Source organism: Patescibacteria group bacterium (assembly GCA_026417895.1).
Classification (GTDB): domain Bacteria; phylum Patescibacteriota; class Patescibacteriia; order UBA2591; family CALHIP01; genus CALHIP01.
In genome coordinates, this window is the sequence record JAOACJ010000009.1 from 1 (window position 1) to 57,671 (window position 57,671).

55 protein-coding genes (1 of these 55 running past the window's edge) are annotated in these 57,671 nt (G+C 33.9%); 9 read left to right on the forward strand and 46 right to left on the reverse strand.

Going from position 1 to position 57,671, the window contains the following annotated elements:
* The 3 genes from N2259_01225 to murA form a co-directional block, all read right to left on the reverse strand.
* Positions 1 to 352: hypothetical protein (locus tag N2259_01225; GenBank protein ID MCX7778848.1), on the reverse strand; the 352-nt coding region annotated here is incomplete at its 3' end.
* 43 nt (positions 353 to 395) lie between these two features.
* Complete coding sequence (locus N2259_01230; GenBank protein MCX7778849.1) at positions 396 to 1,619, reverse strand: S41 family peptidase; 1,224 nt, start codon at positions 1,617 to 1,619, stop codon at positions 396 to 398.
* Positions 1,620 to 1,623: 4 nt separating this feature from the next.
* Entirely contained in the window at positions 1,624 to 2,892 is a 1,269-nt protein-coding gene (murA, locus tag N2259_01235; GenBank protein MCX7778850.1) for a UDP-N-acetylglucosamine 1-carboxyvinyltransferase, read from the reverse strand.
* 26 nt (positions 2,893 to 2,918) lie between these two features.
* On the opposite strand from murA, the gene N2259_01240 reads away from it, so the two are divergent.
* Positions 2,919 to 4,325 carry a hypothetical protein gene (locus N2259_01240; protein MCX7778851.1) on the forward strand — a complete coding sequence of 469 codons (1,407 nt, stop codon included), beginning with the start codon at positions 2,919 to 2,921 and terminating at the stop codon, positions 4,323 to 4,325.
* Here N2259_01240 and N2259_01245 read toward each other — a convergent pair.
* From N2259_01245 to rpsB, 37 genes are all read right to left on the reverse strand, one after another.
* Positions 4,312 to 5,070 (reverse strand): sugar phosphate nucleotidyltransferase, encoded by a 759-nt coding sequence (locus N2259_01245; GenBank protein MCX7778852.1) that lies wholly within the window; start codon positions 5,068 to 5,070, stop codon positions 4,312 to 4,314. The two genes, N2259_01240 and N2259_01245, sit on opposite strands and share 14 nt — an antisense overlap.
* 37 nt (positions 5,071 to 5,107) lie before the next feature.
* On the reverse strand, positions 5,108 to 5,977 hold the full coding sequence (rfbD, locus tag N2259_01250) for a dTDP-4-dehydrorhamnose reductase (protein ID MCX7778853.1): 870 nt from the start codon (positions 5,975 to 5,977) through the stop codon (positions 5,108 to 5,110).
* 190 nt (positions 5,978 to 6,167) lie between these two features.
* A complete protein-coding gene (locus N2259_01255) occupies positions 6,168 to 6,782 on the reverse strand; it encodes a V-type ATP synthase subunit D (GenBank protein MCX7778854.1) in 615 nt (204 codons plus the stop codon).
* A 102-nt stretch (positions 6,783 to 6,884) separates the two neighbouring features.
* On the reverse strand, positions 6,885 to 8,261 hold the full coding sequence (locus N2259_01260) for a V-type ATP synthase subunit B (GenBank protein ID MCX7778855.1): 1,377 nt from the start codon (positions 8,259 to 8,261) through the stop codon (positions 6,885 to 6,887).
* Positions 8,262 to 8,332: 71 nt separating this feature from the next.
* On the reverse strand, positions 8,333 to 10,066 hold the full coding sequence (locus tag N2259_01265; GenBank protein MCX7778856.1) for a V-type ATP synthase subunit A: 1,734 nt from the start codon (positions 10,064 to 10,066) through the stop codon (positions 8,333 to 8,335).
* A 12-nt stretch (positions 10,067 to 10,078) separates the two neighbouring features.
* Positions 10,079 to 10,405 carry a V-type ATP synthase subunit F gene (locus tag N2259_01270; GenBank protein ID MCX7778857.1) on the reverse strand — a complete coding sequence of 109 codons (327 nt, stop codon included), beginning with the start codon at positions 10,403 to 10,405 and terminating at the stop codon, positions 10,079 to 10,081.
* Positions 10,406 to 10,425: 20 nt separating this feature from the next.
* The gene (locus tag N2259_01275; GenBank protein ID MCX7778858.1) at positions 10,426 to 11,415 is read right to left on the reverse strand and encodes a V-type ATPase subunit; all 990 of its coding nucleotides are present in this window, start codon (positions 11,413 to 11,415) and stop codon (positions 10,426 to 10,428) included.
* Positions 11,416 to 11,523: 108 nt separating this feature from the next.
* A complete protein-coding gene (locus tag N2259_01280) occupies positions 11,524 to 12,084 on the reverse strand; it encodes a V-type ATP synthase subunit E (protein MCX7778859.1) in 561 nt (186 codons plus the stop codon).
* Positions 12,085 to 12,185: 101 nt separating this feature from the next.
* Positions 12,186 to 12,662 carry a V-type ATP synthase subunit K gene (locus N2259_01285; GenBank protein MCX7778860.1) on the reverse strand — a complete coding sequence of 159 codons (477 nt, stop codon included), beginning with the start codon at positions 12,660 to 12,662 and terminating at the stop codon, positions 12,186 to 12,188.
* Positions 12,663 to 12,675: 13 nt separating this feature from the next.
* Positions 12,676 to 14,655, reverse strand: a complete 1,980-nt coding sequence (locus tag N2259_01290; GenBank protein ID MCX7778861.1) for a V-type ATP synthase subunit I — start codon at positions 14,653 to 14,655, stop codon at positions 12,676 to 12,678.
* A complete protein-coding gene (locus tag N2259_01295) occupies positions 14,640 to 14,948 on the reverse strand; it encodes a hypothetical protein (GenBank protein MCX7778862.1) in 309 nt (102 codons plus the stop codon). The genes N2259_01290 and N2259_01295 overlap by 16 nt, the downstream gene beginning before the upstream one ends.
* Before the next feature lie 81 nt (positions 14,949 to 15,029).
* Positions 15,030 to 15,614: a dCMP deaminase family protein gene (locus N2259_01300; GenBank protein MCX7778863.1), complete on the reverse strand. Its 585-nt coding sequence runs from the start codon at positions 15,612 to 15,614 to the stop codon at positions 15,030 to 15,032.
* The gene (rfbB, locus tag N2259_01305) at positions 15,604 to 16,599 is read right to left on the reverse strand and encodes a dTDP-glucose 4,6-dehydratase (GenBank protein ID MCX7778864.1); all 996 of its coding nucleotides are present in this window, start codon (positions 16,597 to 16,599) and stop codon (positions 15,604 to 15,606) included. Before rfbB ends, N2259_01300 begins: the two co-directional genes overlap by 11 nt.
* A gap of 254 nt (positions 16,600 to 16,853) precedes the next feature.
* The gene (locus N2259_01310) at positions 16,854 to 17,903 is read right to left on the reverse strand and encodes a GDP-mannose 4,6-dehydratase (GenBank protein MCX7778865.1); all 1,050 of its coding nucleotides are present in this window, start codon (positions 17,901 to 17,903) and stop codon (positions 16,854 to 16,856) included.
* 44 nt (positions 17,904 to 17,947) lie between these two features.
* Entirely contained in the window at positions 17,948 to 18,373 is a 426-nt protein-coding gene (rplK, locus tag N2259_01315) for a 50S ribosomal protein L11 (GenBank protein MCX7778866.1), read from the reverse strand.
* A 1-nt stretch (position 18,374) separates the two neighbouring features.
* Positions 18,375 to 18,917, reverse strand: coding sequence for a transcription termination/antitermination protein NusG (gene nusG, locus N2259_01320; GenBank protein ID MCX7778867.1), 543 nt, complete (start codon positions 18,915 to 18,917; stop codon positions 18,375 to 18,377).
* Positions 18,918 to 18,932: 15 nt separating this feature from the next.
* Positions 18,933 to 19,223, reverse strand: coding sequence for a preprotein translocase subunit SecE (secE, locus tag N2259_01325; GenBank protein MCX7778868.1), 291 nt, complete (start codon positions 19,221 to 19,223; stop codon positions 18,933 to 18,935).
* Complete coding sequence (gyrB, locus tag N2259_01330; protein MCX7778869.1) at positions 19,192 to 21,195, reverse strand: DNA topoisomerase (ATP-hydrolyzing) subunit B; 2,004 nt, start codon at positions 21,193 to 21,195, stop codon at positions 19,192 to 19,194. The genes secE and gyrB overlap by 32 nt, the downstream gene beginning before the upstream one ends.
* 92 nt (positions 21,196 to 21,287) lie before the next feature.
* Positions 21,288 to 21,797 carry a CvpA family protein gene (locus N2259_01335; protein ID MCX7778870.1) on the reverse strand — a complete coding sequence of 170 codons (510 nt, stop codon included), beginning with the start codon at positions 21,795 to 21,797 and terminating at the stop codon, positions 21,288 to 21,290.
* 131 nt (positions 21,798 to 21,928) lie between these two features.
* Entirely contained in the window at positions 21,929 to 23,428 is a 1,500-nt protein-coding gene (gene metG, locus N2259_01340) for a methionine--tRNA ligase (GenBank protein ID MCX7778871.1), read from the reverse strand.
* Between the two features lies 1 nt (position 23,429).
* Positions 23,430 to 24,110 (reverse strand): 16S rRNA (cytidine(1402)-2'-O)-methyltransferase, encoded by a 681-nt coding sequence (gene rsmI, locus N2259_01345; GenBank protein MCX7778872.1) that lies wholly within the window; start codon positions 24,108 to 24,110, stop codon positions 23,430 to 23,432.
* Between the two features lie 76 nt (positions 24,111 to 24,186).
* Positions 24,187 to 25,614: a PxKF domain-containing protein gene (locus tag N2259_01350; protein MCX7778873.1), complete on the reverse strand. Its 1,428-nt coding sequence runs from the start codon at positions 25,612 to 25,614 to the stop codon at positions 24,187 to 24,189.
* A gap of 35 nt (positions 25,615 to 25,649) precedes the next feature.
* Positions 25,650 to 27,059 carry a fibronectin type III domain-containing protein gene (locus N2259_01355; protein MCX7778874.1) on the reverse strand — a complete coding sequence of 470 codons (1,410 nt, stop codon included), beginning with the start codon at positions 27,057 to 27,059 and terminating at the stop codon, positions 25,650 to 25,652.
* Between the two features lie 131 nt (positions 27,060 to 27,190).
* A complete protein-coding gene (locus N2259_01360) occupies positions 27,191 to 30,073 on the reverse strand; it encodes a DUF2341 domain-containing protein (GenBank protein ID MCX7778875.1) in 2,883 nt (960 codons plus the stop codon).
* Between the two features lie 10 nt (positions 30,074 to 30,083).
* Positions 30,084 to 30,674: a hypothetical protein gene (locus tag N2259_01365; GenBank protein MCX7778876.1), complete on the reverse strand. Its 591-nt coding sequence runs from the start codon at positions 30,672 to 30,674 to the stop codon at positions 30,084 to 30,086.
* Positions 30,675 to 30,776: 102 nt separating this feature from the next.
* Positions 30,777 to 32,042, reverse strand: a complete 1,266-nt coding sequence (locus N2259_01370) for an insulinase family protein (GenBank protein MCX7778877.1) — start codon at positions 32,040 to 32,042, stop codon at positions 30,777 to 30,779.
* A gap of 8 nt (positions 32,043 to 32,050) precedes the next feature.
* Complete coding sequence (locus N2259_01375; GenBank protein ID MCX7778878.1) at positions 32,051 to 32,251, reverse strand: dodecin family protein; 201 nt, start codon at positions 32,249 to 32,251, stop codon at positions 32,051 to 32,053.
* 19 nt (positions 32,252 to 32,270) lie between these two features.
* Positions 32,271 to 33,602 carry a glycine--tRNA ligase gene (locus tag N2259_01380; protein ID MCX7778879.1) on the reverse strand — a complete coding sequence of 444 codons (1,332 nt, stop codon included), beginning with the start codon at positions 33,600 to 33,602 and terminating at the stop codon, positions 32,271 to 32,273.
* Positions 33,603 to 33,656: 54 nt separating this feature from the next.
* Positions 33,657 to 34,739 (reverse strand): undecaprenyldiphospho-muramoylpentapeptide beta-N-acetylglucosaminyltransferase, encoded by a 1,083-nt coding sequence (murG, locus tag N2259_01385; protein MCX7778880.1) that lies wholly within the window; start codon positions 34,737 to 34,739, stop codon positions 33,657 to 33,659.
* Positions 34,740 to 34,764: 25 nt separating this feature from the next.
* A complete protein-coding gene (ftsW, locus tag N2259_01390; protein ID MCX7778881.1) occupies positions 34,765 to 35,868 on the reverse strand; it encodes a putative lipid II flippase FtsW in 1,104 nt (367 codons plus the stop codon).
* On the reverse strand, positions 35,865 to 37,235 hold the full coding sequence (gene murD / locus N2259_01395) for a UDP-N-acetylmuramoyl-L-alanine--D-glutamate ligase (GenBank protein MCX7778882.1): 1,371 nt from the start codon (positions 37,233 to 37,235) through the stop codon (positions 35,865 to 35,867). The genes ftsW and murD overlap by 4 nt, the downstream gene beginning before the upstream one ends.
* Before the next feature lie 81 nt (positions 37,236 to 37,316).
* Positions 37,317 to 38,366: a phospho-N-acetylmuramoyl-pentapeptide-transferase gene (mraY, locus tag N2259_01400; protein ID MCX7778883.1), complete on the reverse strand. Its 1,050-nt coding sequence runs from the start codon at positions 38,364 to 38,366 to the stop codon at positions 37,317 to 37,319.
* Positions 38,367 to 38,414: 48 nt separating this feature from the next.
* Positions 38,415 to 39,425, reverse strand: coding sequence for a type I glyceraldehyde-3-phosphate dehydrogenase (gene gap / locus N2259_01405; protein ID MCX7778884.1), 1,011 nt, complete (start codon positions 39,423 to 39,425; stop codon positions 38,415 to 38,417).
* 8 nt (positions 39,426 to 39,433) lie between these two features.
* On the reverse strand, positions 39,434 to 40,258 hold the full coding sequence (locus N2259_01410; GenBank protein ID MCX7778885.1) for a hypothetical protein: 825 nt from the start codon (positions 40,256 to 40,258) through the stop codon (positions 39,434 to 39,436).
* A gap of 8 nt (positions 40,259 to 40,266) precedes the next feature.
* Complete coding sequence (locus N2259_01415) at positions 40,267 to 40,848, reverse strand: elongation factor Ts (GenBank protein MCX7778886.1); 582 nt, start codon at positions 40,846 to 40,848, stop codon at positions 40,267 to 40,269.
* Between the two features lie 11 nt (positions 40,849 to 40,859).
* Positions 40,860 to 42,170, reverse strand: coding sequence for a GTPase (locus N2259_01420; GenBank protein ID MCX7778887.1), 1,311 nt, complete (start codon positions 42,168 to 42,170; stop codon positions 40,860 to 40,862).
* The gene (gene rpsB, locus N2259_01425; GenBank protein MCX7778888.1) at positions 42,154 to 42,954 is read right to left on the reverse strand and encodes a 30S ribosomal protein S2; all 801 of its coding nucleotides are present in this window, start codon (positions 42,952 to 42,954) and stop codon (positions 42,154 to 42,156) included. Before rpsB ends, N2259_01420 begins: the two co-directional genes overlap by 17 nt.
* A 219-nt stretch (positions 42,955 to 43,173) precedes the next feature.
* Here rpsB and rpmE point away from each other — a divergent pair, with 219 nt between their 5' ends.
* Together rpmE and prfA are read left to right on the forward strand one after the other, a co-directional pair.
* On the forward strand, positions 43,174 to 43,416 hold the full coding sequence (gene rpmE / locus N2259_01430) for a 50S ribosomal protein L31 (protein ID MCX7778889.1): 243 nt from the start codon (positions 43,174 to 43,176) through the stop codon (positions 43,414 to 43,416).
* On the forward strand, positions 43,413 to 44,429 hold the full coding sequence (gene prfA / locus N2259_01435) for a peptide chain release factor 1 (GenBank protein ID MCX7778890.1): 1,017 nt from the start codon (positions 43,413 to 43,415) through the stop codon (positions 44,427 to 44,429). The genes rpmE and prfA overlap by 4 nt, the downstream gene beginning before the upstream one ends.
* Positions 44,430 to 44,524: 95 nt before the next feature.
* Here the strand turns inward: prfA and N2259_01440 are convergent, their stop codons facing one another.
* The 4 genes from N2259_01440 to N2259_01455 are packed head-to-tail and all read right to left on the reverse strand — an operon-like array spanning position 44,525 to position 48,219.
* The gene (locus N2259_01440) at positions 44,525 to 45,562 is read right to left on the reverse strand and encodes a DUF3048 domain-containing protein (GenBank protein ID MCX7778891.1); all 1,038 of its coding nucleotides are present in this window, start codon (positions 45,560 to 45,562) and stop codon (positions 44,525 to 44,527) included.
* Positions 45,559 to 46,209: a 50S ribosomal protein L25 gene (locus N2259_01445; GenBank protein ID MCX7778892.1), complete on the reverse strand. Its 651-nt coding sequence runs from the start codon at positions 46,207 to 46,209 to the stop codon at positions 45,559 to 45,561. The genes N2259_01440 and N2259_01445 overlap by 4 nt, the downstream gene beginning before the upstream one ends.
* A 21-nt stretch (positions 46,210 to 46,230) precedes the next feature.
* Complete coding sequence (locus N2259_01450) at positions 46,231 to 47,358, reverse strand: FtsW/RodA/SpoVE family cell cycle protein (GenBank protein ID MCX7778893.1); 1,128 nt, start codon at positions 47,356 to 47,358, stop codon at positions 46,231 to 46,233.
* Positions 47,359 to 47,361: 3 nt separating this feature from the next.
* Positions 47,362 to 48,219: a hypothetical protein gene (locus N2259_01455; GenBank protein MCX7778894.1), complete on the reverse strand. Its 858-nt coding sequence runs from the start codon at positions 48,217 to 48,219 to the stop codon at positions 47,362 to 47,364.
* A gap of 78 nt (positions 48,220 to 48,297) precedes the next feature.
* On the opposite strand from N2259_01455, the gene N2259_01460 reads away from it, so the two are divergent.
* The 6 genes from N2259_01460 to miaB all read left to right on the forward strand — a co-directional run bounded on the left by N2259_01460 (position 48,298) and on the right by miaB (position 56,798).
* Complete coding sequence (locus N2259_01460) at positions 48,298 to 48,609, forward strand: hypothetical protein (GenBank protein MCX7778895.1); 312 nt, start codon at positions 48,298 to 48,300, stop codon at positions 48,607 to 48,609.
* Between the two features lie 109 nt (positions 48,610 to 48,718).
* Positions 48,719 to 51,889, forward strand: a complete 3,171-nt coding sequence (locus N2259_01465; protein ID MCX7778896.1) for a DNA polymerase III subunit alpha — start codon at positions 48,719 to 48,721, stop codon at positions 51,887 to 51,889.
* Between the two features lie 30 nt (positions 51,890 to 51,919).
* Complete coding sequence (locus N2259_01470; GenBank protein MCX7778897.1) at positions 51,920 to 53,041, forward strand: hypothetical protein; 1,122 nt, start codon at positions 51,920 to 51,922, stop codon at positions 53,039 to 53,041.
* A gap of 24 nt (positions 53,042 to 53,065) precedes the next feature.
* Positions 53,066 to 54,835: a threonine--tRNA ligase gene (gene thrS / locus N2259_01475; GenBank protein ID MCX7778898.1), complete on the forward strand. Its 1,770-nt coding sequence runs from the start codon at positions 53,066 to 53,068 to the stop codon at positions 54,833 to 54,835.
* Position 54,836: 1 nt separating this feature from the next.
* Positions 54,837 to 55,313: a hypothetical protein gene (locus tag N2259_01480; GenBank protein MCX7778899.1), complete on the forward strand. Its 477-nt coding sequence runs from the start codon at positions 54,837 to 54,839 to the stop codon at positions 55,311 to 55,313.
* A 114-nt stretch (positions 55,314 to 55,427) separates the two neighbouring features.
* On the forward strand, positions 55,428 to 56,798 hold the full coding sequence (miaB, locus tag N2259_01485; GenBank protein ID MCX7778900.1) for a tRNA (N6-isopentenyl adenosine(37)-C2)-methylthiotransferase MiaB: 1,371 nt from the start codon (positions 55,428 to 55,430) through the stop codon (positions 56,796 to 56,798).
* On the opposite strand, the gene N2259_01490 is transcribed toward miaB, so the two are convergent.
* Together N2259_01490 and rplI are read right to left on the reverse strand one after the other, a co-directional pair.
* Positions 56,743 to 57,447: a PrsW family glutamic-type intramembrane protease gene (locus N2259_01490; protein MCX7778901.1), complete on the reverse strand. Its 705-nt coding sequence runs from the start codon at positions 57,445 to 57,447 to the stop codon at positions 56,743 to 56,745. The two genes, miaB and N2259_01490, sit on opposite strands and share 56 nt — an antisense overlap.
* On the reverse strand, positions 57,440 to 57,671 hold the 3' portion of the coding sequence (gene rplI / locus N2259_01495) for a 50S ribosomal protein L9 (GenBank protein MCX7778902.1). 218 nt of this gene lie beyond the right edge of the window; 232 of the gene's 450 nt are visible here — the last part of the coding sequence; the start codon falls outside the window, past its right edge — the gene reads right to left on this strand; the stop codon is at positions 57,440 to 57,442. The genes N2259_01490 and rplI overlap by 8 nt, the downstream gene beginning before the upstream one ends.

The following is a 57,671-nucleotide window of genomic DNA, read 5'->3' on the forward strand; positions in this document are numbered from 1 at the left end:
CATCCCACTGGCAACTATGATAACCATAGCAATAATTATTTTCCCAATAACAACCGTTATTCTGGCAATTGCTTTGGTTATTAAACTGCCCGCAAAAATTTACACAATCTGTCTGATTAGTAAATTGCCGGCAAAGCGGAATATTTGGCCACTGATCCAAATTTATATTCTCCCTCAACCTCTCCAGCACATCTTCCGCGCATAGGGTGGCTAAAGCACTGGCTTTTTGTTTTTCCAGAGCATCCAAAGACAACTGACCACCGCCAATGCCTAAAAGCCCGCTGGAAATAGCCACCGCCAAACCAACAGCGGTAAAAACCAAAATAGTTATTAAAGCAATATAACCTTTCATAGAATTTTTAATTTTTAATTTTTAATTTTTTAAACCTAAAAATTTAATTAGTTGTCTCTGATTTTAAAATTTCAATGGCTTTTTCCAGTTGTAAATCCTTTCCTTCTTCATAATCTTTATCTGTCATTTCGACAACTATATCTGGTTCTATCCCCTTACCTTCTATTTCTCTCTTTTTTGGCGTTAACCAATGAGCAGTGGTTAATTTAACAATTGAACCATCTTTTAATTCAGTCAATTCTTGGACGCTACCTTTGCCAAATGTTTTCTCGCCTAAAATTTTCGCTTTTTGATAATCCTGCAGGGCGCCGGCTAAAATTTCCGAACCAGAGGCTGAGCCTTTATTGACCAAGACAACTGTTGCTAAATGAGAGAGTTTTTCCTTTTGGGTTGAGCGGTGTTCTCTTTCTTCACCGGATCTAAATTTTTCAAAAACAACAATCTCTTGACCAAGCCAGGCACCAGCAATTTCTGTTGCCGCATAAAGATAACCGCCTGGATTATTTCTTAAATCAAGAATCAGTTTTTCGGGCGCCTTGGCTAAAATTCTTCTAATTGCCTGATCAAATTCATTAATAGTCCTATCATTGAAATAAGAAATTTTAAGATAAGCAATTTTGTCATCTTTCATTTCCCAACGAACGGTTTGAATTTTAATAATGTCTCTGACAAGGGTAAATTCTTTTGCTTTATCCCATTCTTGACGCCAAATCAGAAGACGGACCTCGGTGCCTCTTTTGCCCCGAATTTTACTTACTGCTTCATCAACACTCATCCCCAAAGTATCTTCATCGTTAATGGCATAAATTTCATCGCCGGCTTTTAAACCAGCCCTAGCCGCAGGAGTGTCTTCTAATGGGGCAATAATAACAATTCTTCCTTTTCGTTGGCCTATTTCGGCGCCAATACCTTCAAAGGTGCCACTTAATTCTGTTTTAAATTTTTGCGCCATTTCCGGCTCTAAAAAAACAGAATAAGGGTCTTTGAGGCCAGAGACAAAACCACGCAGCGCCCCATAAAAAAGATTTTTTTCTGAAATTGGCTGGTTGACGTATTTATTTTTAATGATTTCTAAAACATCTAAAAAAAGATTATAATCTATCTGCTCCTCTTTTGTTTTAATCTTGGCGATAAAATTAGTGAAAGAAGTTTCTCTCTCTTCTCTGGGCGAAAGGAAAAACTGACCTAATAATAAGCCAGCCAGAAAAGCAATGATGAGAAAAACAATAAATTTTTGTTTTATCTTTTTTTCTTTATTTTCTTCCATAGTTTTATTCTTCAATTCGTTTAATTTTTGCTCCTAGTTTTATCAATTTCTCATCTATTCTCTCATAGCCACGATCTATTTGATAGATATTGTCAATTTCCGTTGTCCCCTGAGCAATTAAAGCTGCGATTAAAAGAGCCATCCCCGCTCGTAAATCAGGGCTGATTAATTTCCGGCCATAGAGTTTAGTTGGACCAGTGACAACCACTCGGTGAGGATCAGCCATAACAATCTGCGCCCCCATTTGACTTAAGAGGTCGGTAAAAAGCAATCGTCGGTCATAAATTGTCTCATGAATCAAACTTAAGCCTTCAGCCTGAGTCATTAAGACGGTGTAGGCTGATTGAAGGTCGGTAGGAAAGCCAGGATATTCGTGGGTCGTCATATCTTGAGCAATTAATTTTCTGCTTGGTGAAATTTTAATAGTATTTTTACTAAGTTGATAATTAACGCCGATTCGATCAAATAACGACCAAAGAGATTCAAGGTGTTCAGGACAACAATTTTTGATTAAAATCTCACCTTGATTAGAGGCGGCAGCTAAAATTGCCATTGTTCCTGCTTCAATTCGATCGGGAATAATTTTGCATTCCCCACCCTTTAGTTCTTTAACTCCTTTGATTTTAATAGTTGGGGTACCCGCTCCCTCAATTTTCGCTCCGGCTCTTTTTAGATATTCAGACAAAGCCACAATTTCTGGTTCCATGGCACAATTTTTTAAGATGGTCGTGCCTTCGGCTAAGCAAGCGGTCATCATTAAACTTTCTGTGCCGGTTACGGTAATTTTAGGAAAGAAAATTTTTGTTCCTTTTAATTTTTTTGCTTTTAGGCTATAATATTTTTCAGAAATTTTAACTTCTGCGCCCATCTTTTTAAAACCTTCTAAAAACATATCGATTGGCCGACTGGCAGCGCCAATGACACAGCCACCAGGATGAGGAAAGCGAACCTTACCATAGGAAGCCAAGAGTGGACCAACAAACATAATCGAGGCACGGAATTTACTTACTAAATCAACCGGTAAATTCGTTGATGTTAGCCTCTTAAAACTAATTTCAAAAACTCCCCTTTTGAGTCTTTTTACTTCGCCACCAAGGGCTATTAACAATTCTTCAGCTCTCCGACAGTCTTCTATTTCTGGCACGTTGATCAGGCGGATTTTTCCTCGAGTAATTAAAGCAAGGGGGAAGATTTTTAAAGCAGCGTTTTTTGCTCCAGAAACAGCAATTTCCCCTTCTAAAGGTCTATTGCCTTCAATAATAAACTTAGCCATAGGAAAATATTATATCATTTAATAAAATGAAAACAAGAACGAGTAAAGTTTTGTTTTTAATCTTTTTCTTAATCTTTATTATTTTAACCCCGCTTGTTCTTCTTTATTCTCAGGGTTATCGTCTTGATTGGGCAAAGAGAAAATTAGTCAAAACTGGTAACCTCTATCTTATTTCTCGGCCGGCTGGCGCCGCTGTCTTTTTAGATAAAAAACCATATCAAATAAGTTTTAGAGAAAGATTATTGTTTTATAAGAATTTATTAGGCCTGACAAAGCTACGCAGTCTAACACCAACACTTATTAACTATCTCTATCCAAAAGAGTATCTCGTGACTTTAAAAAAGGATGGCTACTCTCCTTGGCAAAAAAAAATAAAAATTGTTTCAGAAAAGACAGTAATTTTTAGAGAGATTTTACTTTTCCGAAACCAACCAGAAATTTACCTGGTCAAAAAATTATCATTGGCAAACTTTAAATTTTCTCCTAATCTAAGAAAAATTGCGACTCTTGATAGTTCAAAAAAAGAAATGTTAATTTTTGATTTAGAAACGGCTCAAGAAAAAAAATTTAAATTAAAAGGAATGGTAAAAGATTTTTTTTGGTTGCCTGGTGAGGAAAAAATGATGGTTTGGCTTGAAAATTCAAACTATCCTTTATTTTTAAATTTATTAGATGGTTCTTTGATTAACTTAAGAGATTTTTTAGAACAAAAGATAGTGATTCAAGATATTAAATTTTCTTCCGAAAGAACAATATCTTTTCATGATCAGTCATCTATTTATCAATTTGATTTAGCTAACAAAAGTTTAGATTTACTTTATCGTTTAGAAGAAAAAAATACTTCTCTGGTTGATTTCATTCTGGTGAATAATCTTTTATTTTATCTTAAAAAAAAGAGGAGTCATTTTTTTCTTGAAGGATTTGATTTAGAAACGAAAAGAACTTTTTATCATCTGGAAGTTCCGATTACTGAAAATTATAGATTGGTCAATGGGCAAAAATGGTTAAAAAATTTTGTTTTCCTTCAGGACAAAGAAAATCTTCTTGTTTTTGACTGGCGAGAAGAAAAGATTGAAAAATCGCTGATTTTAAAAATGAAAAGTAAAAACTTTGATTTAAAGGATAAAAAAATAGTCTCTCATGACGGTTACGAAATATCGTCTTTTGATTTTGAAACAAAAAAGAAGGAAACCATTGATCGAACCAGTGAAGAAATTTTAAAAGTTCTTTGGTTAAGTAGAGGAAATTATCTTTTTGTCTTGTTTCCAAAAAAAATAAAAATCATTGAGGTTGATTCAGGAGAGCCAAAGAATTATATTGAATATAATTTTGAAAAAGTCGTTGATCTAAAGCCGACAAAAAATTATAATTTCATTTATTTTATCGGCCAAATCAAGGAAGAAGAAGGTATTTTCAAAATTAAAATTCAATAATTTTACCTTCTTTTTTGGCCACCAAAATTGTCGCCCTAAATAGAGAGTCAAAGGTGCCAGCGTCAGTCCAAAAACCTTTCAAAATTTCATGGGTTAATGTTCCTTGCCGAAGATAAAAATTATTGACATCAGTAATTTCTAACTCGCCTCGTTCTGATGGTTTTAAGGTCTTAATTATCCTAAAAACTTGTTGATCATACATATAAAGACCAGTCACTGCATAATTTGATTTCGGTTTTTTTGGTTTTTCTTCGATACTAATGACTTTATTACCTTTTATTTCTGCTACCCCGAAGCGTTCCGGATCGGGTACTTTTTTTAAAAAAATTTTTGCTCCACCAACTTTTCTGCCTTGAATTTTAAACTCCTGTTTCTGATATTTTTTAACAAAACTTGAAATATCGTCTTCAATAATGTTGTCGCCTAAAATAACGACAATTTTTTGATTGTCAGCAAAATCTTCAGCCAAACTCAAAGCGGCAGCAATACCACCCGAGCCTTCTTGATAAGCAAAATGGATTTCTTTTAAACCAAATTCTTTGCCGTTTTTTAAAAGTTTTAAAAAATCACCTGGCGATTCGCCGCCAGTAACAATCATAATTTCCGTAATACCAGCCTTAACTAAAGTCTCCAATGGATAATAAATCATTGGTTTTTTATAAACCGGCAAAAGATGTTTGTTAGTAACCCGGGTTAAAGGCGCTAATCGCGTACCTAACCCGCCAGCAAGAATAACTCCTTTCATATTTTCCTAAAGTCTTATTTGAAATTTATTACCGAGATTAACAATTTTTTAGATAATCCCTAAGTGCTAATTTCCAATTTCTTAATCTTTTAAACTTTGTATTAAGCAGTATACTATATCTGGGTCTTTTGGCAAGAGTTTTATATTCTAAAGTCTGACAAGGTAAAATTTTTATTTTAAGTTTTTTTATTTTAATAATTTCTTTAGCCAATTTATACCAAGTAGTGATTCCTTCATTAGTTAAATGGTAAATACCGGCTGGTCTTTGGCTCGACAATAATTCCTTAGTTGCTTGGGCCAAATCAAAAGTATAGGTTGGCTTACCAAACTGATCATTGATGACCTTCAATTCTTTTTTTTCTTTAGCCAATTTTAAAATAGTCTGAACAAAATTTTTGTGTTTTTTTGGCTCAACATACGATCCAAAAAGCCAGAAAGTTCTGAGAAGATAAAATTTAAAGTTTGGATTTTGAAATTTGAGATTTAAAATTGCTTGCTCGCCGAATAATTTTGACAGACCGTATTTATTCACTGGATTCTTTGGTCTATCATTTTCTCGATATCCTTTTTTCTTTTTCCCATCAAAAACATAATCCGTTGAATAATGAATAAAAAGGGCACCAATCTCGGCACAAATTTTAGCTAAAGACTTCACTGCCGTGGCATTAATTTTTTTTGCTTTGACAAACTCTTTTTCTGCTTTTTCCACATTAGTATAAGCAGTTGCGTTAATAACAATTTTTGGTTTCAATCTCTTAATTTTTTTCTCAACTTCTTTTTGATCGGTAATATCTAAATTTTTGCGATGCCAACAAATTGGCTTGTCTTTTTTAAAAACAAAAGAAAGGTCAGAGCCTAACATACCTTTGGCGCCAAGAATTAAAATTTTATTCTTATCTTTCCACATTTTTTTAAATTAATCATCTCAAATTCTTAAAAATCTGAGCAAGATGTTCGGCGACCAGGCTTTTGTTTTATTTCACCTTAGACAGCTTGGTAAATCCTTGGGTTGAATAATTTTATCAGAAAATGACCTCTTTGACAAAAATAAAAACTACCCAAATATGGGGAGTTTTATCAATTTATTTAAATTTAAATCATTTTATTTTCTCTTTTATTTTCATTAAAGAAATGATGGCGCTTCTTTCTTGTTCGTCAAGTTTTCGAGTAATATATTTAATTGTTTCGACAATTGAGGGTAGATAAACATATTCTAAAGCATTAACCCGGCGACGAGTTTTTTCAATTTCTAAAGAAAGTAAATGAGCCGAATTTTCCAATTCGGCTAATTTTAAAATATCATTTAGTAATGCAGAAAAAATTTTCAAAAAATTATCAAGTTCAATACTAGAAAAAACTAAAGAATAACAAAAACAATCGCCTTCCTCTTGAAACTGAAAATCAGGAATGGTCACATTCATAATATTTTTAGTCGTTAAGGTTAATTTTATTTTCTTTGATGAAGTAGCAAATGCCTCTTCTAAAACCTCCGGCCTTGTTTCAACGGAAGCAAAAACAAAACTTTTTAAAGCGAGCTGAATTTCTTTTTCTATTTTTTCTGTTAACAACCGCGTCTCTTTAATGATTTTTAAAAATTCTCTCATCAGAGAGTCTCTTTTTTCTTTTAAAAGTTTATAACCATAAGAAGCGAGCTCTTTTCTTTTTTTGAGCCTTAGAAGCTCCATGCGGGTTGGGTTGATGGTGAGTCTCATAATTTAGATTAAGCAATAAATTTCAATGTATATCACGAAATATATTTCTATAAGTTTCAGAAACTAATAAAAATTCATAGAAACTTCTAGATACTCATTGAATTAGCTGATGCGAGATAAATATTTATTGATATAAACATCTTTGATTCTTTTCAATTCCTGTCTCGGTAAGATGGCTAAAAGTTGCCAAGCCAAATCTAATGTCTCAAAAATCGTTCGATCTTCGTATAAACCTTGCCTGATAAACCGATTTTCAAATTCTTGAGCAAATTTTAAGTATTTTTGGTCTAATTCTGTCAAAGCTGCTTCACCTAAAATAGTTGCCAATTCTCTGGCTTGTTTTCCCTGGGCATAGGCAGAAAAAAGTTGATTAGAAATGCCTGGATGATCTTCTCTTGTTTTTCCTTCACCAATACCCTTGTCTTTCAATCTTGAAAGTGAGGGTAAAACATCAACTGGTGGATAAATACCCTTCCGATGAAGTTCGCGAGAAAGAATAATCTGACCTTCGGTAATATAACCAGTTAAGTCAGGAATAGGATGGGTCTTATCATCTTCTGGCATTGAGAGAATGGGAATCTGGGTGATAGAGCCCTTTTTATTTTTTAAACGACCAGCTCTTTCGTAAAGAGTAGCTAAATCCGAATACATATAACCGGGGTAACCGCGTCTGGCTGGGACCTCTTTTCTGGCGGCAGAGATTTCTCGCAATGCTTCACAATAGTGAGTCATATCAATCAAAATAACCAAAACATGCATCTCCTTTTCAAAAGCAAAATATTCAGCCGTGGTTAAAGCAATTCTCGGCAAAGTAATTCTTTCAATAACTGGGTCATCAGCCAAGTTGACAAATAAAACAGCCCTTTCTATCGCCCCGGTTTCTTTGAAATCTTTAATAAAATATTCAGCCTCTTCAAAAGTAATACCCATAGCACCAAAAACAACAGCAAATTTCTCTCCGCCTTTAATCAGTTTAGCTTGACGAGCAATTTGTGCTGCAATTTCTAGGTGAGGTAAACCAGCTCCAGAAAAAATCGGCAATTTTTGACCACGAACCAAAGGATTCATAGCATCAATTGAAGAAATACCGGTTTGAATGAATTCATTAGGATAATCTCTTGCCTCAGGATTAATCGGTGCACCATTAATGTCTAACCTCGCTTCAGGAATAATTTTTGGACCACCGTCAATTGGTAAACCGGAACCAGAAAAAATTCGACCCAACATTTCTTCCGCCACATCAATTTCCATGGTTTTACCTAAAAATTTTGCTTTTGAGCCTTCGAGAGAAATACCTCTTGTTTCTTCAAACATCTGAATAATGGCTTTGTCTTCATCAACTTCCAAAACGCGACCGCGTCGAATTTCGCCGTTAGGCAATTCAACCTCAACCAGCTCCTGATAAGTAACTCTTTCTACTCCTTGGACAATTAAAAGTGGTCCGGCAATTTCTTTGATTGTTTTGTATGACCTAAGCATAGAGATAATTTAAATTTAAGAATGGGTATAGATAAATATTTGCTCAAATTTTCTTGCCTCAGTCTTCTTAATTATAAATTTTCTATTTCATCAATTAAATCTTCGATTTTCTCAAGTTCTTTTTCTGAGATAAATTTTATTTTCGCTATTTTCTCGCGCAGAGGAGAAGAAGAAATTTCTAAAAATGGCTTTCCTTCAATTAATCTTTTATTGGCTACTTCATGAAAGGTAATAATTGTTTTCAGCATCAGATACTGTTTCTTTAAAGAAGTATAAGTATCAATCTCGTCAAAAGCATTTTGTTGAAGAAAATCCTCGCGAATTGATTTAGCGGTTAAAAGTGTTAACTGGTCTTTTTCAGATAATGATTCAACACCAACCAATCTAACAATTTCTTGAAGCTTCGCTTCTTCTTGTAAAATATCCATCGCCTTTGTCCTTAAAAGAGGAAAATCAGAAGCAATTTCTTTTTTCAAAAAATCATCAAGATCTTGGGTATAGAGAGAGTAGCTGGTTAACCAATTAAGAGCTGGAAAATGTCTTTGACTAGCTAAATTATCATCAAGGGCCCAGAAAACTTTGGTGACGCGCAAGGTATTCTGGGTGACTGGTTCAGAAAAATCCCCACCAGGTGGCGAAACGGCGCCAATGATGGCTAAGGAACCAATTCTTTCTTCCTTGCCTAAACAGATAACTTCACCGGCCCTTTCATAAAAACCAGCTGTTCTGGAACCTAAATAAGCGGGATAGCCTTCTTCACCCGGCATTTCTTCTAAACGACCAGAAACTTCTCTTAAGGCCTCAGCCCAACGAGAAGTTGAATCAGCCATTAAAGCCACTTTATAACCCATATCGCGAAAATATTCAGCGATGGTAATACCGGTATAAATTGAAGCTTCGCGAGCTGCCACTGGCATATTTGAAGTATTGGCAATTAAAACGGTTCTTTTCATTAAAGGCTCACCCGATCTTGGATCAAGAAGATGAGGAAATTCTAACAAGACATCAGCCATTTCATTACCTCTTTCACCACAGCCAATAAAAATAATAATTTCGGCATCAGCCCATTTGGCTAATTGATGTTGAACAACGGTTTTACCGCTGCCAAATGGTCCAGGCACACAGGCCGTTCCCCCTTTCGCCACCGGGAAAAAAGTGTCAATCACTCGCTGGCCGGTCACCAATGGCTCCTTTGGCATTATTCTTGCTTTAACTGGTCTAGCTTGACGAATTGGCCATTCTTGCTTCATTGTTATTTCTCTTATTCCTTTTTTTGTCTCAATTAAAGCAATAACCTCTTCGACGGTAAATTTTCCTTTTTTAATTTCTTTGATTTTTCCTTTAATGTTTGGTGGAACCATAATCCGATGTTCAACTAAACTTGTCTCCTGAACGCTACCTAAAATATCTCCGGCCTCAACCTCTTCTCCCTTTTTAACTTTTGGTTGAAAATCCCATTTTTTATTTCTCTCAAGAGCTGGTAATTCAATGCCTCGACTAATATAGTCACCAAATTCTTCTCGCATTAAATTTAACGGTCTTTGAATACCGTCATAGATTGAGCTAATTAAGCCAGGACCGAGTTCGACAGTTAAAGGCTTGCCCTCAAGATAAATTGGTTCACCTGGCCCTAAGCCAGCGGTTTCTTCGTAAACCTGAATTGCCGCTTCGTCACCTTCGATTTTAATAATTTCGCCAATTAATTTTTTCTCAGAAACTTTGGCTAAATCATACATTTTCACACCAGTCATCTTTTTACCAATGACTAATGGACCAGAAATTTTTTTGATAAAACCTTCTTGCATATTTTTATTATTTTATTTTTTATTTTGAAAAAGTATATCACTGCCAACGGCTTTTTCGACAATTTTCTTTAACTCTCTTAAACCATATCCGGTGCTACCTAAATGGGTTGGTAAAGAAACGACGGCCGGAATAGTTGATGTTTTTAAAGGCAACAGTTCTTCTTCCAATTTTTCTTCCCAATCCTCAGTGATAAAAACAATGGCAAAATTATCTTGACTAATTTTTTTGATTGCTTCTTTTCCTTCTTCCAAATTAGTAATGGGAAAAATTTCTAAATTAAAAGCTTTGAAACCAAAAATGACATCTTTATGACCAATAATACCAATTTTATATTCCATATTTCTATATTTATTTCTAATTAATATATTTCTACCCTTTCTTTTAATAAATCCGCTTCGACTTTATTTAATTTACCGCTCATAATTAATCTAACATTTTTGTTGGCATTCTTTTTAGCATAAAAATAGGCAACCACTACTTCTGGACCATAGGCAATGTATTTTGCTTTTCTTAAATATTCAATCTCTGCTTCAAAAAATCTTTTTTCTAATAACCAGGGTTTTTTTTCTCTTAAATATTCTAAAAAATACTTGGCTAAAGAAGGGGGGACAATTTTACTAAAATATTCAAGGGCAATTTCTAAATCTTGGTGATAAAAATTGATAAAGTCGTCAGTTTTAATTCGGCCGGAGCTAATTAAAGCTTCTTTTAAAAATTCAATCTCCTTTCCTAAATTTTTTAATCGTAAAAAAATTCTCAGATTTGTTAAATCAATTTTTAAATTAACAAAGTCAATTAAAAACTGATTTTTAAGTCTTTTGGCTATTTTTTTTAAAAGAGAAAAGTATTCTCGATCAAAGAAAAATTCTATTTGATAGGGTAATGGCTGTTGATGAAAGAATTGATTAGCTTGAGTAATAAAAGTTTGAATTTCTTCATCAATTTTTATTTTTTCTTCTTGAAGAATGATTTTTTTTAAAATTGTTGGTTCAAAAAAACCAAAAGGAAGAAGTAAGTAATCTAAATCTTTGTTAAATAATTTTTCTTTGAAAATCACTTTTAAATTATGGAAGTCGTATTCTAAAAGGAGAAATTTTATCAAGTCTTTGTCAGGAACAATTTGCCATAATAATTTTTTATTCTCCAGTAAATCATCTGAGATGACTTGTTCAAATTCTTCCGGCTTTTTTTCAAAAAGATGTTCGGCGTAGTCGGTGTCATAAAAAACCTTGAAGGCTGTTGCTAGATCTGGTGCCCCCAACATTCTTTCCAAATCTACTCGATCAAGTAATTTTGTTTCCAGGTATCTAATTTTACCGGTAGCAAAAGTATAATTTGAAATGTTCATATAGTTAATTGAGCAGACAATAAGTTTCTATTTATTTCTATTTATTTCTACAAATTACAGAAATTGATAGAAATATGCTTTGGTGAAATTTATAGAAATTTGTTGTAGTTATCCAAATAGAATTTTGCTGACTTCTATCTCTGTTTTTTCTCTAATAATTTTGATTAAATTTTCAAAACTATTATCAATCTCTAAGTTTTCAGAAGAGAAGATAAAGCCACCCTTTATCGCTAATGATTTTTTAGCAAGATGAAATTTCTTTTTACTTTCGGCAATAGCTTTTTCGGTAACCCTCTCTCTATTTTGAGCCGGTATAATCTCGCCTCTCTCTGGACATCTTTTCAGTAAATTCAAAATTAACTTCTGATAGTCAGAGTCGCTAAGATTTGATAATTCGTCTAAAACCTCTTGATAAATGTTATCTAAAATTTCTTGCTTCTTTTGTAAAAGTAAATTTTTTGTCTCTAAATTAAGACGGATTTGGGTCTGTTGAATTCTCTTTTGCACCTCGGCTTCCGTTTCGGCCAAAATTTCGCTCTTTCTTTTCTCAATCTCGGCCCGATATTTTTCTTCAAGTTTTCTAACCTCTTCTCTGTTCCTTTCTTCAATTTCTTTGATTTTTTCTTCTGTTTCTTTTTTAATTTTTTTTAAGATGTCATCTAAAGCCATAGGAAATTTATGGAAATCATCCAAATAATTCGAGTATATCCAAACGCTCCGAATAAAATTATTCGTCGCGTCGAAATAAATTTGTTAATCTCGGGATTATATTAACTCACTTTAATACCGTTAAGCAATAAAATTGTTACTAGTAAGCCTAAAACGGCATAAGTCTCAACCATAGCCGCCATAATGACTGGCTTACCTGATTCGCCGGGTTTTTTGGCAACGACATGGACGCCAGCGGCAGCAACCCTTCCCTGCATAATGGCAGAAATTAAACCAACCACTCCAACCGGCAAACAGGCAAAAAGAATCTGCCAACCAACCTCTAAAGAAATAGTTGGCATCTGTCCCCCTAAAAGTCCAACTTTTTGTAAAGACATAATGGCGCCCAAAAATCCGTAAATACCTTGAGTACCTGGCAAAGCCTGAAGTAAGAGAACCTTACCAAATTTTTCTGGGTCTTCTGAAACTAAACCAGCCGCTACTTCGCCAACAATTCTTACCCCTAAAGCTGATCCAATGCCAGCTAAAGCGGCGGCCAAAACTGCTCCTAAAATGGCTAAAGCTAATCCTAATTCCATAAGTGTTAAATTATTATTTATAATTGATTAATTGAACATATTTTCCTTCTTTTCTAAACGGCTTAAACCTGACACCACCTCCTTCCATAAATTTGGGGAAGAACTCAACAAATTGAAGACGAGCCGAATGAATAAAAGCACCCAAGGCATTTATCCCAATATTGAAAAGATGTCCGCCAATTAAGATAAAGATAGCCAAGATAAAACCAACAAAAGGAATCATTTGGCTGAAAATTTTGGCAATCAGATTGATGACCATACCAATAATACTAGTGGCTAATCCCAAAGCTAAAAGTCGAGAGTAAGAAAGTGTATCAGAAAGATAACCAATTAAGCCGTAAAGACTTAAAACGCCAGCCGGAATTTTTAAGAAAATATTTTTTTGTTTCCGACCTTGAGTCAGGACAACTAAAATAAGACCGATCAAAACTAAATATTTGGCTAAATTGTGAGAAATAGAAAGAAATTTACTTTGAGAACCGATAAAGATTAACAACGAACTAATCAAAAATATCCATGGGCCATTATCTAAAATGGCATTCAGGGTGTCTTTATTTTTTATTTTCCAATACAGATTAATTATTAAGCCAGCCAAAATTTGAAAGACACCTAAAACCAAAGAAATAATTAAAAGCTGTAAAGGATTCTTGATCGGATCAATGATTCTTATTTGAATCAAAAATTCTTTAACTGGTTTTAAAAATTCTGGCAAAGTTTCCAATTCCAAACCAAACCAACTACCCAAAATGGCACCAATAAAAATAGTCGTTAGTCCTAACCAAAGGAAAAGTCTAAAAAAATTTTTTGTTTTTTGGGGTAAATTTAAGAACTTAATTATAGTTATCGAGATGATGGTTAAAACTAAACCATAGCCAGCATCAGAAAGACAAAGGGCGAAAAAAAGAACAAAAAATGGTGTTAAAAATGGAGTTGGGTCCGGCTCATGATATTTTGGCACCCCATAGACATTGGTCACTGTTTCAAAGTCATTAACAAATTCCTTATTTTTTAGAAGAACTGGTACTTCTTCATCTGCCTTGACTGGCATTTCAATGATTTCAAACTCTGGCGTAATTCTTCTAAGCCCACTTTGAAGATCGGGCAATGAGTCCTTAACAACCCAAGCAAAAAGGAAGAGGGTAAAATTAGTTTTCTGGATTTTTTGTTTCACTTCTTCTTTTTCTTTTTGCCAAGAAAGCCAATCAAAGATAATTTTTAATTTTTCTTGTTGATTGGCTAAACGAGAAATTTTTCTTCTTACGATTTTCATTTTTGGCTCTAAAATTGCCAATTCATCTTCTAGGCGTTCAAAATATTGAGCTGGCGAAGATTTAAAAGGTGGTAATTCTATTTTTATAAATTGATTTTCTTCTAAAAATTTCAATAAGTCTTTCTCTGTGACTCGATCAAAAATAATCAAACAATAAACATCTTTTTCTAACTGATCAACTTTGATGACCTCAGTTAATTTAATTTCATTTTTTATTTTCTCTAAAAATTTTGGCCAATTGATCAAAGAAATTTTCCCAGTCAAAAAAGAAAAATTTTTAGTCTTTTTTATCTCCGCTAAATTTAAATCTAATTTTCGCCAAGGATAAACTTTTTCTTTTTCTTCTTGAATTTTTTTAATTTTAGAAGAAAGAGTGGTAAAATCCATTTCCAATTTTTCTGTCTCTTGAATAATCATTGCCCACGGTGTTTGAGAAACCGTTTTGTTTAATTCTTGTTTGGTCAGTTTAATTTTTGGTGATAAAAAGGTTGTAATTTTTTGCTTTAAACTGACCTTCTCTTTTTTTTGATAGGGTGCTAAAAAATCAATGGCAAATTTTACTCTAGCTAATTGATAGTTTAAATCAATCATCTCTTTTTCTTCTCTGTGGCCCTCGCCTAAATCAATGATCTCAACGGTGCCAAGTTCCTGTAAAAAACTCAAAATTTCTCGTCGAAATGATTTTGAAGCAACCAAACAAATTTTTTTTAATTGAGCGACCATAATCTTTTAAAAATTAAGTTTTTAGCTTTTTCTTTTTTTGCCATTTCTAATTTTTTAATTTCGTTTTTCTGTTTCTCTTTTTCTATTTTTTCTATTTCTTTAATTTTTTCTTCCGCTGTCTTTCTAATTTTTTCTATGGTCGGAGCCATTATTTCTGGTAAATTGGCTAAAATTTCAAGCTGTTTTTTTTCTTGAAAAATAATTCTCTCTTGCCCTTCTTTTTCCGCCTTTAAAATAGCTTCCTCTGCTTCTTCTTCTGCTCTTTTGATTTTTTGAATTATCTCTTCGCTCATAAGATTTGGATATTATAACAAAAAAAAGAAAAAAATAAAGAATAGGGTCGTGGATAAGTTTTTAATTTTTAAAATTATGGCTTAGGCGGTCTTCTTTTTCTGATAAAGATATTGATTACCGTCTACCCCATATTGATACTTATCGTCAACGATATCTTTTTGCTGCCAATTTTTCCGCCAATTTTCAACCTTAAATATTTTATAATGACCATCGGCTTGACTACAGATTACTCTTTTCAGGCCAGCATTGATAATCATTTTTTTACAAAGAAAACAAGGCAAAACATCCATTTTCTTGGCTGGCGATAAATATTCTCCATAAATAAACATCTCGCCATTTAAAAGAGAAACGCCAGTACGAGCGGCATTAATCAAACAATTCATTTCGGCATGAACACTGCGACAAATTTCGTAGCGATGACCATGAGGAATGCCAAGTTGATCACGCAAACAAAAACCGTGTTCAAAACAGTCCTTTGTCTTTCTTGGCGCGCCAACATAACCAGTGGCGACAATGGCATCATCTTTAACAATAATAGCTCCAATTTTTACTCGGAAACAGGTACTCCGCTGGGAAATCTCTCTGGCTATATGGAGATAATGATTTTCTTTACTTGGTCGATTGTTTTTTAATTTTATTTTTTTATTTTTTATCTTATCGCCCATATTGTCTTTGATAATATTTTAAAAATTCACCTGATTTTAATTTTCTCCACCACCACTGATTTTCTTTATACCAATTAATTGTTTCTTTAATTGCTTTCTCAAATTTATAAATTGGTCGCCAGCCAAGCTTTTTTATTTTTTGACAAGAAAGAGCATAGCGCCAATCGTGACCCGGTCGATCTTTAACATATTCAATCGATGTTTTGTCCTTTTTTAATTCTTTCAAAATAATCTTTGTCAATTCTAAATTTGTTAATTCATAACCAGAAGCGACATTATAAATTTCACCAATTTTCCCGCGGTGTAAAATTAAATCAATGGCTCGACAATTATCCAAAACGTAAAGCCAATCTCTTCTGTTTAGTCCTCGACCATATAAAGGAACCTTCTTTCCTTCCAATAAATTAGTAATAAACAGAGGAATAATTTTCTCTGGATATTGGTAAGGACCGTAATTGTTAGTCGACCGGCTAATCAAAACTGGTAGCTGATAAGTTTTAAAATAAGCCAACGTTAAAAGATCAGCGCTGGCTTTTGAAGCGGAATAAGGAGAAGAGGGGTTAAGAGGATCGTTTTCTTTAAAATAACCTCTTTTTCGACTGCCATAAACCTCATCGGTAGAAATCTGGATATACTTTTTGATTTTATATTTTTTGGCTGCTTCAAGGAGGGTGAAGGTACCAAAAATATCTGTCTTAATAAAAGAATCTGGTTCTAAAATTGAACGATCAACGTGCGATTCAGCGGCAAAATTTATAATCACCTCAACATTTTTGACTAATTTTTCCACCAATTTTTGGTCAGCAATATCACCCTTAAAAAAATGATGTCTTGGATTTTTTTTAAAATCGTGCAAATTGTCTAAATTCCCGCAATAGGTCAGTTTATCCAAATTAAAAATCTGATAGTTTTTATATTTCTTTAAAAGATAGCGGATAAAATTTGAACCAATAAAACCGGCCCCGCCGGTAATTAAAATTTTCATATCATTTCATTTTTCTTTAAAAATTTATTCGTCAAAAAAGAGTGATTATAATTTTGCCTTGACTAATCCATTTTAGATCTTCAGTCAAAGAATTTTAACCATCTTTTTGATCTCACCTTTTCTTTTAGTCTTTTTCTTTTTTTTAATTTGTCTTGCCAAAAAAGATGTCAAACTTCAGTGATAATGCCGCGGCTTGGCCAAAAACTCCTAATTTTTTCCATAATTTTGCTTGAAAAAATATTAGTTAAAGATGTTTATTCTTCTTGGTAATCTTCGTCATATTTTGAAATTAATGGCTGAAGAAGCATCCGATTGATTTTTACATCTTCAATCGTTCTTCTCAGTCCTTCTTCTAAAGAAACAACCGGATACCAATCAAGTTTTTCTTTGGCTAAAGTAATGTCCGGTAGACCTAAAGGAGTCATGAAAAGAAGGGGTGGCCTAAAAATAATTTCTGATTTAGAATGGGTCTCTTGAATAATTTTTTTAGCCAAATCAGCCATTTTATATTTTTCGGGATGACCAAGATTGAAAGGTCCTGATTCATCAGAAGCCATCATTTTAATTATTCCTTCAACGATATCAGAAATATAACAAAAAGAAGAGTCAAAGGATTCATCGCCATAAATAATTAATGGTTTGTCATTTAGGGCCTGTAAGACGAAGTCAGGAACCATATGGCCATCGAATAAAGGCATTCTTGGTCCATAGGTTCTAAAAATTCTTAAAATTTTTGTATCTAAATTATAGACTTGGCGATAGGTCATAACACAAGTTTCAGCCATTCTTTTGCCTTCGTCATAACAAGCTCGAGGGGAAAGAAAATTAACTTGACCAAAATCATCTTCTTTAAAATAAGGATTTTCTTTTCTTCTTGGTCCATAAACGACAGCTGATGAAGTAAATAAAAATTTAGCCTTATATCTTAAGGCTAATTCTAACATATTAATCGTGCCGATAACGTTCGTCTTTAAAGTCTTGATTTTTGTTTTTTCAAAATTTTTCGGTGAGGTTGGACAGGCTAAATGATAAATCTCTTGAAGACCTTGTACATCAATTCTAAACCTTTTCAACTCTGGAAATTTTTCTAAATCAATCGGTTCGTTAATATCGAAGTTAATAAATTCGAAATTTGGCAATTGAAGTAAATGATCGATGTTTCTTTCTGAAGAAGAAGTGAAATCATCTAAACAAATAACATTGTTCTCCTTCACTAATTCATCGCATAAATGTGAGCCAATAAAACCAGCACCACCAGTAATTAAAACATTTTTTCTGCCAGTGATGAAAACTTTATGAGCCATAGATTTTAGTTATTGGTTTTTGGTTATTGGTTATTGGTTATTGGTTAATCTACAATCTCTAAACCCATTTGCTTAGCTGTTCCTTCGATAATTTTCATTGCTTGTTCAAGATTATTGGTGTTTAGATCGGGCATTTTAATCTTGGCAATTTCTCTGATTTGCGACCGGCTAATCTTGCCTACTTTCTCTTGAAGAGGTTTGCCGGAACCTTTTTCAACACCAGCTGCTTTTTTTAGAAGTTCACTGGTTAAAGGGGTTTTAATGAAAAAATCAAAAGACCTGTCTTCATAAACAACTAATTTCACCGGTAGGGTCTGGCCGATTTTGTCTTTCGTCAAATCATTGAATTTTTTACAGAAATCAGCGATGTTAATACCGGCCTGTCCTAAAGCTGGTCCAACCGGCGGAGCTGGTGTTGCTTGACCACCGGGTACAAGAAGTTTGACAATGGTTTTTATTTTCTTAGCCATATTAAATTTTCTTGACTTGTAAAAAGTCTAAATCAACAGGTGTTTCTCGACCAAAAACATTAATAAGTACTTTAACTCTTCCTTTCTCTTCATCAACTTCATCAACTTTTCCTTCAAAACTTTTAAATGGTCCTTCCATCACTCTCACCGGTGTACCAGGCGAGAGTTCAATTTTATATTTTGGCTCTTCAATTTGCATTCTTTTGAGAATAATTTTAATTTCTTTTTCCGAGATAGGGGTTGGAATAGTGCCTGAACCAATAAAACCAGTAACGCCGGGCGTATTTCTCACTACATACCAAGAGTCATCGTCAACAATCATTTCAACCAAAACATAACCGGGGAACATTTTTTCTGTTACCACTCTTCTTTTTCCACCCTTAAATTTAATTCTTTTTTCTGTTGGAACTAAAACATTAAAAATTTTATGAGCCAGATCAAAAGATTCAATCCGTTGACGAAGATTGGTCGCCACGTTTTCTTCATAACCAGCATAGGTATGAATAGCATACCAACGACGGCCTTGTTCTATTTGTCTGGGCATATAAATTAATTTTAATTATCGAAAAATTTTTTCTAAAAAAATAGTTAAAAGTCGATCAATCAACCCTAAAAAAATAGCTACCCCTAAGGAAATAACAATTACCAAAAAGGTCAAATTCAATGTCTCTTTTTTACTTGGCCAAACGACTTTTTTTAATTCTTCCTTTGACTCTTTAAGGTATTGAATAATTTTTTGAATCATCTTGACTAAATTGACAATGACAAAATTTTTTGACTGATTGATTATATTAATTATATAGTATATTGAATCATCTTTAAATGTCAAGGTGACGAGCGGTTTTCGCATAGATCTGAATAAATCTTTTACGCGGTTCAACTTCTTTGCCCATTAAAATTTCGAAAATCTCATTGGCTTTTTCTGCTTCTTCTAAGGTAATTTTTTTTAAGATTCTTCTCTTTGGGTCCATGGTTGTCTCCCAAAGTTGTTCAGGATTCATTTCTCCTAAACCTTTATATCGCTGGATTGATATTTTTTCTGGAATCTCTTCATCTTTTGCCTCGCCAATTTTTTTAATTTTAAAATTTTTGGCAACAACTTTTTCTTTTAAATTTTTTATAATTTTTTCTTTTTCCTCTTCAGAATAAGCGTATTTCAATTCTTTGCCAATTTCTAAACGATAAAGAGGTGGGGTAGCAATATAAAGATGGCCACGGAGGATAATTTCTGGAAAATATCGATAGAAAAGTGTTAAAAGAAGAGTTTTGATGTGAGAACCGTCAATGTCAGCATCAGTGGCAATAATGATCTTATGATAACGAAGTTTTTCAATCTGAAATTGATCGCCAATATTGGTACCTAAGGCAACAATTAAAGACTTAACTTCTTCGTTGGCGATAATTTTTTCTAATCTGGCTTTTTCCACATTTAAAATTTTTCCTCTTAAAGGTAAAACCGCCTGCCTTTCTCTATCTCTCGCCTGCTTACAGCTGCCACCAGCGCTATCTCCTTCGACAATAAAAAGTTCACTCTGGGTTGGATCGGTTGTGTTACAATCGGCTAGTTTGCCTGGCAATAAAAATCCTTCCAAAGTACTTTTTTTCAAAACCGCCTCCCGAGCCTGTTTTGCTGCTAGCCGGGCTCGAACCGACAGAAGACATTTTTCAATAATGGCTTTGGCATCTTTTGGATATTCTTCTAAAAAAGAAGAAAAACTTTCTGAGAAAACAGAGTCGACCAACCCCTTAACTTCCGGATTACCAAGTTTTGTTTTTGTTTGTCCTTCAAATTGTGGCTCTCTGACTTTTACACTAATAACGGCCGTCAACCCCTCTCGTAAATCTTCGCCGACAAAATTACTCTCTTTTTCTTTGAGAAATTCTTTTTTGCGGGCGTAATTATTAATCGTCCGCGTCAAAGCCGAACGAAACCCCGCCAAATGTGAGCCGCCTTCCGGTGTATAAATATTATTAGCAAAACTATAAATTACTTCTTTATAATCGTCAGTATACTGAAGAGCAATTTCAACCATAACTTTTTCAATTTCTTTACTCACATAAAAAATATGGGGATGTTTTACCGGACTATTCTTGTTTAAGTATTTAACATAGGAAACAATACCTCCTTCAAAATAAAAAGCATAAGAAAATTCTGGTTTTTTTCTTCTATCAAAGACAATAAACTTTACTCCTTTTGTCAAATAGGCTTGCTGTCTCAAATGTTCCAAGACTCGCGAAAGAGAAAATTTTGTTTCAGGAAAAATTTCTTTATCTGGTTTAAAGGTAACAATCGTCCCCGTACCTTTGGTCTTGCCTATTTTTTTGACTTTATTTAATGGCTTGCCTCTTTGGTATTCCTGCTGATATAAAAAACCATCACGTTTAACCTGGGCTTTAAAAGCTTCTGACAAGGCATTAACAACCGAAACACCAACACCGTGAAGACCGCCCGCTACTTTATAGACCTGATGGTCAAATTTAGCCCCGGCGTGAAGTTTGGTCATGACCACCTCTAAAGCTGACTTACCTGTTTGTTTGTGTAGGTCAACGGGGATGCCTCGACCGTTATCCTCAACCCTGACATAATCATCGGGCAAAAGTTCAACTTTAATTTCATCAGCAAAGCCAGCCAAAGCTTCATCAATACAATTGTCTAGACATTCCCAAATTAAATGATGTAAGCCGTCAGGTCCGGTTGAACCAATATACATGGCTGGTCTTTTCCGCACGGGGGTTAAGCCATCTAAGACTGTAATGTGTTCAGCTTTATATTCTTTAGCCGCTTCTTCGGTATTATTTTTTGGTCTTTCTTGTTGAACCATAATATAGATATTATAGCAAATTTTTAATTTTTTGACAAATAAAAAATGGCTAATTAAGGCCAATCATTGAGAAAAACTAAACGGTTTAAATCTTAAATGGCTGATTCTATTTTCTTTAAAATTTCAGGCAAAAGGGGTAAAAGAATCTTGGCTAAATTAATGAAATGTTGGGCTAATTTTGAATTTTCAATCAAATTAATTAACCAGGGCAAAGGAAATCTGACGATAAAATAAAGAAAGAGACCAACAGTTAAACTCCCGGTAACGAAACCAATCAGAGCACCACCCAAACGATTAATCGCTTTTAAAAATGGTAGATGGGTAATCGGTCTCAAAATTCGGTCAAGAATAAAAAAAACAAAACCAACCAAACGATTAACGACGATATAAATAACTAAAAAAGAAATGATATTGGCTAAATTGATATTCCCGCCCAGTAGAAAAACAATTTTTATTGCTAACTCGTCATACCAACGACTAGCCACTGCCACACCAACAATTAAACCAGCTAAACCACCTAAAGCATAAATTAGACCAAACCAAAAATCAAACCAAATAAAACCAAAGACAATTAAGATAAGAATGAGGTCGAATAAGGTCATAAATGGAAAACGACTAATAACAAAATCCAAATGACAAATTAATGACTAAAATCAAAAATCAAAATTATTTTAAGTGTCTGAACTTCGGATTTAATTTGACGTTTGAATTTTGAAATTTAGATTTCAAGGTATTATAACCTCGGAAATAATATTTCACCCTTTTTTATCTTATCAAATTCTACTCCTCCCCATTCTTTCGCTTCTTCAAGATTTTTCTTTTTTTCACTAGATAAAATGCCCAGTTGATCGAAGATTTTATCAGCCGTTTCAGGCATCAAGGGTTGAATGAGCCAAGCCAGTTGACGAAGACTTTCAAGTAAATTATAGATTACTTTTTGAAATTCAACAAGATTGGTTTTCAACAACCGCCAAGGTTCTTTCTTATTAATTTCCCGATCAACCAAGGCGATAAAATTTAAAATTTCTTTTGCTACTTCCTCAAAAGCTAATTTCTCCATCGCCCTCTGGTAGCCCCGCCAAACTCTCTCTATCTTTTTAACCCATTCTCTTTCTTTTTTTAACTTGTAATTTGTAAGTTGTAATTTGGTAGCGAGAGCCAAAACCCGAGCCACTAGATTGCCAATGCCATTGGCTAAATCAGCCTTATATTTTTCATAAAATTTTTCTAACGAAACATCTCCATCAACACCAAAAGGAAAACTTGAAAGTAGGAGCCATCTTAAACCATCGCTGGAAAAATTTTTCGCTTGTTCAATTGGATCTAAAACATTACCTAAAGATTTACTCATTTTCTGACCATTAACGGTAAAAAAACCGTGGGCAAAAATTTTCTTTGGTAAAGGAACTTCTAAAGCCAAAAGTAAAGCCGGCCAAATCGTTGAATGAACTCTCAAAATATCTTTAGCCATTAGTTGCAGATCGGCTGGCCAAAGTTCCGGAACTCTTTCTTCTCCATCCCAACCTAAACCGGTGAGATAATTCAAAAAGGCATCAATCCAAACATAAAGTGTCTGTGATCCATCCCACGGCAAAGGAATTCCCCATTGAACCCTTTTTCGAGAAATAGAAACATCTTCTAATTTCTCGGTTTTTAAAAAACCAACCACCTCATTTTTCCTTTTTTCTGGCTCAATCACCAATGTCTTTTCATCAATTAATCTCAGTAATGGTTTTTGAAAGGCAGAAAGTTTGAAAAGGTAACATTCTTCCGAAACCCTTTCCGGCACTCTTTGATGGTCTGGACATCGACCATCAATTAATTCTTTTGTGGTATAGTATCTTTCACAACCAACACAATATAAACCTTCGTAAAGTCCTTTTTTAATCCAACCCTTTTGGTAAAGTCTTGTGATCGCTTTTTTTACCGCCTGTTCATGATTTTGGTCAGTCGTTCGAATAAAATTATCATAAGAGATGTTTAAAACATCCCAGGCTAATTTAAAACGAGCCGACATTTCATCACACCACTCCTGGGGTGTTTTTTTATTTTTCTCGGCTGATTCGGCAATTTTTGCTCCATGTTCATCAGTGCCCGTTAGAAAGAAAACTTGATCACCCTTCATTCGATAATAGCGCGCCAAAACATCAGCGGCAATCGTCGTATAAGCATGACCTAAATGCGGTTGATCATTAACATAATAAATTGGCGTGGTAAGATAAAATTTAGACATTTTATGATTTTAAATTTTTAATCACGATGACGAATTCTCCTTTTATTTTATCATTTTTTATCTTTTCTGTCACCTGACTAATTGTTCCGCGATAAATCGTTTCAAATTTTTTCGTCAATTCGCGAGCAATAACAATTTCTCGTTCACCGCAATGATTTTTTAAATCAGCTAAGGTTTTGAAAAGACGATAAACTGATTCGTAAAGGACAATAGTTTCTTCATAAGTGGTCAATTTCTTAAAAAATTTTTCTCGTTTCTTTTTGCTGGGTGGAAAGCCTAGAAAAACAAATTTATCACTTGGCAAACCAGAAATACTTAAAGCAGTAACTAAAGCACAAGGGCCGGGAATGGGCACAATTTTTACTCTCTCACCCAATTTTTTCACCACTTCTTGAATCAATAAATTTCCTGGATCAGCAATCCCTGGTGTCCCAGCCTCAGAAACTAAAGCCAGATTTTTACCTTGTTTTAATAAAGCAATAATATCATCAATTTTTTTCAATCTTGAATGTTGGTGATAAGAAATCAGAGGTTTTTTGATTTGATAACGATCAAGTAAAATTTTTGTTTTTCTTGTATCTTCACATAAAATGAAATCAACCTCTTTTAAAACTTTAAGAGCACGCAGGGTGATATCTTCGAGATTGCCAATCGGTGTGGCGACAAGATAAAGAATTGACATATTAAAATAATTATAGCAGAAAAATAAGAGAAGTCTTGAAAAAGACTTCTCTTAAAAATATTTGAATTTCCGATCTTTATCTTAGAGAAATAATAACAAACTCTGAACGACCGTTGGCAAATCTAATCTCTAATTGCCAGGTACCAGTGGAAAGCGATTTTGTTCCAAGATTAAAGATATAAAGGTTATCTAAATTATCATACCGAAACAAATTACCACTGTTAGCTGAGCCACTGGAAACTGCTTCTAAAACTGAACCGGAAATATTATTACTAATTTTCAATAAATACAATCTCGCCATTACTGTGCTCACAGATTGGTTATTAAAGTCAGTCAAGCGGAATTTTACTGGCACCGTTGAACCTAATTTGAAAATACTACTCCCATCTGCATTGATTGGTTGAAGAATACCGCTAAAAAGATAACCAACTTCATAAGTAATCGTCTGATAACTTTCCCAGCCAGCCTGATCAACCGCTCTTACTTCAAAATTTTTTAGACCAATAGTTCCGGTTTCAATCGCTGCACCATTGGGGATTGTCGCTATTACTGAGGCTAAACCAGAAACTTCATCACTAACTGACCAATCAGCCAAAACCGGTTGATTTAACAGATAAAAACCAGCCGTTGGACTATTAATGGTAATGACTGGTGGTGTTTGATCAATTTTAATCAAAACTGTCTTGACGGTTTCGCTATTACCGGCATTGTCGATTGAATAGTAATAAAGAGTCGTCACGCCTTCGCTATTAATCATCAATGGCTGAGTATAAGAAAACCAACTGTTTTGATCGAAGCTATATTTCGTCTGAGCAACGCCAGAGCCGCCTTCGTTATCAATGGCTGTTAAAGCAACCTCAACCGCAGAAAGATACCAGTTGTTTAAACCTTCATTACCAGTTAAAGTCGCGGTTGTTGTTGGTGGCAAATTATCAGTCGGTCCAGTCAATTCTTCCGCATCAAGATAAACCCAGGTCGGATTATAAGTATCAATCGTGCCAGCGACATTAAAGCGCAGCCTAACCATTCGACCTAAATAAGCTGATAAATCAATATTGACTAACTGCCAACCGGTTGTTTTTAAACCAAAACCTGTTCCCCAGGCTCCTTGTGAATAATAACGAATTGTTGCCCCGGTTTCTAAATCTTGAACTAAATAACTAAAATGATTAAAACCAGCATAATCATAGGTAAAAATGTTATAAGCAAAGCTTAAGGTTGGCGCAACAACCAGAAAGTCTTGATAAATAATATTTGGACCAATCGGTTGAAGGCCGGTTGTTCGACCAAGTCGAGCCATATAGGTACCGGCATAGGGTGTGGTAAAACTATCAGCTGTAACCACGCCAGCAAAATCAACAACTGTTCCTCTTGTCCAGCCAGTGAAATCTCCGGTTTCAAAGCCTCCATTAATTAAATTACTCGTCGTCGCTAAAAGAGGCTGTGGGAAAATCGGTATTAAAATAAAAAACGAAAAAATAAGACCAAAAATGACTTTTTTCATAGGACAATAAAAATTTAAAATTAATTAAAGATATGTTACTTTTCTTGCCAACGGGTAGGTGGCAAGCAAGTTGACTTGCCTGATTTCATATAGCCATAAGGTGATTCCTGATAAGGCGGACAAAGAGGTTCAAGACAGGAAAGAGCCGTCACCCAATAGTGATAATTGACGTTCGCAATAATACTTTTGTCTTCATAAGCACAAAGGCTTTCACCACAAACATCCTCGGGTCTAATATTTTCGGCAATTCTTCGACACTGTGATAGTTCACAGTCATTTCTATTGTCTTTATTTTTGACTGCTCGATAAACATTATAGCCAACCGCCCCTCCGACTGGTAGCCATTGAACAGTTATTTCACCGCACTTTGAAGAGAGAATTGGCTCCAGAGGCTGTGATGGCGCGCATAAAACCGTTGTCCCAGAAGCAGCATCACTGATTATTCCGTCACCGTTTAAATTCCAGGCTTGAACTTGATAGCGATATATCTGTCCACCGCTTAAACCAACATCTTGCCATTTACATATATCACCACTACAATCAACCTCATTGACAGAAATATTGGCAATAAGGACTCCATTTGTCTGTGGATTACACCCCTCACCCCGACAACGATAAATTTTATAACCTTGAGCACACTTAGTTGGTGGTTGCCAATTTAAAAGTAAAGACTGACAATTTTGAGAAACCGATCTGACGGTTAAATTTCTTACCTGATCAGGTGGATTTTTTAAACAATAACTTTGATAAGCACCGAGCCAGCCTAAACCAGCACCAGTAATTTGTGGATTATAAGTTGAACTCCAGGCAAAACCTGTTAATTCTTTATGATTAAAACCAAAATCTTCTAAAGAAAGACCATAGCTAATACCGCCAGTTGTCTGTCCTCTTAATTTAATCCAGCCATCAGTTGTTGGTGACGACCAAACTACCTTTGCCCAACCAAAAACTTTTTTGCCTTCCCCAAGACAATTAGTGCCCGAAACATTTTCTCCTTTGCAAGCCCAAGGAGTAAAATTATCAGGTGAATTAATAAATGAACAAGTCCCACAACCTTCGCAAGTAATATAATTACTACAACTTGGACAATGAGCACACTTACAGGTCTCACCAAAACAAATCCAGCCAACATTTGGTGACCAACCATAACCAGAAATTTTATTGGTGGAAGAATCTAATTTTAAGCCGTAATTGATATTAGTTGGACAATTATTTTCCGGTTGACCATCATTGTTATAGTCGTTATAACAATTCAAAGAAATCCAGCCAATGCCACCCGGATAACTGCCATCACTTCTACTCCAAAGCCAACCACGGATGTTATCACTCCTCCCCCCTTGAACTAAATGTGGTTTTTCTATGTGAAAAACAAAAAATAATAAAGCAGCCGCCCCTATGAGACTTAAGATTAATATAAAAACTTGTCGTAACCAAATATTTTTCATTATTTTAATATTATCATTTTTTCATCAATTGTCAATCAAAATTTCAAAATTTCAACTCCTTCACGACATTTCAATATTCTCACTAATGCGCCAACATTCTTAAGTGTAATTAATGTTTAAATTCATAATTTCTATTCAAAATAAACAAGAGGCATTGGTTCGACATATTGACGTAAATAGAGATAATCAACAAAAGTCCGCCAATCCCATGGCCTTGGCCAAGGACAGGTTGCGCACCAACAAGACCACCAGTCAAGAATAAAAATTTTGCCGGCTTGATTAAAGACTGGTCTGTCTGTTTGACTGAAAGGAAGAACGTCTTTCACCTCAACAGAGTGCTTCGTTTCATAAGCTTTTACCTCCCATAAAGTCGCCCCTCCTTCCCAAAGAATACCACGACCTAATTCATACCAGGCTCTGCCTTTCATATACCCCCAGGTCGCCAAAGGTACCCCCCACGGCGTCCAACCATAAAGCCAATTAGTCGAACCAGAATGAATCTGCCAACTATTTTCTTGATCATCTAAATAACGCCAATAAAGAAAAGTTGAACCATTGGGTCCACCTCTTGACATTTTTGATTTAAGCCAAAAATTTTTGATTTCTATTTTTGGTTTTAACCAACCAACACTGTTAACACCGATTTGAATTTTTGATTCGCTGGTGAGCCAATCAACATCATTAAAGTCATAGTCATCCATTCTCATTTGATCAAAATGGTCAAACCAAGTTAAAGTCTTCTCTAAATTTGCCACCGACCCAGCCTGTTGATTACCATAGTAAAGATAAATCTTTTTCCGAGAATTGGCAGGAATTTCTGGAATTCTGACAACCGCTTCAGCAAAAAGACCATTTTCTTTTTTCGCTAATCCTTCATCGTTGATTTCCCAACCATAATTTAATAATGTCTGGCCATCTTCATCAGTAAATCTTAAATCAGAAAAATCCAGCTTCATTTCTGGCTGATAATTGATCAAAAGATTAATTTCAAAATTAGTTAAAGTTTCCGAGCTATTGGTATTGTCAATGATAACTGCTTTTCTTTTTTTCCAGTTTTCTAAAAAAGGACGAAGAAGATAAGTAATGCAAGATTGAATGGCCGGTTCTTGTTGATTGCCAAGTTTATCTTTGGCTCGAACATAAATTTTGTAATTTCCTTCTTCAATTAAATCTTTTGGCCAAGCAAATTGCCATTTTTTATTTTCCCAATCAAGAGTAGCTTCAAACCAAAATTCCTCTTTTTGCCAGGAAAATGATGATAATTGAGCTAAATATTGGCTATCTTTTTCTCTTTGAATAGCTAAAAATATCTTTTCTGTATCCTCGCCCTCAAAAATACCTTCAATTGATGAGGGTAAATTTTCTAAGCCAACAAAAGTTCCACTTGTCAGAATCGCTGAAGTCGGTGGTGTCAAGTCAATCTGCCAAAGATAAACAAAACTTGCCTGATTGCCGGCTAAATCAAAGGCTTCTAAAAAGAAACTGTGTTCACCTTCAGAAAGATCATAGTAAATTTTTGGTGATAAACAATCTTCTTTTTCTTTGTCGTCTAACTTACACTTGAAAGTAACATTTTCATTGGCCGAAAATTCAAAAATGGCATGTCGAGTGTTGGTGGGATTGTTCGGAAAAGCAGTCAGGGTAATTTCCGGCGGTGTGATGTCTGGCGGTGGTGAAGGAGATCCGCCACCTCCACCAAAATAAACAATGGGTGTAACTTTTTCTTCTTCAATTTTTTCTGTTTCTAACAAATTTTCTTGATTTGTTTTTTCTAAAAGAGGAGACAAAAGATTCAACTCGCTTAAACTGCCTGGAGCTGGTTCTAAAACAATCTTCTCTTCCGACTTTTCAAAAGCAATTTGCCAAGAAACCGTTTCTCCTCCTAACCAATGAAAACCTTGACTATCTTGATAAACCGGTCGAAAAGAAAATTGATAAATTTTTGGTTCTAAATTTTTGGCGGTAATAAAAAATTCAAAAGAACCGATTTCATTTGGTTTGATTTCTGATTCTTTTAGCTTGGCTGGCCTCTTCTTTGTTAACCAACTTGAATGATAAAAATTTTTTGCTTCTTCGGAAGCAACATTTAAAGAAACAGTTTCTTTTTGCCAAATGGTATTACCGGTATTTTTGAATTTGACGGAAAGAAAAATTTCTTGATTTTCTTTTAAAGTTAAATTTTGGTTTGGATTTCTCTCAATTAGTTTCGCGTCATAAATTAATTCCTGATTCGTTATTCCTAATTCCTGATTCACTGCTTTTTCCTGTTCTCCTGATTGACTTTCTTGATTTAAACCTAATAAGTTATTAATTAAAGAAGTAATCCCTTGCCACCAGCCGGTCAGAAGTGAACCGAGATTTTGCCAAAAATTACTTGAAGATTCGGGTTGAGATGACGGTTGCTGAGATAATTGTTCCTCTGCTAATCTCGTTTGGAAAATTTCATTATCCGAAAGATACCAATTGCCAGCGACAAAGTTGGTATAGCCCGACATTGGTTCTGGCTTATAAGCAATGAGTTTCCCGTCTGGCTGTCGCTGATACATAGCAAAATGAAGATGGGTACCAGGGTATTCTGGACAGGCAGAGCCACTAACTTCACCACTTCTACCAATCTTACCAATAATTGTTCCTTGTCTAACGTCCTGATTTTGTGCGACTCCTATGGAATAAGGAATTAGATGAGCATAACGACTAATTAAGTTATTACCATGATTGATTAATACAGTTGTTCCATATCCACCATTATAACCATCTTGGAGTACTAATATCACCTTTCCGTCAACTACTGTTAAAACATTTTTTCCGTAAGCTTCGCATCCATTTTTAGTGAAATCTAAAGCGTATTGATCTTTACTGTTGGGTGCATGGGTTGGTAACGTATTATATCCTCGCGTAATAATAAATCTTTCTCCTTTCTGATAAGGAAGTTTAAAAATTAAATCTGCAGCTAAAACAGAACTGACTGATAGAATGGATAAAAATAAATAAGTGAAAATTTTTTGTTTTGACATGCTATTATTATTAAAACTTAATTGATGACAGATATAAATCAAAATCCTTCAAACACCTCTCTTTATCCTCCCCTTTGGGATAAAGAATAAGTTCGTATATTTTCTGTCTCAAAGGAACTATAACCGCTATAGAATACCCCGTTTCATTCGTATCCAACACTCTTTTAATACCTCTTTGTCCGTCAATATTAACCTCTACGCGTTCATCCAAATTAATTGTCAAAAATGATTCATTAAGTTTTACCTCTTCACGATTCAACCACTGCTCAGCTGTAAGTTTCTGTGGGTTATCAATTATGTATGTCTCTATTTTACAATATTCATCTTTTGGATTATCCCAATCGATATCGTTGAAGCTAAGATAGCCAGCACTTGGTCGTTCAACGTTCCACCCCTTCGACACAGTCACCTCATAACCCTCTGTCTTATTTCTTATAATTTTCCCCTCTTTTGTTTCAATAACCTCAATGCCGGCAGGTGCAGTTGTTTCAGGCGACGGTTTTTCCGTGGTATAAATAAAAAGGGCGGTACCAGCCACAAGACACGCCAAAATAATAAAAATAATAATGCCTAAATTTTTTGGTTCTTTTTGCCAAAACATAAAGATTAAATTAAGTTGTCAAGGTCTCTTATCTATTAAATAACAAATAAAAACACCCTCTCAATAAAATAATTCAAATTCAATCTGCTGACCGTCAGTTTTTTAAACATTTTTGAGTATTTCTAAAAATGACTTTTCTTCCTGAAGTGGACCAACCAAAGCTAAACTGATAAAATTTTGATTAAAAATTCTTTGCCCAAGTTTTTTAATCTGCTCTTTTGTTACCTTTTTAATTTTTCTAAATTTTTCTTCGGGTGTCTCAATTTTTCTTAAATAAAGTGCCTGATGACCATACCAACCAGCCATAGTCTGCGAATCTTCTAAATTAAGTTTTATTTTTCTGATAAGGTAATCTTTGGTTTGTTCAACCTCTCTTTCGCTTGGTCCTTCTTTTTTTATTTTTCTAATTTCTTCAACTATTACTTCCAACGTCTCTGCCACTTTTTTTGGATCAATGCCAGCCTCAATAGTCAAAAGACCAGTTTCATAAAAAGAGATGCCGCTACAGCCAACTGAGTAAGCTAGACCTCTTTTTACCCTTACTTCTTGAAAAAGACGCGAACTCATATTGCCACCAAAAAGAGTAGAAAAAATTTCCAACACTTCAATTGCTGGTGAAAAATAAGAAAGGCCTGGAAAACCAATCATCATTTGAACTTGTTCAGTTGGTCGATGAGCAATTTTTATTTTTGGTAAATGAGGTTGAAGGGTAAATTTTTCAAATTTTCTCTTCTCTCCCCTCCCTTTCCGACCGAAATATTTTTCAACTAAACAAAAATCTTTTTTACCAACCGCTCCAGCTAAAACCAAAAGAAGGTTATTTGGTTGGTAGATTTTTTCTTTAAAATTGAGAAGTTTTTCCTGATTGACGCTCATTATTGTTTCTGGGCAGCCAGCGATATTTCGGCCCAAGGGATGATCGCCAAAAAATGTTTCATAAAAAAGATCCGAGATATAAAAACTCGGATTATCTTGATAAAAACGAATTTCTTCTAAAATAACGGTTTTTTCTTTTTCTAATTCTTTTGGTTCAAAAAGTGAATTAAAAAAGATATCCGCTAGGATGTCTAAAGATTGATTCAGGTTCTCTTTTAAAATTTTTATCCAGTAACCCGTTGACTCGCGAGAAGTAAAAGCATTATAGTCAGCTCCTAAGGAGTCAAGTTCTTGAGAAATAGCTAAAGTACTCGGTCGATTTTTTGTCCCTTTAAAAAGCATGTGTTCAATAAAATGAGCCTGACCATTTTCTTCTTTTTTTTCGTAACGCGAGCCGAAGGGCAACAGTGCTAAGGCAGTGACCGCCTTAGTATTCTTCATGGGGGCTAAAATTACTTTGGCACCATTGGAAAGTCTTGACTGAATAAACATAAAAAATTTTATTCAACAACAAAAGCAATTTTAAGGTTAACACGATACTCAACAATCTTACCATTTTTAATCACTACCTTTTGGCGAACAACATCAGCTCCAGTTACATTTCTAACGGTCTTTGTTGTTCTTTGGACGGCTCGTCGAATAGCGTCTTCAAAAGATTTTTTGGAAGTACTAACAAGTTCAATAATTTTGACCACGGCCATAAAATTTTAATTAAATTAATTAAAAAGAATAAAATTTATCAAAAAAATATTTTCTTAAATTTTTAATCTCTACCCTCTCTTGTTTCATCGTATCACGATCGCGAACGGTTACCTTTTGATCATTTATACTTTCAAAGTCAATAGTAACGGCATAAGGTGTGCCAATTTCATCTTGGCGACGATAACGGCGACCAATCGAATCTGTTTCATCGTAATCAACGAGCCAATATTTTTTTAAATCTTGATAAATTTCTTGGGCTAATTTAATTAACGGCTCTTTTTTCACTAAAGGGAAAATAGCAATTTTTATGGGGGCTAAATTTTTATCTAATTTTAAAACCACTTCTACTTCTTTACTGGCCTTAGTTGTTGTTGTCCGTCCGCCTTTTACCTCTTGATAAGCATCAATCAAAAAAGTCAAAAGTGCCCGGTCAATGCCACCGGAAGTTTCGATAATATAGGGAATATATCTCTCTTGAGTGATTGGATCAAAGTAAGAAAGATCTTGTCCAGAATATTTGCTATGACGAGATAAATCCCAATCACCACGGTTGTGAATACCTTCAATCTCTTGCCAACCGAAGGGAAAATGATAGACAATATCGCAACCGGCCTTGGCATAATGAGCTAATTCTTCTTTCTTGTGTTCCTGAAGTTTAATATTTTCTTTTTTAATACCTAGATTCAAATACCAATTTAATCTCTCTTTCTTCCAATATTCATACCATTTTTCTGCTTCTGATGGTCTGACAAAAAATTGCATCTCCATTTGTTCAAATTCGCGGGTACGGAAAATAAAATTGCTTGGCGTAATTTCGTTGCGAAATGATTTGCCGATCTGAGCGATACCAAAAGGAATTTTCAGTCGACTAACATTTAAGACATTTAAAAAATTCATATAAATTCCTTGACAAGTTTCGGCTCGTAAATAAGTCACAGCACTTTCATCTTCAATTGGTCCAACATAAGTTTTCATCATTAAATTAAATTTACGAGCTGGCAAAAATTCACCGCCACAAACCGGACACCTATTCCCTGTCTCAGTCTCTTTAAATCTTTTATGGCAATTTTTACATTCAACTAAACAATCAGCAAAACCAGCCGAGAGGTGGCCACTCGCCTCCCAAACTTTTGGGTTCATCAGAATAGCAGCATCAAGACCAACGATTTCTTTTCTTTCTTGAACGATATTTTTCCACCAAACTTTTTTAAGGTTATTTTTTAATTCCACGCCTAATGGTCCGTAATCATACCCACTCTCAAAACCACCATAGATTTCTGAAGAAGGAAAGATAAAACCACGCCGTTTAGAAAGCGAAATTATTTTTTCCATTAAAGATTCATTAGTCATATTTAATTATTTTAACAAAGTTAATAAAAAAAGGAAGGATATTTTTTATCTATCCTAAAATTTTCCAAGCTTAATTAATGAGGCAAAGATTTTTTCTCTTGAATTTTTGAGTATTATTTCTTTCATTCTTTCTCCTAAATTTTTTCTCTCCTCCTGATGGTCAATCATTTTTTTAATTTCGTGAAAAAGTTTTTCGTCGGTTAATTCTTTTTGATTCAAAACTATCACTGCTTTTTTTTCAGCAAAATATTTGGCATTTGCTTCTTGGTGAGAGTTGGGAATGGGAATAACTATTGTTGGTTTGCCTAAAACTGCTAATTCAGAAAGAACATTGATCCCTGCCCGAGAAACAACTAAATCCGCTACAGCATAAGCATCAGCTATTTCATCAGTCAAAAATTCATAAGTATGATATCTAAAATTTTTAATTTTTGATGGCCAATTACCAATTTTTGCCTTTCCTGGACCGGTCAGATGAATAATTTGACAAATTTTTGTTAACCTTTCAAGGTTTCGCCAAATCAATTCATTCAAGATCGCGGCACCGGTCCCGCCACCCAAAACCAATAAAGTTGGTAAATTTTTTTCTAAGTTAAATTTTTGTATGGCTTTTTCTTTGTCACCTTTAAAAATCATTTCTCTGATTGGCTGACCGGTTAAAATAGTTTTACCTTTCGGAAAATCATTTAAAGACTTATCAAAAGAAACGGTAATTTTTTTGGCGAAAGGAATTAAAATTTTATTAGTCAAGCTGGGAATAATATCTTGCTGATGAATCAAGGAAGGAATTTTTAAGAACCAGCCAGCAATAACCACTGGGACGGCGACGAAACCACCGGCTGAAATAATCATTTTTGGCCGAAAAGAAAGCAGTAAAAATAGCGCCTGCCAGAAACCTAAAAAAATGAGAAGGGGATCAAGAAAATTTCTTAAGGAAAAATATCGTCGAAGTTTACCAGCAAAAATTCCTTTAAAAGAGAAATGATAATCTTGAACCATCTCTTTTTCCGGCTTTCCTTTTCGCGTGCCAATAAATAAAAATTCTGTTTCTGGTTTTCTTTTTCTAATTTCTTCGGCGATGGCTAAAAGTGGCGCCACGGAACCACCACTACCACCGCCGGTTAAAACCACCTTCATATAATTATTTTAACGATTGAGTAATTTATAATTCTTGAGTTTTTTTAGAAATATTCACCAAGATACCAAAAGCGGCTAAATTGGCTATTAAAGCGCTGCCACCATAACTAATTAAAGGTAAGGGAACACCAGTTAAAGGTAAAAGTTTGAGCATTGCCCCAATATTGATAAAAGTTTGAAAGCCAAACCAAGAAACAATGCCAACCCCGACTAATCGAGAAAAGAGATCGGGGGCATTTTTAGCAATTTTTAAACCACGCCAGATTAAAAGAAAAAACAAGACAACCACTAAACTAGTCAAAACAAACCCCAACTCTTCAGCCATCACGGCAAAAATAGAATCACCAAAAACTTCTGGCAGGTAGAAAAATTTCTGACCAGAACGGCCAAGTCCCCGGCCAAACAAACCACCAGAACCAATGGCAATTAGAGCTTGTTGAAGATGATAAGAGATTCCTTGTGGCTCAAGACCAGGAGAAATAAAGGTTAAAAGTCGGTTTTTGAGATAGGGAAAGAATTTAAGAAAAAGAGGTGAAAAGATAGCTAACAAGCAAAAAACGAGAAATAAATAAATCAAATTAGCACCAGCAACAAAATAGATTGAGAGAGAAATTAAGAGGACAATCATTAAACCACTAAAATTGGGTTGTTTAATAATTAAAAAAGAAATAAGGCCCAAGATAAAAATAAATGGTAAGAAGGTAGAAGAAAAATTTTTAATTGTCGCCTCTTTTTTCTCAAAAAAGTAAGCCAAAAATAAAATGAGGCTTAATTTTAAAACTTCGATTGGCTGAAAAGAAAAGACTCTCAAATTAAGCCAACGATGAGCTTGGCCCTTAATACCTAAGCCAGGAATAAAAACAGCCAGAAGAAGCACAATGGAAAAAATAAGTGAAAGGAGGCTCAATTTTCGCCAGAATTGATAACGAATTAAAGCAAAAATAAAGAAAAATAATAGGCCTGGCAAAAGGCCGTAAAAAATCTGGTGTTTTAAATAATAATCTGGATCTTGGAAGTTTTTATAACCCATGACCCAACTGGCTGAGGCTAAAAAAATTAGACCAATGATTAAAAGAATAAAAATTAAAACGATTAAAAAATAATCTGGCGCATGAGGTGTTTTTTTCATATTTTTTCTACTGCCTGAATAAATTTTTTGGCTCGGTCATAAATATTTTGAAAAAGACCAAAGCTGGCACAACCGGGCGAAAGAAGAACAACATCGCCCTTCTCAGCAATTTTTTTTGCTTTACCCACTGCTTCTTTCATAGTCTTCGCTTCAATGAATAATTTATAGCCAACCATCAATAACTCTTTTTTTATCTTAGGGGTAGCTGTACCGGGAAGAAGAATGACTTTCTTACACCTTTTTTTAATTTCTTGAGCAAATTTTTTGAAATTTAATTTTTTATCAGCGCCGCCAGAAATAAGAATAATCCGACCAGTCGGAAAATTATTTAAAGCATTGATAGCGGCTTCAGGAATCGTGGCTGTCGTATCATTATAATATTTTACTCCTTCCACTTTTCGAATCAGTTCTAATCGATTGGCTAAACTTTTAAAATTTTTTACCGCCATTTTAATTGCTCTCAAAGAAAGGTTAGCGACAATGCCAACAGAAACAGCCGCTAAGATATTTTCTAAATTGCAATTATTCTTTATCTCTTTTAGAGCAATAATTTTTTTCTCTCTGCCTTGAAAGCGAGTAAATATTTTTTGATTTTTGATAAAAACACTATTATTGTTCTTTAAAAATTTTTTAGAAAAATAAAAAACCTGGCTTTTTGCCTCAGTAGCAAATCTTCTCACCAAAGGGTTGTCATAATTTAAAATAACAAAGTCATTTTTCTTTTGCCATTTTAAAATTAATTTTTTTGCTCTCAGATATTCTTGAAAATTTTTATAACGATCAAGATGATCTTGAAAAATAGTTGTCACAACCGCCACGGCTGGACTTCGTTTTAAATGAGCCAAATCTTCAAGCTGCCATGAAGAAAGTTCTAAAACGGCTAAAGGATAATTTTGATCTAAATAAGAAAGTGGTGATTGGCCAATATTTCCGCCTAAAAAGACTTTTTGACCAGCCTTTTTAAAAAGTTGGTAAATTAAAAAAGTTGTCGTTGATTTTCCTTTTGTACCGGTGACGCCAATAATTTTACCCTTAAATAATCTAAAAAAAATAGAAATGTCTGTTTCAATTGGAATTTTATTTTTTCTGGCAATTTTTAAAAATTTTGATTCTTTGGGCACGCCGGGGTTCTTGATAATCAAATCAGCCTTCTTAAAATCTTCTTCTCGATGTCTACCTAAAATATATTTAACCGATAAACCTTTTAAGTCATTTAACGATTTTTTTAATTGATTTTTTGTTTTTAAATCGGTCACTAAAACTCGAGCACCTTTCTTGACCAACCATTTGGCCGTTTCTACCCCCCCGCCTAATAAACCAAGACCCATAACCACCACCTTTTTATTTTTGAGATTTTGAAAATCCATAGATTATATTCTACCAAAAAATCGCCTTTTTGGCGACTTTTAATAATACGAGACAAGATTGAGTGTAACTGCATCTAAAAATCAAACCAACAATCTCTCAATCAAAAATATCATTAGACCGAAAGCAGCGCAAATACCACCAATAAGCCAAAAGCGCATAACAATTTTTGGCTCAGGTAGTCCTCTTGCCTCTAAATGATGATGAAGAGGGGTAGAAAGAAAAACTTTACGGTGAAAAATTTTTTTAGAAATAACTTGAATAATGACGGAAAGTGATTCTAAAACAAAAGGGAAACAAATAATCGGCAGTAAAATCACGGTGTTAGTTAGCATGGCAATAACACCCAGGGTAACACCTAAACCCATTGCCCCCGTATCGCCCATAAAAAACCTGGCTGGATAAATGTTATGCCAAAGAAAAGCAATCAGGCCGCCAATAATTACCCCACAGAAAGTAGCCAAATTAGTCTTTTCTTGTAAAAAGGCAATGAGACCATAACTTAAAAAAGCAATTAACAATAAACCACCAGCCAAGCCATCTAATCCGTCCGTTTCATTGACGGAAAATGAAGTGGCGACAATGACAAAAATAAAAAGTGGAATGTACCACCAACCGATTTCAAAATTGCCAAGAAATGGAAGGTGAATAGTTGTCCATTCTAGTTTATCAAAAAACCACCAGGCACCAATAGCGGCGATTAAGGTATAAAGAATTAAACGATGCCTCATTCTTAAACCACCCTTACCCAACTCACCCTTTCTGACATCGATTAAATCATCAATTAAGCCAACTATAGCTGAGGCAACTAAAACACCTAAAGGTAGAAATGTTTCTTTTCGCACTAAAAAATTTAAAATTTTAAAAATTTCATGACCAGTCGTCTGCCAAAGAAAAAAAATTATCAGAATTAAAAAAAGAGTCGTTAACCAAATAATCAATCCGCCCATCGTCGGGGTACCAGCTTTTTTCTGATGAAGTTGAGTATAGATTGGCGTCTGGCCATTATTACGAATCTTTTTGCCAAGTTTGTATTTATAAAGAAAGTTAATTAAAAACGGCAGCCAGGCAATGGCTAAAAGAAAAGCAACAATCGTTAAAAAAATAATTTTAATAATAGCCAGCAATTCCATAGCTCAATAGGGCTAAATCTCTAATATTTGTCATTTGGATTTTGAAATTTAGATTTTCTTTAACTTCTTTAAAATGTACTCTACCATTTCCACATACCGACAAGCATAACCCCATTCATTATCATACCAGGCAACAACTTTAATGAGGTTTCTGTTAACCATCGTTAAGGAAAGATCAATAATGGCGGAATAAGGACTCCCCTTTAAGTCAACGGAAACCAAAGGTTCTTCAATGACTGATAAAATTCCTTTTAATCGACCAGTTGTTGCTTTCTTAAACAGATTGTTTAATTCATTTTGATTAGTCTCTTTCTTCACTACACAAATTAAGTCAAGAAGACTAACGGTTGGCACTGGTACTCTTAAAGCAAGACCGTCTAATTTTCCTTTCAGTTCTGGTATGACTTCATTGATGGACTTGGCAGCACCAGTTGAGGTGGGAATAATTGATAAATTTGCTGCCCTTGCCCTTCTTAAATCTTGATGAGAAAGGTCAAGCAGTCGCTGATCATTGGTGTAGGCATGAGTAGTGGTAAAAAATCCTTTCTGAATAATAAAATTCTGATGGATAATTTTGACGATTGGCGCTAAACAATTGGTCGTACAAGAAGAATTAGAAATAATTAAATCTTTTTTCGGATTAAACTTTTCTTCGTTAACGCCCAAAATATAAGTTGGAATGTCTGGAGTTTTCGGTGGGGCAGAAATAATCACTCTTTTTGCGCCGGCCTGAAGGTGTTTTTCGGCCCCTTCTCGATGGGTGAAAACTCCTGAAGATTCTAAAACAATATCAATGCCAAGCTCTCTCCAGGGTAAATTGGCTGGATCTTTTTCGGCAAAAACTTTTATCTTTTTTCCGTCAACGATAAGATTTTTTTCGTCAAAACTGACTTCTTTTTCGTAGCGACCATAGAGAGAATCGTACTTTAAAAGATGGGCTAAAACCTTTGTTTCGGTTAGATCATTAATAGCAACAATCTTAAGACCCTTTTCTAAGGCAATTCTGAAGGCTAATCGACCAATCCGGCCAAAACCATTGATGGCAATTTTAGTCATAATTTTAATTTTTAACTTTTAATTTTTAATTTTTCTAATGGTACTTCTATAATTTTATCTTGATCAATTTTTAGGTCAACGGTTTCTTTTAAAATATGCCAACCAACCACCTCTCCTTCTTGATTGTCAATTTTAACTTTTGTTCCAATGAGAGGGAAGTTTTTCGCTAATTCTTTATAGACTTCTGTTTCAAATGAAAGACAACATTTAAGACGACCACAAAGACCAGAAAGTCTCTCTACTCCCCGATGGTCAAGATTCTGTTCTTTAATTAAACTAGTCATGACGCCACCTAAATTTTTTAAAAAGGCAACACAACAAAGTTTCTGACCACAGGGACCAAAGCCAGAAAAAAATTTCATTTCTTCCCTTGGTCCAACTTGATGCATTCTAATTGATTTATGAAACTCTTTTGATAAATCTTTGACTAAATTACGAAAATCAATTCTTTCTGCAGAAGAAAAGGCAAAAACGATTTGTCCAGCATCAAGCGAAAGATGAGCGTCAATCAATTTCATTGGTAGATGATGTTTTTTGACAATGGCACTTGCTTTGATTAAAATTTCTTTCACTCTTTTCTTTTTTTCTTCCATCTTTTTAAGATCGGCATGATTTGCTTTTCGAACCAGCAAATTTCCTTTTTCTTCTTTTACCTTTTCTTCATCTTTTGTCTTTTCTAAAATCTCGACTATTCTGCCTAAATCAGTATGTGAGTCAATTTTTACGACAAACCAGTTGCCAATTTTAAGGTCGGTAATTTTAATTTTTTTTGTCAAAGAAGAATCAGAAAATTCAAAAATTTTATCCCAGGGAGCAAGTTTAATTTGCACGACCATAGATTAATCTAAATTTCAAACCTGATAAATCTTTTAATTTGAATATTTTCTCTTAATTTGGCAATCTTATTTTTAATCAAATCGACAATTTTTATTTTTTCATCTTTAATAAACGGTTGGTTTAAAAGGCAAACTGTTTCGTAAAATTTTTCTAATTTTCCTTCAATAATTTTCTCTAAAATTTTAGTCGGTTTTTTTTCTCTCGCCAGCTCAGCTTGATAAATTTCTTTTTCTTTTTCTACAATCTCATGAGGAATATCTTCCGGTCTTAAGTAAAGAGGGTTCGTCGCCGCCACTTGCATGGCTAAATCATGAGCTAATTCTTTAAATTCTTTATTTCTAGCAACGAAATCTGTCTCACAAGTTAGCTCAACTAGGGCAGCGATTTTTTCATTAGAATGAAGGTAGACGCCGATGATGCCTGATTTGGTCAATCGATTGGTTTTAGAAGCAATAATTTTTTGCCCTCTTTTTCTCAAAACTTCTTCAGCCTTAACAAGATCGCCTTTTGTTTCTGCTAAGGCTCTCTGACAATCCTGAAAGCCGGCGCCGGTTTTTTCTTTTAATTGTTTAATTAAATTAAATTCCATAATTTTCAATTTTAAAAGGGTAATATTTTTTCTATCTGTCTAAATGTCTTTTGGTCAAATTCATTTCTTACTTTTACAATTGGTTTATTTGATTGAATCAGGCGAGAAAGATCAGCTGAAGTAACGGCTAAAACAGTATCACATTGTGCTCGATTGATGGTTTTTTCTAAATCTTTCATTTGTTTCTGGCTATAACCCATTGTTGGGACAACTTGAAGGTAAGGATATTTTTGAAATGTTTTCTTAATCTCTCCGACAACAAAATTTTGAGGCGAAATAATTTTTTTAGCTTTAAATTTTTTAGCTAATAAGAGACCATAGCTTTCAGCCTCACCATGAGTAATTGTTGGCGCGTCCTCTACGATTAAAACATTTTTCCCTTTAATTAATTCTGGCTGAGAAAGTTTTGTTTCTGATTTAGCTTGAATAATTTTTGCCTTTTGATTTAAAAGACGAATATTCTCAATCATCTTTCTGGCTGATTTTTTTGAAGCGGTCGAAATTTTTGAAATAATAACTAAATCAGAAAGAATTAAATTTATAGCGCTTGGCCAATAATTAAGCTCATCACCAACCCGATGTGGATCTGCCACTGTAATATAGAAATTTGGTTGAATAAAGGAAAAATCATTATTACCCCCATCCCACAAGATAATCTCAGCCTCTTTTTCTGCTGCTTTTAAAATCTTTTGATAATCAATGCCGGCATAAATTGAAGCACCGTCCTCAAGATATGGCTCGTATTCCTCTCTTTCTTCAATGGTTGCTCGATAATAATTTAAATCTTCGTAAGTAGAAAATTTTTGAACCTCCTGTCTTTTCAAATTAGGATCGTAGGGCATGGGATGACGGATAACAGCCACCCGATAATCCCTTTTTCTTAAGATTTTTAAAACGGTTCTCGAAACCATCGATTTGCCAGCTCCGGTCCTCGTTGCACAAACAGCAATAACCTTTCTTCTCGAAATAATCATCGTTTGTCTCGGTCCTAATAATCTAAAACTCGCCCCTACCGCCATAGCTGAAGAAGCAAGGTTCATAATTTTTTGGTAAGAAACATCGGAATAAGAGAAGACAATTTCATCAACTTTAAATTTTTTCACTAATTTAACTAAATCTTTTTCTGGATAAATAGGAATGCCTCGCGGATAGAGTTTGCCAGCTAAAGAAGCTGGATAATGTCTCTTTTCAATGCCGGGAATTTGAGCAGCGGTAAAACAGACGACTCTATATTCAGGGTTGTCTTTAAAATAAACTAAAAAATTATGAAAATCTCGTCCGGCCGCACCAATGATAATAATTTTTTTAATTTTTTGTAGCATCGTTTTTTGATTCTTCTTTATTTTTGAGTTTCTTATTTTTTTTATCTGACACATCCACTGACAAAAGAGAAACGGATCCATTTTTGGTAACAGTGTTGATTTCTTTTTGTCCTTCTTGAATTGCCTCAGTAATTAACCTAGTAACAATTTCAATGGATTTGATAGCATCATCGTTGCCAGGAATAGGATAGTCAACTAAAGTTGGGTCACAATTGGTATCAACTAAACCAATACTTTTAATTTTGGCTTTTTTCGCTTCTCGAACGGCTGTCTTTTCATACCGAAGATCAATAATATAAATTGCTTCAGGAATTTTCTCTAAATTTCTTAAACCACCAACAAAATTATTTAATCGGTTGAGCTCTTTTTCTAACTTCATTCTTTCTTTTTTTGGATATTTATCCCATTCACCTGATTCTTTTTCTTCTTCCATTTTTTTTAATTTTTGAATTAACTGAGAAACCACAGAAAAATTTGTCAACAGACCAGCCAACCAACGCTCAACGATGTAGGGCATCTTGACTTCTTCAGCATATTTTTTGACAATGACTTGAGCGGCTGGTTTAGTGCCAACAAATAAAATCTGGCCATTTTGCTCAACAACCCTTTTAACAAAATCTAACACTTTAACTAGAGCTTGACGTGTTTTCTCTAAATCGATTAAATGAACATTATTTTTTATCGTGTATAAATATGGCGCCATTTTGGGATGGCACTTCCTTGCTTGATGACCAAAATGAACCATCGCCTCAAACAATTCTTCTTCGGTAGGAATATTAACCATAAATTTTAAGAAAAAGTTATTTTAATTTTAAGAAAAAAAGTATAACATATTATCATTGTTTGTCAAAATGAAAAAATTGTGTATAATTAGTTTATCAAAATAATATAATTTTCTTGTTTTCTGATACCAATATGAACGACTTTCTGTCACAAAGATTGACCCAGAGATCTAACAATTTCAACGTTCTCATAACAAAACAAGGCTTCTTTATATAAAATTATGGCAAAAAAAGAAAAAAATCAATACTATCCCTATCCAGAAGCAAAAATCATTTGTAGTTGCGGCAATGTCATGAAGGTCGGTTCAACAGTCAAAGAAATGCATGTCGAAATTTGTTCGCAATGTCATCCTTTTTATACGGGGAAACAAAAATTTATTGACACGGCTGGTCAATTAGAAAAGTTTCAGAAACGATTAGCAAAGAAAAAATTGCTGGAGAAAAAAGAAGGAAAGAAAAAATGACAATTGAAGAACTAAAAAATAAAATAAAAAAAATGGAACAGGATTTTAATGATCCCCAAGTTTTTAATTGTCCTGAAAAATTAGCTGTCCTTCAAAAAGAATATCAAAAAATAAAAAAGACATTAGTTGTTTTAGAAAAGATTGAAAAAATTAAAAAAGAAATTAATGAGACAGAAAAAATTTTAAACGAAGACCGTGATGAAGAATTACTAGTCTTAGCCGAAAAAGAGTTGGAAAGGTTAAAAAAAGAAAAAGAAAAGCTAGAAAAAGAACTTGCCGGAGAAGAAAAATTAGAAAACAAAAGTGTGATAGTGGAAATCCGAGCCGGTACTGGCGGCGAAGAAGCGGCTCTTTTCGCCGCTGATTTATTCCGAATGTATTCAAAATTTGCCGAAAAGCAAGGTTGGACAACAGAATTATTTTCTACCAATCGTACCGGCATCGGTGGTTTTAAAGAAGTCATTTTTAGAGTTTCTGGCCAAAATGTCTGGCTAAACTTAAAAAATGAAGCCGGCGTTCATCGTGTCCAAAGAATTCCAGTGACCGAAAAATCAGGACGAATTCACACTTCGACTGCTTCGGTGGCCATTTTACCAGAAGCAAATGAAAGTGAAATATCTATTAGACCAGAAGATTTAAAAATTGAAACCTTTCGTGCCTCCGCCAAAGGTGGTCAAAATGTCCAGAAGGTAGAAAGTGCAGTGCGGATCACTCATTTACCAACTGGCCTGACTGTCTCCTGTCAAGAAGAAAGATCGCAGGCAAGAAATAAAGAAAAGGCTTTAAAAATTTTACGCACCAGGCTGTTAGCTCAAGAACAAGAAAAAAAAGAAAAAGAAATCAGTCAAACTAGAAAAGAGCAAATCAAAAAGGCTGAACGGGCAGATAAAATCCGTACTTATAATTTTCCCCAAAATCGTGTCACTGACCATCGACTGAATAAATCTTGGTATAATTTAGCTGAAATTATGGACGGAAATTTAGAGGAAATTGTGGAGGAATTTAAAAAATAATTATTGGTTTATCGTCTAAAACTAATGTGTTAACACGTTAATTATTGATTAAAAAATGTTTTAATAAATTTTTTGATTTTAATTGTGACGATGGTTTAATAATTAACTCTGTTGTTTTTTGAAATAATACCTAGCCAACTTTTCCCTGGTAAAAATTTTATTTCTTTGCCATTCTCATCATAAAAGCGCGTCCGACCTGCTTCTTTGAGCCACCGACTATTGATAACGTGGCCGTTTTGAAAAACCCTCGCCTCACCTTGGCCGGTCAGTTTAATTTTGCGTCGCCCTTCAGCATCAATGATCGTCATCTCTATGTATTGAAGAATTAAATTTTTAACTCTTAATTCTTGACCATCTTTATCTAAATAAATTTTTCCGTTTTGCCAATATTGATATTCATTATTTTTTGAATCGTACTGCCATTTGACTTGATAAATCGGAGAAAAGGCAAGGTTGATTTTTTCTATTTTTCCCTTTGCCAATTCTTTTTCCTCAAATAACCAGGGCGCAAATTTCGCTTCTGGATTAATTTTTTGCTCGGTTAAAAATTTTTCTATTGACTCTTTTTTTATATAAAGATTGTGCGGGGCAGGTTCACTACTTCGATAAAAATATTTTCCCTGCCAACTAATTTCATTAAGGTCGAAGAGTTTATAAAAGCCCTGTTTTAATTTAAAAAGAACATCTGCCGAACCACCGGCATGAATAAATAATGCTTTGTACTCCTCGGCAATTTCGGCAAAATAAGACCGAGCTGATCGGATTGGTCCTAAATTTTCCGGTAAATTATCTAAATCAAAAATGGCTAAAAAACGAGTCACACCTCCTTCAACTGGTACTTCATAGATTATTGAGGCTAAAGAAAGATTTGGTTTTGGAGCACCTGATAAATTTTCCAAAATCACTGTCACGGGTAACAGACTCTCTTTATTTCGTTCAACAGTCGAACCATCGAGAAGACGGTTATTTTTTCCTTCTCCCTGCTTATCTCCCTGCTCGTTACTTAAGACTGGAGACTGATTCTCAATTTGATTAAAATAAATTTTTGGTTGATGGAAAAGATAACTATTCAACCATAAGAAAAGAATTAGGGAAAAAACAATAATTAATAAAAAGAGGGAAATTTTCGTCATTGACTTTCTTCTTTTTTACTCCCTGGTGTTTGGGGAATTGATGTCTCCTCTTTTCCTTCACTAACTACCTCTTCTCCTTTGATTTCTTCTTTTTCGACTTTTGGCGCAGAAACGCTAACAACCACGTCTTCTAAATTATGAAGAACCCGAATAGTGGTTGGAGTTTTTAGGTCTTTAATTCTAATCAAATCATTTAATTCACGCAATAAGGAAAGATCAACTTCTATTTCATGAATCAAGTCTTTTGGTAAACATTCTATTTTAATTTTCGTCAATTGATGAACAAGAATACCTCCCTTTTCTTTAACGGCTGGGGCCTCACCAAGAAATTTCAAATCAACTTCAACAGTTACTTTTTCTTTTTCTTTCACTTGATAAAAATCAATATGAGAAATTTTTTCTGTTAAAGGATCGTATTGAATGTCATGAATTAAGGCTTTAACTGGCAATTGATCGTCAATTATTAAGTCAATTAAAGTGCTCTCACCGGTCTGTTTAAAAATCTTTTCAAATGGTATCTTTTCAACTTCGATCGCTTGAGGCGTCTTCCCGTGACCATAAAGAATGGCTGGAATCAAACCGGCTTTGCGCAATTTTTTGACTTTTTTGCCAAAAATTTTTCTTGATTTTACTTTAAGAGTTGGCATAAAATTAAAAATTATTTTTTATTATACCCTGCCTTCTTTTTTTGTCAATGTTTGATGAATAATTGCACTCTGAACAAGACCAAGGGAAAGACAATTCATTATTAAAGCACTCCCCCCATAACTAATAAAGGGCAAGGGAATACCAATAATTGGTAAAAGACCCAAGTTCATGCTGACATTAATGATAGCCTGAATCAAAATATTAAACGCTAAACCAAGAATAAGAAAAAAACTAAAATCATCATAAATATTTCTTGCCACCTTAATCATTTTTAAAAAAAACGTTAAAAATAAAACAAGGAGGGAGCCTGCCCCCAAAAAACCAAACTCTTCAGCCAAGGCGGCAAAAATAAAATCTGTCTGACTGGCTGGTAAAAATCTTAATTGGGCCTGAGAACCAGCACCAATCCCTCGACCAAAAAGACCGCCAGCACCAATGGCAATTTTGGCTTGAGCAATTTGGTAGCCCCGACCTAACGGATCTGAGGTTGGAGAAAGAAAAGTTATAATTCTTGCTTTCTGATAATCTTTAAAAAGAAAATGCCAGAAAAAAAGGAAAATTAAAAAGAGAATCAGAAAAATATAGCCTAGATATTTAATTTTCTTAAGGTTCAAAATCATCATTAATAACCAAACGGCACAGATGACCAAGGCTGAACCAAAGTCTGGTTGAAGTAAAATAGGAAAAACAAGAGAGAATAAAATCACAAAACTGAAGAATAAGTCTTTCAACCTCAGTCCTTTTTTTAATTTTTCAGATAAAATTTTCGCTAAAACAATAATTAAGACAATTTTTGCCAATTCCACTGGTTGAAAATAAACCGGACCGAAAAAAAACCAACCCTTAACGCCGTGAAAACTTTTTCCGAAAATTAAAACTAAAATCAAGAGAAGAAGTGTTAAAAAATAAAGTAAATAGGCAGAAAAGTTGAGAAGTCGGAAATCAATCAAACTAAAAAGAAAAAAAAGAAAGAGACCGAAAAGAATAAAAATCAGATGTCTAATAAAAATACTGGCGGCGTTTTTTTCTAAACCTAAAGAAAGGCTATAATGAATAACCAAGCTGAAAATTAAAATCAGAACAAATAAAAAAAATATTGTCCAGTCAAATGATTTAAACTTTCTGATTAGGGCGGTGAAAATTGACATATTTTAATCTTTTTTTTGTTGAAAGATCGAACTCATAAAAGAGAGAGGATCGAAAACGTTAATTTCAGGTAAAACTTTTATCTCTGAAACAAAGGAAAAGGACGATGGCCAAATAATTTTTACTTCTCTTTCTTCTTGGCTAAAAATTTCTTTAAGATTTGTTCGTTCGATAGCCACAATTTCTTGTCCTTGATAAAGTAAGACAATTAAATTAATTTGCCAAAAATTATAAATGGTCGAATTAATAAACTGAAAAGTAGTAACATCTCTTTCTTCTTCTCCTTGGGCGGGTAGATATTTAAGATTTTTAATCAAAAATTGTTTTGGAACTTCTAAAAGATATTTTTTTTCTTGACGAAGACGTTGCCACTCAATTTCTTCAATTTGACAAGTCAAATTAAGTGGCGGTTCGTTAATTTGATGATTAAAAATGATTAAAAATTTTTCTTCGTTTGGTAAAAGAAACTTTGTCATTGAAGGTGACTCGCCCTTGGACCAAATAAAATGATATTTCAACGAACGAGCATACCAATTTTGATTGGGATTTTTAACTAAACAAATCAAATGATATCTACCACGACCAAGAGGAATGGCTTTACTATAAATAATTTCTGGCATTAAAGGGGTAATACTTTTATGAAGTTTTTCATAGTTGATGTTGACTAACCGCCCTAATTCTTTTTCCATTTCTTGATACTCTTTACTTTGAATAAGATAAAGAGTAAAATGATAGAAAAAATAGAACCAAATGAGAAGATCAATGATTATGAAGGTGGCAAAAAATATCTTTTTCAGCAATCTCTTTTTGGTGATTAAAAAATGAGCAATTCTCAATTTTTTAAGAGTTATCTCTTCGTCCATAGGAAGATTTGATAGCTTTTAATAAAATAGTTATAATATTATAACAATTATATCTTATTAATAAAATTTGTAAAACTTATGATTCAAACAAGCAAAGATGTTTTATTTCTTGTTTTAGGCATTTCGATTTTAGTTGTTTCTTTTTTCCTTATCTTGTTATTGTATTATCTGATGAAATTTTTCCGAGAATGTTATAAAGTAAGTAAGTCTTTCTCAAAAATTACTGATCGAATTAATGAAACAACAAAAATAGTCAAAGAAAAGGGGCGACAATTTACTTTACTCCCTCTTTTAAGTGAAGCGATACGAACGATCATTGAATTTTTAAAAGAAATGAAAAGAAAAAAGGAAGAAAAAAGAGAAGAGGTAGAGCAAGAAAGTAAAAAATAAGACGAGGTAATCAATTTCTATATATAAAATGAGTTAGAAACTAATTAATTATCAATCTTTCTTTGCTTTATTGGAAGAAAAGAAATATTTTTCGTTTTAAATTTTTCCTATGGCTTTTACCCATCTCCATCTTCATTCACATTATAGTTTACTCGACGGATTAATAAAAATAGATCAGCTGATTGAAAGAGTAAAAAAAGAAAAGATGAAAGCGGTAGCCTTGACCGACCATGGTGTAATGTATGGAGCGATTGAATTTTATAAAAAAGCAAAAGAGGCTGAGGTTAAACCAATCATTGGTGTAGAGGCTTACCTAGCGCCAAACGGTCGATTCTCTAAAAGGGCCAAAATTGATGACAAGCCTTTTCATCTAACTCTACTAGCAAAAAATGAAGAGGGTTATAAGAACCTAATCAAATTAACTAGCCTTGGCCATCTTGAGGGATTTTATTATAAACCGAGAATCGATTTTGAACTTTTAAGACTGTATTCAAAGGGGTTAATTGCTCTTTCTGGTTGCCTTCAGGGAGAAATTCCACAAATGATTTTAATGAAAAAAAGGCAAGAAATTAATTATTCGCTTTCTCGTTATAAAGAAATTTTTGGTGAAGATTTTTACTTAGAAGTTCAGGCTCATAATTTTCCCGAACAAATCGAGGTTAATAAAGAATTATTTGCTTTAGCCAAAAAATTTAATTTAAAGGTGGTGGCCACCAATGATACTCATTATTTAGATAAAGAAGACGCTGAAATTCAAGACATTCTTCTCTGTTTACAGACGAAAAAAAAGTTAAACGATAAAGAGAGGTTAAAAATGTCAAGTAATGATTTTTATTTCCGATCCGAAGAGGAAATGATAGATTTTTTCAAAGAAAATCCAGAGGCAATCATTCATACCCAGGAGATTGTAGAGAAATGTAATTTAGAGATTGAACTTGGCAAAATTAAGTTTCCTAAATTTCCTTTAAAAAATAACGAGTCAGCCGATGAATATTTAAAAAAATTATGTTATGAAAAATTAAAAATAAAATACCCTAAAGGTGAAAAAGAAGTTATTCAAAGATTAGAATATGAATTAGAAATTATTAAAAAAACTGGTTTTGCTACTTATTTTTTAATTGTCCATGACTTTGTCAGTTGGGCGAAGAAAAATAAAATTATGGTTGGTCCAGGCCGTGGCAGTGCCGCTAGTTCAATTGTTTCTTATATTCTAGATATCACTTCAGTCGATCCTTTAAAATATGATTTAATTTTTGAAAGATTTTTAAATCCAGAAAGAATCTCGGCGCCAGATATTGATTTAGATTTTGCTGATACGAGAAGAGATGAAGTTATTCATTATATAGAAAATAAATACGGTAAAGACAATGTCGCTCAAATTATTACTTTTGGTACGATGGCTGCTCGAGTCGCTATTCGCGATGTTGGTCGGGTTCTTGGCCTGCCTTATAATTTTTGTGACCGATTGGCAAAGACGGTTCCGCCATTTTTTTCTTTAGATGAAGCTTTAAAAAAAGTAAAAGATTTAAGAGATACTTATCTAGAAAATCCTGAAGCGCGGAAGATTATTGATATAGCCAAAAAATTAGAAGGAGTTGCCAGACATGCTTCGACACATGCCTGTGGTGTTGTTATCACTCCCGAACCATTAAATAATTTTTTACCTACTCAATACGATGTCTCTCAAGAAAAAAAAGTTCTTATTTCTCAGTATTCAATGCATTCAATCGAAGATTTGGGTCTTTTGAAAATCGATCTTCTTGGTCTAAAAAATCTGACTATTTTAGAGACAACTATTAAATTGATTGAGAGTCGGGGAGGAAAATTAGAAATAGAAAAAATTTCTTTTAATGATAAAAAAACTTTTGAAATTTTAAAAACTGGGGCAACGGTTGGCATTTTTCAATTAGAAAGCGAGGGAATGAGAAAATATTTAGTCGAACTTCAACCCACAACTTTTGAAGATATTGTCGCTATGATTGCTCTTTATCGACCTGGGCCAATGGAACTAATTCCAAAATATATTACTGGCAAACATACAAAAAGAATTACTTATCTCCATCCAAAACTTAAACCAATTTTAGAAAAAACTTATGGCGTGGCTGTTTATCAAGAACAAATTTTAGAAATTGCCAAAGAGCTGGCTGGTTTTTCGTTAGCTGAAGCTGATATTCTGAGAAAGGCTATTGGCAAGAAAATTCCTGGCCTCCTGAAAGAGCAACGGAATAAATTTATTGAAGGTTGTCTGGCTAAAAAAATTGATCGAAAAATCGCAGAAGAGATCTTTAACTTTATTGAACCTTTCGCCGGTTATGCTTTTAATCGAGCCCATGCTGTCTGCTATGCCACCATTGCTTATCAAACTGCCTATCTTAAAGCTAATTGGCCAGTTGAGTTTATAACAGCTTTACTTATTTCTGATGCCGGTGATTTAGATCGAATGGCTATTGAAATAGAAGAAGCCCGAAGATTAAATATTGAGGTTTTGCCACCCGATATTAATGAGAGTCGAGAAAATTTCACAATTGTTGAAAAAGAGGGTAAGAAAGCAATCAGGTTTGGTTTGATGGCTATAAAAAATGTCGGCGAAAACGTGGCAAAAGCCATTATTCAGGAAAGAGATGAAAATGGTCTTTATCAAAGTTTTACTGATTTTCTTAGTCGTGTACCGTTACAGTATCTTAATAAAAAATCTTTGGAAAGTTTAATCAAGGGTGGCGCCTTGGATCGATTTGGCCATCGAGGAAATCTTTTAGAAAATTTAAGTGAAGCCTTAGCCTTTGCCAAAAAAAGTCAAAAGGAAAAAAACTCTCCCCAAAAAACACTCTTTGGTAATTTTAACTCTCATCAATCTTGCCCTTCTTTTCCATTAAAAAATAATAAAAATCTTTCTTTTCAAGAAATACTTTGTTTAGAAAAAGAATTTTTGGGCCTTTATATTTCTGGACACCCCCTCCAGGATTTTAAAAATTTAGAAAATAAAAAAATTACTCCCTGCGCCAAGCTTAACGAATTAAAAGAAAATCAAATCGTCAAAGTAGTCGGCGTCATCACTAAAATTAAAAAAGTCATTGCTCAGTCTCAGGAACCAATGCTTTTTGTGAAAATTGAAGATCTCTCTGGTAACGTAGAATTATTAGTTTTCCCTGCCGTTTTAAAAGAATCATCACTCCTTTGGCAAGAGAATAAAATTATTCTTGCCGAAGGAAGAATTTCTGAAAAAGAAGGAGAGCCAAAGGTCATTGTTCAAAAGGCAAAAGAGATAGAGGTCTTGATATAAATTTTCGAGACAAATTTATAGATTGAAATTATGGCTTTCTACAATCCTCATAAAAAAATTGCTCTTTTCTTTCTTTTTTCGATGTGCGGTGTTTTGACTTTAACTCTTATTTTTTTCTTCATTCAAGAAGGAAGGGTTATAATTAAAATTGTCCCAAGGCCCGAAGAGATATTTTTAGAAAAAACAATCAAAATACCAGACGATTTGCCTGGTGAAGTGTTAGAAATTAATTTAGACAAAGAAATAACCTCTACCCCAAAAGCTAGTCTGGAGGTTGAATCAATTGCTAGAGGTGAGGTAGAAATTGTTAACAATTCTCGTCAGAATCAAACTTTAGTTAGGACGACCAGACTTCTTTCGCCGGCCGGTATTCTTTTCCGTTTAGATCAACAGGTTCTTGTGCCAGCCAAAGGAAAAGTTAGAGCTAAAGTTTATGCTGATCAACCTGGTCGAGCGAGTGAAATCGGTCCAACCAGATTTACTATTCCAGGCCTCTCGCCGGCCTTACAAAAATTAATCTTTGCCGAAAGTTACGAGAAAATGACCGGTGGAATAAAAAAAATAGGCTTAGTAACGGAAAGGGATATTGAGGAGGCAAAATCGATCCTTGAAGAAAGTCTTAATCAAGAAGCAGAAGAAAAAATTCAAGAAAAAATTAAAGAAAAATTAGGAGAAATTATTGGCTGGAAAATTATTTTGGGCGATAAAGTTCTCAATGTTACCACCGAAGCAAAACCAAATCAAGAGGTGAGCGAATTTAAAACCAAAGGAAAAATAAGGGTTGGTTTAGTGGCGATAAGAGAAAAGGACTTATTAAATCTTGCCAAAAATTTTCTAGAGAAAAGCATTCCTCTTGATAAAAAATTAGAGAGTTTCGACGAGAAAAGTTTAAAATATAATCTAAAAAGTTTTAATCTAAAGGATAAAAGGGCGGAGATAGAAATGAAAATTAAGGGCAAAACAATTCTTCAAAAAAATTCGGCTATTTTCGATGTAGAAAAAATTAAAAATTTAGAAAAGAATGCTTTAAAAAATTATTTAGAGCAATATAAAGAAATTAATTCGGTAAAAATTTATTTTTCACCTTTTTGGAAAAAGAGAGTACCTAGTAAAAAAGAACTAATTGAAATAAAAATCGAACAATCTCTTTAATAAATTTATTACTGATAAAATTCTATGATTAATTTAGAAATTTTACGTCATTCAACTAGTCATTTGATGGCTGCTGCTGTTTTAGCGCTTTTTCCTGAAGCAAAATTTGGCATAGGACCGGTCATTGAAAATGGTTTTTATTATGATTTCGAATTAGAAAGAACACTCAGATCAGATGATTTAGAAAAAATTGAAAAGAAAATGAAAGAGCTTATTAAAGAAGACTTAAGATTTGAAAAAAAAGAAATGCCACTTGAAGAAGCAATGGAATTATTTAAGAAATTAAATCAACCCTATAAAATAGAACTTTTAGAAGATTTAAAAAAGTATGGCACAACCGATGAAAATCTCAAATCTCAAATCTCAAATCTCAAACCTCAGAAAACTGTGACAATTTATCAACTGGGAAATTTTATTGATCTTTGTCGCGGACCGCATCTTAAATCGACTAAAGAAATTGGCGTTTTTAAACTTTTAAAAGTTGCTGGCGCTTATTGGCGGGGTGATGAAAAAAATAAAATGTTGCAAAGAATTTATGGGACAGCCTTTTTTACTCAAGAAGAGCTAAATGATTATCTAAAAAATCTGGAAGAGACAGAAAAAAGAGATCACCGAGAATTGGGTAAAAATTTAGATTTTTATAGCTCGCCAGAGGAACTAGGCGCTGGTTTAATTTTATGGCATCCCAAAGGCGCTTTAGTTCGGAAAATGATTGAAGACTTTTGGAAGGAGGAACATAAAAAACGAGGCTATCAATTGGTTTATTCCCCTCATCTTGGCAAATTAAATTTATGGAAAAAATCTGGTCATTGGGATTTTTATCGAGATAATCTCTATTCACCCATAAAAATTGAAAATGAGGAATATCTTTTAAAGCCAATGAATTGCCCCTTTCATATTTTGATTTATCAATCACAAGTAAGAAGTTATCGCGATTTACCACTTCGTTATGCCGAATTGGGTACTGTCTATCGCTATGAACGTTCTGGGGTTCTTCACGGTTTAACAAGGGTTCGTGGCTTTACTCAAGATGATGCTCATATCTTTTGTACAACCGAACAATTAGAAAAAGAAATTGTTAATGTCCTAAAATTAGCTATTTTTATGATGAAAACTTTCGGCTTTAGAAATTACCAAGTCTTTCTTTCAACTCGGCCAGAAAAATCAATTGGCACTGACCAGATGTGGGAAAGGGCAACAAAAGCCCTTAAGAATGCTTTAGAAAAAACAAAGATAAAATACCAAATTGATCCAGGTGAGGGTGTCTTTTATGGTCCAAAGATTGATATTAAAACGATTGATGCCTTGGGTCGCGCCTGGCAGGGTCCAACCATTCAGGTCGACTTTAATTTCCCAGAAAGGTTTAATCTCTATTATATCGACAAAAATGGTAAGAAAATTCAGCCAGTCATGATTCACCGCACCGTCCTTGGCTCGATGGAAAGATTTTTTGGTTGCTTAATTGAACATTATGCTGGTGCTTTACCCCTCTGGCTTTCGCCGATTCAAATTTATTTAGCGCCAGTTGGTAAGGCTCATTGGCAAGCCAGCCAAAAATTAGGTCAAGAGTTCGAAAAATTAGGCTTACGAGTCTTGGTCGATCAGGCCCGCGAAACTATTTCTTATAAAGTCCGTAAAGCCGAACAACAGAAAATTCCTTACATTTTAGTCGTTGGCGACAAAGAGATTAAGGGAAAAACTTTAAATATCAGAGAACGGGGAAATAAGGTCAAAAAAATGACAAAGAAAAAATTTATTGAAAAAATTTTGAAAGAAATAGAAAGTAAAAAATAAAATGAAACATTCATTCAAAACAGGATTTAGTTTTGGCTTGACCTCGGGAATTATTACCACCCTCGGTTTGATGGTTGGTTTACACTCGGGCACACATTCAAAATTGATTGTCATTGGCGGCATTCTAACAATTGCTGTCGCCGATGCTTTTTCCGACGCTTTAGGCATCCATCTCTCTGAAGAGTCAGAAAATAAGCATTCTAGTCAAGAAATTTGGCAGTCAACTTTCGCTACATTTTTTGCTAAATTTATTTTTGCCTCCACATTTATTATCCCTCTTTTGTTGTTTAAACTTTCAACAGCTATTATCGTTAATATCATTTGGGGATTATCTTTACTGAGTCTTTTTAGCCTCATCATTGCTCAAAAGCAAAAGACAAAACGATGGAAGGTTGTCATCGAACACCTAATAATCGCGACGATTGTTATCAGTATCACTCATTATCTCGGTGATTTAATATCAAAAATATTTGATTAAACAAAATTTCTTACAAAAATCTATTTTACCACGTCTTAATGTGTTAACACGTTATGATTGATTTTTTATTATAGATTAATTAAAATAGTCAAAAAAGAATTGAAAATAAATATTATGAAATATCATCTCATCACTTACGGTTGTCAAATGAATAAATCTGATGCCGAGCGCATTGCCGCTCTTTTGGAAAAAATTGGTTATTCGCCAACGTCAAATAAAAATGAGGCAGATTTAATAGTCATTATTGTTTGTTCGGTGCGACAATCAGCTGTTGATCGTCTTTCTGGACAAATTCGAAATTTAGCTAAATTAAAAATTAAAAATTCAAAATTAAAAATTTTACTAACGGGGTGTCTTTTACCAAAAGATAAAGAAAAATTAAAGAGCCAAGTTGATCTAATTTTTGAAATTAATCAGCTCCCAAATTTACCCCTGATTCTCTCTCGTCTCGAAGGAAATTCTAAAAATAAAAAAATTAAAAATTTAAAATTAAAAATTACAAATTATTTAGAGATTAAACCTAAATTTTCAACCTTTCCTATTGCTTACATCCCTATTATGACTGGCTGTAATAATTTTTGTACCTACTGCGTTGTGCCTTATACGCGGGGTCGAGAAGTCTCAAGACCGGCAAAAGAAATCATTGACGAAGTGAAAGAATTAATTAAAAAAGGATATAAAATGATTATTCTCTTGGGCCAGAATGTTAATTCTTATCAATCTCCAATTCAAAACTCCAAAGCCAAAATGCCGAATACCAAAAAAATAGATTTTCCAAAGTTGCTGAAAATGGTCAATAATTTGAAAGGTAATTTTTGGCTAACTTTTATTACCAGCCATCCGAAAGATTTATCAGATGAATTAATGAAAACAATGGCAAGATGTAAAAAAGTAATGCCTTATTTACATTTACCAGTCCAGTCAGGTGATAATGAAATTTTAAAAAAAATGAATCGTCAATATACGGCGACTGATTACAAAAATTTAGTCAAAAAAATAAAAAAGACTTTTGAAAAATATCGAAGGGGGTTAGAAAGAAATTTAAGTCTTTCCACAGATATTATTGTCGGTTTCCCCGGTGAAACTAAAAAACAGTTTGAAAATACCGCCAAATTAATGCGAGAAGTAAAATTTGATATGGCTTATATTGCTAAATACTCGCCTCGCCCCCAGACGGCAGCCTCAAAACTCAGGGACAACATCTCGATTAAAGAAAAGGAAAGGCGCTGGAAAATTTTAACTGAAATTTTACAAAAAACATCTTTAGAAAATAATAAAAAATATTTAGGAAAAGTAATACCAGTTCTTGTTGAAAATAAAAAAAATCACCTTCTTTTTGGTCAAACAAGAAGTTTTAAAAAAGTAAAAATGGAAAATCTATTAGAAAAGAAGCAAAAAATATCAATTGGTGATATGATCAAGGTTAAAATTAAGAAAATAAAGCCTTTTGGCTTAGAGGGTGTTGCTCTCGCGAAGTTTTCTTAAGGCCAAACAAAATATAGATATAAACACTTAAAATCAAAAAAATCAGAGGCACGATGTTCCAGAAAAAATTAAAACGAATAATCGTGTTGTAAAGCCCATGAAAACCAACAGCCAAAAAAAGACTGCCCGCAAGAATAAATTTTTTGTTTTTAGGTTGGAAAAACTTTACTTCCCCTAAATGATAGCCTATGATACCGCTGGCTAAAACATGCATTAAGGTTGGAGTGGCAAAACGAAGGACGATTAATTGCGGCCCACTCGAAAGCAAATAGAAAAAATTTTCAAAAAAAGCAAAACCAGTGGCGACGGTTACGGCGTAAACAAAACCATCTAATGGTTCATTAAAAACCTTACGGTCATAAACGCCCTCTTTCAGGATAAGATATTTAGCAAATTCTTCAATTAAACCATCAACGAAAAATGAGATAATAATGATATAAAAAAAATAGTTGACAGCAATTTTATCTAAAAAAAATTTTAATCCCTGGGCCAAAACTAAGGTCGGCAAAGCAATCATAATTCCCAGTAAGAAAACTCTTAAAATTTCCTTGATTGGCTCTGGGTTTTTTTTATCAATTCTTCGAGCAATAAAAAGCCAAAAAAGACTTGGCAAAAAAGAAAGGGATAAAATTAAAACATATTTATTCATCGAGTGGTAAAATTTTAATCTTTAAAGAAACTGTGAGGGAGAGAGAAAGTCTAATTTTTATCTCATTATCGCCAATTGTTTTAATTGGTTCAAATTTTTCAATTTGTTCTTCTCGAATAAAAATATCTTTCTCTTTTAATTGAGTGACAATTCTTTCGGCGTTAATCGAACCATAAAGCTTACCTTCAGGATTAACTTTTTCTTTAAAAACTAATTCTAATTCT

What these genes read in the sequence shown, in the direction of transcription:
- N2259_01310 (MCX7778865.1), bottom strand. Translation starts at nt 17,903, where the DNA reads ATGGCTCATAAAGTTTTCATCACTGGCAGAAAAAATGTTTTAATTACT.
- rsmI (MCX7778872.1), bottom strand. Translation starts at nt 24,110, where the DNA reads ATGTCAATTCTTTATCTTGTCGCCACACCGATTGGCAATCTCGAAGAT.
- N2259_01255 (MCX7778854.1), bottom strand. Translation starts at nt 6,782, where the DNA reads ATGAGACTCACCATCAACCCAACCCGCATGGAGCTTCTAAGGCTCAAA.
- murD (MCX7778882.1), bottom strand. Translation starts at nt 37,235, where the DNA reads ATGGATTTTCAAAATCTCAAAAATAAAAAGGTGGTGGTTATGGGTCTT.
- N2259_01275 (MCX7778858.1), bottom strand. Translation starts at nt 11,415, where the DNA reads ATGAACATTTCAAATTATACTTTTGCTACCGGTAAAATTAGATACCTG.
- N2259_01285 (MCX7778860.1), bottom strand. Translation starts at nt 12,662, where the DNA reads ATGGAATTAGGATTAGCTTTAGCCATTTTAGGAGCAGTTTTGGCCGCC.
- N2259_01300 (MCX7778863.1), bottom strand. Translation starts at nt 15,614, where the DNA reads ATGGGCGATAAGATAAAAAATAAAAAAATAAAATTAAAAAACAATCGA.
- rplK (MCX7778866.1), bottom strand. Translation starts at nt 18,373, where the DNA reads ATGGCTAAGAAAATAAAAACCATTGTCAAACTTCTTGTACCCGGTGGT.
- N2259_01480 (MCX7778899.1), top strand. Translation starts at nt 54,837, where the DNA reads ATGAAACATTCATTCAAAACAGGATTTAGTTTTGGCTTGACCTCGGGA.
- mraY (MCX7778883.1), bottom strand. Translation starts at nt 38,366, where the DNA reads ATGGAATTGCTGGCTATTATTAAAATTATTTTTTTAACGATTGTTGCT.
- N2259_01365 (MCX7778876.1), bottom strand. Translation starts at nt 30,674, where the DNA reads ATGTTTTGGCAAAAAGAACCAAAAAATTTAGGCATTATTATTTTTATT.
- thrS (MCX7778898.1), top strand. Translation starts at nt 53,066, where the DNA reads ATGATTAATTTAGAAATTTTACGTCATTCAACTAGTCATTTGATGGCT.
- N2259_01230 (MCX7778849.1), bottom strand. Translation starts at nt 1,619, where the DNA reads ATGGAAGAAAATAAAGAAAAAAAGATAAAACAAAAATTTATTGTTTTT.
- N2259_01355 (MCX7778874.1), bottom strand. Translation starts at nt 27,059, where the DNA reads ATGAAAAATATTTGGTTACGACAAGTTTTTATATTAATCTTAAGTCTC.
- ftsW (MCX7778881.1), bottom strand. Translation starts at nt 35,868, where the DNA reads ATGAAAAAAACACCTCATGCGCCAGATTATTTTTTAATCGTTTTAATT.
- N2259_01465 (MCX7778896.1), top strand. Translation starts at nt 48,719, where the DNA reads ATGGCTTTTACCCATCTCCATCTTCATTCACATTATAGTTTACTCGAC.
- murG (MCX7778880.1), bottom strand. Translation starts at nt 34,739, where the DNA reads ATGAAGGTGGTTTTAACCGGCGGTGGTAGTGGTGGTTCCGTGGCGCCA.
- rfbD (MCX7778853.1), bottom strand. Translation starts at nt 5,977, where the DNA reads ATGTGGAAAGATAAGAATAAAATTTTAATTCTTGGCGCCAAAGGTATG.
- rpmE (MCX7778889.1), top strand. Translation starts at nt 43,174, where the DNA reads ATGGCAAAAAAAGAAAAAAATCAATACTATCCCTATCCAGAAGCAAAA.
- rpsB (MCX7778888.1), bottom strand. Translation starts at nt 42,954, where the DNA reads ATGGTTAATATTCCTACCGAAGAAGAATTGTTTGAGGCGATGGTTCAT.
- N2259_01440 (MCX7778891.1), bottom strand. Translation starts at nt 45,562, where the DNA reads ATGACGAAAATTTCCCTCTTTTTATTAATTATTGTTTTTTCCCTAATT.
- miaB (MCX7778900.1), top strand. Translation starts at nt 55,428, where the DNA reads ATGAAATATCATCTCATCACTTACGGTTGTCAAATGAATAAATCTGAT.
- N2259_01415 (MCX7778886.1), bottom strand. Translation starts at nt 40,848, where the DNA reads ATGGAATTTAATTTAATTAAACAATTAAAAGAAAAAACCGGCGCCGGC.
- N2259_01350 (MCX7778873.1), bottom strand. Translation starts at nt 25,614, where the DNA reads ATGAAAAAAGTCATTTTTGGTCTTATTTTTTCGTTTTTTATTTTAATA.
- N2259_01245 (MCX7778852.1), bottom strand. Translation starts at nt 5,070, where the DNA reads ATGAAAGGAGTTATTCTTGCTGGCGGGTTAGGTACGCGATTAGCGCCT.
- prfA (MCX7778890.1), top strand. Translation starts at nt 43,413, where the DNA reads ATGACAATTGAAGAACTAAAAAATAAAATAAAAAAAATGGAACAGGAT.
- N2259_01295 (MCX7778862.1), bottom strand. Translation starts at nt 14,948, where the DNA reads ATGAGCGAAGAGATAATTCAAAAAATCAAAAGAGCAGAAGAAGAAGCA.
- N2259_01445 (MCX7778892.1), bottom strand. Translation starts at nt 46,209, where the DNA reads ATGCCAACTCTTAAAGTAAAATCAAGAAAAATTTTTGGCAAAAAAGTC.
- N2259_01375 (MCX7778878.1), bottom strand. Translation starts at nt 32,251, where the DNA reads ATGGCCGTGGTCAAAATTATTGAACTTGTTAGTACTTCCAAAAAATCT.
- N2259_01490 (MCX7778901.1), bottom strand. Translation starts at nt 57,447, where the DNA reads ATGAATAAATATGTTTTAATTTTATCCCTTTCTTTTTTGCCAAGTCTT.
- N2259_01260 (MCX7778855.1), bottom strand. Translation starts at nt 8,261, where the DNA reads ATGCTTAGGTCATACAAAACAATCAAAGAAATTGCCGGACCACTTTTA.
- N2259_01265 (MCX7778856.1), bottom strand. Translation starts at nt 10,066, where the DNA reads ATGCAAGAAGGTTTTATCAAAAAAATTTCTGGTCCATTAGTCATTGGT.
- N2259_01420 (MCX7778887.1), bottom strand. Translation starts at nt 42,170, where the DNA reads ATGCTACAAAAAATTAAAAAAATTATTATCATTGGTGCGGCCGGACGA.
- N2259_01450 (MCX7778893.1), bottom strand. Translation starts at nt 47,358, where the DNA reads ATGTCAATTTTCACCGCCCTAATCAGAAAGTTTAAATCATTTGACTGG.
- N2259_01410 (MCX7778885.1), bottom strand. Translation starts at nt 40,258, where the DNA reads ATGGTCGTGCAAATTAAACTTGCTCCCTGGGATAAAATTTTTGAATTT.
- N2259_01470 (MCX7778897.1), top strand. Translation starts at nt 51,920, where the DNA reads ATGGCTTTCTACAATCCTCATAAAAAAATTGCTCTTTTCTTTCTTTTT.
- murA (MCX7778850.1), bottom strand. Translation starts at nt 2,892, where the DNA reads ATGGCTAAGTTTATTATTGAAGGCAATAGACCTTTAGAAGGGGAAATT.
- N2259_01460 (MCX7778895.1), top strand. Translation starts at nt 48,298, where the DNA reads ATGATTCAAACAAGCAAAGATGTTTTATTTCTTGTTTTAGGCATTTCG.
- N2259_01335 (MCX7778870.1), bottom strand. Translation starts at nt 21,797, where the DNA reads ATGACCTTATTCGACCTCATTCTTATCTTAATTGTCTTTGGTTTTATT.
- N2259_01290 (MCX7778861.1), bottom strand. Translation starts at nt 14,655, where the DNA reads ATGGTCGCTCAATTAAAAAAAATTTGTTTGGTTGCTTCAAAATCATTT.
- secE (MCX7778868.1), bottom strand. Translation starts at nt 19,223, where the DNA reads ATGCGAAAACCGCTCGTCACCTTGACATTTAAAGATGATTCAATATAC.
- metG (MCX7778871.1), bottom strand. Translation starts at nt 23,428, where the DNA reads ATGTCTAAATTTTATCTTACCACGCCAATTTATTATGTTAATGATCAA.
- N2259_01270 (MCX7778857.1), bottom strand. Translation starts at nt 10,405, where the DNA reads ATGGAATATAAAATTGGTATTATTGGTCATAAAGATGTCATTTTTGGT.
- N2259_01240 (MCX7778851.1), top strand. Translation starts at nt 2,919, where the DNA reads ATGAAAACAAGAACGAGTAAAGTTTTGTTTTTAATCTTTTTCTTAATC.
- N2259_01455 (MCX7778894.1), bottom strand. Translation starts at nt 48,219, where the DNA reads ATGGACGAAGAGATAACTCTTAAAAAATTGAGAATTGCTCATTTTTTA.
- rfbB (MCX7778864.1), bottom strand. Translation starts at nt 16,599, where the DNA reads ATGAAAATTTTAATTACCGGCGGGGCCGGTTTTATTGGTTCAAATTTT.
- N2259_01370 (MCX7778877.1), bottom strand. Translation starts at nt 32,042, where the DNA reads ATGTTTATTCAGTCAAGACTTTCCAATGGTGCCAAAGTAATTTTAGCC.
- N2259_01360 (MCX7778875.1), bottom strand. Translation starts at nt 30,073, where the DNA reads ATGTCAAAACAAAAAATTTTCACTTATTTATTTTTATCCATTCTATCA.
- gyrB (MCX7778869.1), bottom strand. Translation starts at nt 21,195, where the DNA reads ATGGTTCAACAAGAAAGACCAAAAAATAATACCGAAGAAGCGGCTAAA.
- nusG (MCX7778867.1), bottom strand. Translation starts at nt 18,917, where the DNA reads ATGCCCAGACAAATAGAACAAGGCCGTCGTTGGTATGCTATTCATACC.
- N2259_01280 (MCX7778859.1), bottom strand. Translation starts at nt 12,084, where the DNA reads ATGGCTTTAGATGACATCTTAAAAAAAATTAAAAAAGAAACAGAAGAA.
- N2259_01380 (MCX7778879.1), bottom strand. Translation starts at nt 33,602, where the DNA reads ATGACTAATGAATCTTTAATGGAAAAAATAATTTCGCTTTCTAAACGG.